At 54.3% G+C, this 56372-nt stretch carries 54 protein-coding genes and 2 tRNA genes (1 of these 56 running past the window's edge); 17 read left to right on the forward strand and 39 right to left on the reverse strand.

Annotation, left to right across the window (positions count from 1 at the left end; translation table 11 throughout):
* Positions 1–241: 241 nt before the first annotated feature.
* From hpnC to hpnE, 3 genes are all read left to right on the forward strand, one after another.
* Entirely contained in the window at positions 242–1060 is an 819-nt protein-coding gene (hpnC, locus tag ACFQPC_RS06195) for a squalene synthase HpnC (RefSeq protein WP_382270848.1), read from the forward strand.
* 142 nt (positions 1061–1202) lie between these two features.
* Positions 1203–2036, forward strand: coding sequence for a presqualene diphosphate synthase HpnD (hpnD, locus tag ACFQPC_RS06200; RefSeq protein WP_382270850.1), 834 nt, complete (start codon positions 1203–1205; stop codon positions 2034–2036).
* Entirely contained in the window at positions 2036–3367 is a 1332-nt protein-coding gene (gene hpnE / locus ACFQPC_RS06205) for a hydroxysqualene dehydroxylase HpnE (protein WP_382270852.1), read from the forward strand. The genes hpnD and hpnE overlap by 1 nt, the downstream gene beginning before the upstream one ends.
* Before the next feature lie 12 nt (positions 3368–3379).
* Here hpnE and radA read toward each other — a convergent pair whose 3' ends face one another.
* Together radA and alr are read right to left on the reverse strand one after the other, a co-directional pair.
* Positions 3380–4750: a DNA repair protein RadA gene (gene radA / locus ACFQPC_RS06210; RefSeq protein ID WP_382270853.1), complete on the reverse strand. Its 1371-nt coding sequence runs from the start codon at positions 4748–4750 to the stop codon at positions 3380–3382.
* 34 nt (positions 4751–4784) lie between these two features.
* Positions 4785–5864, reverse strand: a complete 1080-nt coding sequence (gene alr / locus ACFQPC_RS06215) for an alanine racemase (protein ID WP_382270855.1) — start codon at positions 5862–5864, stop codon at positions 4785–4787.
* A 158-nt stretch (positions 5865–6022) separates the two neighbouring features.
* On the opposite strand from alr, the gene lplT reads away from it, so the two are divergent.
* Positions 6023–7285: a lysophospholipid transporter LplT gene (lplT, locus tag ACFQPC_RS06220; protein ID WP_041296462.1), complete on the forward strand. Its 1263-nt coding sequence runs from the start codon at positions 6023–6025 to the stop codon at positions 7283–7285.
* A gap of 5 nt (positions 7286–7290) precedes the next feature.
* On the opposite strand, the gene ACFQPC_RS06225 is transcribed toward lplT, so the two are convergent.
* The 4 genes from ACFQPC_RS06225 to tsaB are packed head-to-tail and all read right to left on the reverse strand — an operon-like array spanning position 7291 to position 10316.
* Positions 7291–8283, reverse strand: coding sequence for a DUF1853 family protein (locus tag ACFQPC_RS06225; protein ID WP_382270857.1), 993 nt, complete (start codon positions 8281–8283; stop codon positions 7291–7293).
* Positions 8261–9121, reverse strand: coding sequence for a uracil-DNA glycosylase (locus ACFQPC_RS06230; RefSeq protein ID WP_382270859.1), 861 nt, complete (start codon positions 9119–9121; stop codon positions 8261–8263). The genes ACFQPC_RS06225 and ACFQPC_RS06230 overlap by 23 nt, the downstream gene beginning before the upstream one ends.
* A complete protein-coding gene (rimI, locus tag ACFQPC_RS06235; protein WP_382270861.1) occupies positions 9118–9621 on the reverse strand; it encodes a ribosomal protein S18-alanine N-acetyltransferase in 504 nt (167 codons plus the stop codon). The genes ACFQPC_RS06230 and rimI overlap by 4 nt, the downstream gene beginning before the upstream one ends.
* Complete coding sequence (gene tsaB / locus ACFQPC_RS06240) at positions 9618–10316, reverse strand: tRNA (adenosine(37)-N6)-threonylcarbamoyltransferase complex dimerization subunit type 1 TsaB (RefSeq protein ID WP_382270862.1); 699 nt, start codon at positions 10314–10316, stop codon at positions 9618–9620. Before tsaB ends, rimI begins: the two co-directional genes overlap by 4 nt.
* 129 nt (positions 10317–10445) lie before the next feature.
* Here tsaB and ACFQPC_RS06245 point away from each other — a divergent pair, with 129 nt between their 5' ends.
* Positions 10446–10862, forward strand: a complete 417-nt coding sequence (locus tag ACFQPC_RS06245; protein WP_382270864.1) for a thioredoxin family protein — start codon at positions 10446–10448, stop codon at positions 10860–10862.
* Positions 10863–10958: 96 nt separating this feature from the next.
* Here the strand turns inward: ACFQPC_RS06245 and ACFQPC_RS06250 are convergent, their stop codons facing one another.
* The 14 genes from ACFQPC_RS06250 to ACFQPC_RS06315 all read right to left on the reverse strand — a co-directional run bounded on the left by ACFQPC_RS06250 (position 10959) and on the right by ACFQPC_RS06315 (position 25731).
* Positions 10959–11162, reverse strand: a complete 204-nt coding sequence (locus ACFQPC_RS06250; protein WP_009665193.1) for a cold-shock protein — start codon at positions 11160–11162, stop codon at positions 10959–10961.
* 317 nt (positions 11163–11479) lie between these two features.
* On the reverse strand, positions 11480–12178 hold the full coding sequence (locus ACFQPC_RS06255; protein WP_382270866.1) for a hypothetical protein: 699 nt from the start codon (positions 12176–12178) through the stop codon (positions 11480–11482).
* Positions 12179–12220: 42 nt separating this feature from the next.
* Positions 12221–13318, reverse strand: coding sequence for a cell division protein ZapE (gene zapE / locus ACFQPC_RS06260; RefSeq protein WP_382270867.1), 1098 nt, complete (start codon positions 13316–13318; stop codon positions 12221–12223).
* Between the two features lie 118 nt (positions 13319–13436).
* Positions 13437–13844 (reverse strand): hypothetical protein, encoded by a 408-nt coding sequence (locus ACFQPC_RS06265; protein WP_382270869.1) that lies wholly within the window; start codon positions 13842–13844, stop codon positions 13437–13439.
* A gap of 11 nt (positions 13845–13855) precedes the next feature.
* On the reverse strand, positions 13856–15283 hold the full coding sequence (gene lpdA, locus ACFQPC_RS06270; protein ID WP_382270871.1) for a dihydrolipoyl dehydrogenase: 1428 nt from the start codon (positions 15281–15283) through the stop codon (positions 13856–13858).
* A 77-nt stretch (positions 15284–15360) separates the two neighbouring features.
* Positions 15361–16632 carry a 2-oxoglutarate dehydrogenase complex dihydrolipoyllysine-residue succinyltransferase gene (odhB, locus tag ACFQPC_RS06275; RefSeq protein WP_382270873.1) on the reverse strand — a complete coding sequence of 424 codons (1272 nt, stop codon included), beginning with the start codon at positions 16630–16632 and terminating at the stop codon, positions 15361–15363.
* A gap of 60 nt (positions 16633–16692) precedes the next feature.
* Positions 16693–19551: a 2-oxoglutarate dehydrogenase E1 component gene (locus tag ACFQPC_RS06280; protein ID WP_382270875.1), complete on the reverse strand. Its 2859-nt coding sequence runs from the start codon at positions 19549–19551 to the stop codon at positions 16693–16695.
* A gap of 225 nt (positions 19552–19776) precedes the next feature.
* A complete protein-coding gene (gene gltA, locus ACFQPC_RS06285) occupies positions 19777–21087 on the reverse strand; it encodes a citrate synthase (protein ID WP_175626746.1) in 1311 nt (436 codons plus the stop codon).
* A gap of 80 nt (positions 21088–21167) precedes the next feature.
* Positions 21168–21437 carry an FAD assembly factor SdhE gene (locus tag ACFQPC_RS06290; RefSeq protein WP_382270877.1) on the reverse strand — a complete coding sequence of 90 codons (270 nt, stop codon included), beginning with the start codon at positions 21435–21437 and terminating at the stop codon, positions 21168–21170.
* A 93-nt stretch (positions 21438–21530) separates the two neighbouring features.
* Positions 21531–22241 carry a succinate dehydrogenase iron-sulfur subunit gene (locus tag ACFQPC_RS06295; RefSeq protein ID WP_012079365.1) on the reverse strand — a complete coding sequence of 237 codons (711 nt, stop codon included), beginning with the start codon at positions 22239–22241 and terminating at the stop codon, positions 21531–21533.
* Between the two features lie 11 nt (positions 22242–22252).
* Positions 22253–24031, reverse strand: coding sequence for a succinate dehydrogenase flavoprotein subunit (sdhA, locus tag ACFQPC_RS06300; protein ID WP_382270879.1), 1779 nt, complete (start codon positions 24029–24031; stop codon positions 22253–22255).
* A 1-nt stretch (position 24032) separates the two neighbouring features.
* On the reverse strand, positions 24033–24398 hold the full coding sequence (gene sdhD / locus ACFQPC_RS06305; protein ID WP_382270881.1) for a succinate dehydrogenase, hydrophobic membrane anchor protein: 366 nt from the start codon (positions 24396–24398) through the stop codon (positions 24033–24035).
* Complete coding sequence (gene sdhC, locus ACFQPC_RS06310) at positions 24398–24808, reverse strand: succinate dehydrogenase, cytochrome b556 subunit (RefSeq protein ID WP_382270882.1); 411 nt, start codon at positions 24806–24808, stop codon at positions 24398–24400. Before sdhC ends, sdhD begins: the two co-directional genes overlap by 1 nt.
* Positions 24809–24948: 140 nt before the next feature.
* Positions 24949–25731: a GntR family transcriptional regulator gene (locus ACFQPC_RS06315; RefSeq protein ID WP_382270884.1), complete on the reverse strand. Its 783-nt coding sequence runs from the start codon at positions 25729–25731 to the stop codon at positions 24949–24951.
* A gap of 281 nt (positions 25732–26012) precedes the next feature.
* On the opposite strand from ACFQPC_RS06315, the gene ACFQPC_RS06320 reads away from it, so the two are divergent.
* From ACFQPC_RS06320 to ACFQPC_RS06340, 5 genes are all read left to right on the forward strand, one after another.
* Positions 26013–27002: a malate dehydrogenase gene (locus tag ACFQPC_RS06320; RefSeq protein WP_382270886.1), complete on the forward strand. Its 990-nt coding sequence runs from the start codon at positions 26013–26015 to the stop codon at positions 27000–27002.
* A gap of 70 nt (positions 27003–27072) precedes the next feature.
* Positions 27073–28044: an HpcH/HpaI aldolase/citrate lyase family protein gene (locus ACFQPC_RS06325; protein WP_012079359.1), complete on the forward strand. Its 972-nt coding sequence runs from the start codon at positions 27073–27075 to the stop codon at positions 28042–28044.
* A gap of 69 nt (positions 28045–28113) precedes the next feature.
* Entirely contained in the window at positions 28114–28617 is a 504-nt protein-coding gene (locus ACFQPC_RS06330; protein ID WP_382270888.1) for a hypothetical protein, read from the forward strand.
* A 129-nt stretch (positions 28618–28746) separates the two neighbouring features.
* A complete protein-coding gene (acnA, locus tag ACFQPC_RS06335) occupies positions 28747–31470 on the forward strand; it encodes an aconitate hydratase AcnA (protein WP_382270890.1) in 2724 nt (907 codons plus the stop codon).
* A 212-nt stretch (positions 31471–31682) separates the two neighbouring features.
* The gene (locus ACFQPC_RS06340) at positions 31683–32933 is read left to right on the forward strand and encodes a DUF2863 family protein (protein ID WP_382270892.1); all 1251 of its coding nucleotides are present in this window, start codon (positions 31683–31685) and stop codon (positions 32931–32933) included.
* Positions 32934–32952: 19 nt separating this feature from the next.
* On the opposite strand, the gene ACFQPC_RS06345 is transcribed toward ACFQPC_RS06340, so the two are convergent.
* The 4 genes from ACFQPC_RS06345 to ACFQPC_RS06360 all read right to left on the reverse strand — a co-directional run bounded on the left by ACFQPC_RS06345 (position 32953) and on the right by ACFQPC_RS06360 (position 35947).
* A complete protein-coding gene (locus ACFQPC_RS06345) occupies positions 32953–33417 on the reverse strand; it encodes a CYTH domain-containing protein (protein ID WP_382270893.1) in 465 nt (154 codons plus the stop codon).
* Positions 33414–34547, reverse strand: coding sequence for a M14 family metallopeptidase (locus ACFQPC_RS06350; protein WP_382270894.1), 1134 nt, complete (start codon positions 34545–34547; stop codon positions 33414–33416). The genes ACFQPC_RS06345 and ACFQPC_RS06350 overlap by 4 nt, the downstream gene beginning before the upstream one ends.
* 37 nt (positions 34548–34584) lie before the next feature.
* Positions 34585–35049, reverse strand: a complete 465-nt coding sequence (locus ACFQPC_RS06355) for a nitrate reductase associated protein (protein ID WP_382270896.1) — start codon at positions 35047–35049, stop codon at positions 34585–34587.
* A gap of 79 nt (positions 35050–35128) precedes the next feature.
* Positions 35129–35947: an extracellular solute-binding protein gene (locus ACFQPC_RS06360; RefSeq protein WP_382270898.1), complete on the reverse strand. Its 819-nt coding sequence runs from the start codon at positions 35945–35947 to the stop codon at positions 35129–35131.
* A gap of 302 nt (positions 35948–36249) precedes the next feature.
* Here ACFQPC_RS06360 and ACFQPC_RS06365 point away from each other — a divergent pair, with 302 nt between their 5' ends.
* Together ACFQPC_RS06365 and ACFQPC_RS06370 are read left to right on the forward strand one after the other, a co-directional pair.
* On the forward strand, positions 36250–37932 hold the full coding sequence (locus ACFQPC_RS06365) for a methyl-accepting chemotaxis protein (protein ID WP_382270900.1): 1683 nt from the start codon (positions 36250–36252) through the stop codon (positions 37930–37932).
* 78 nt (positions 37933–38010) lie between these two features.
* Positions 38011–38087, forward strand: a tRNA-Pro gene (locus ACFQPC_RS06370).
* Between the two features lie 87 nt (positions 38088–38174).
* On the opposite strand, the gene ACFQPC_RS06375 is transcribed toward ACFQPC_RS06370, so the two are convergent.
* The 12 genes from ACFQPC_RS06375 to ACFQPC_RS06430 form a co-directional block, all read right to left on the reverse strand.
* Entirely contained in the window at positions 38175–38567 is a 393-nt protein-coding gene (locus ACFQPC_RS06375) for a MerR family transcriptional regulator (RefSeq protein ID WP_382270902.1), read from the reverse strand.
* Positions 38568–38572: 5 nt separating this feature from the next.
* Positions 38573–38926, reverse strand: a complete 354-nt coding sequence (locus ACFQPC_RS06380; RefSeq protein ID WP_465261803.1) for an integration host factor subunit alpha — start codon at positions 38924–38926, stop codon at positions 38573–38575.
* Positions 38927–39008: 82 nt separating this feature from the next.
* Entirely contained in the window at positions 39009–41438 is a 2430-nt protein-coding gene (pheT, locus tag ACFQPC_RS06385) for a phenylalanine--tRNA ligase subunit beta (protein WP_382270905.1), read from the reverse strand.
* 86 nt (positions 41439–41524) lie between these two features.
* Entirely contained in the window at positions 41525–42541 is a 1017-nt protein-coding gene (pheS, locus tag ACFQPC_RS06390) for a phenylalanine--tRNA ligase subunit alpha (RefSeq protein ID WP_382270907.1), read from the reverse strand.
* A gap of 129 nt (positions 42542–42670) precedes the next feature.
* Positions 42671–43030 (reverse strand): 50S ribosomal protein L20, encoded by a 360-nt coding sequence (gene rplT / locus ACFQPC_RS06395; RefSeq protein ID WP_012079346.1) that lies wholly within the window; start codon positions 43028–43030, stop codon positions 42671–42673.
* Between the two features lie 28 nt (positions 43031–43058).
* On the reverse strand, positions 43059–43256 hold the full coding sequence (rpmI, locus tag ACFQPC_RS06400; protein ID WP_124574982.1) for a 50S ribosomal protein L35: 198 nt from the start codon (positions 43254–43256) through the stop codon (positions 43059–43061).
* A 161-nt stretch (positions 43257–43417) separates the two neighbouring features.
* Positions 43418–43939: a translation initiation factor IF-3 gene (infC, locus tag ACFQPC_RS06405; protein ID WP_083757418.1), complete on the reverse strand. Its 522-nt coding sequence runs from the start codon at positions 43937–43939 to the stop codon at positions 43418–43420.
* 59 nt (positions 43940–43998) lie between these two features.
* Positions 43999–45906, reverse strand: coding sequence for a threonine--tRNA ligase (gene thrS, locus ACFQPC_RS06410; protein ID WP_382270909.1), 1908 nt, complete (start codon positions 45904–45906; stop codon positions 43999–44001).
* A gap of 224 nt (positions 45907–46130) precedes the next feature.
* Positions 46131–46207, reverse strand: a tRNA-Val gene (locus ACFQPC_RS06415).
* Between the two features lie 105 nt (positions 46208–46312).
* A complete protein-coding gene (locus tag ACFQPC_RS06420) occupies positions 46313–48592 on the reverse strand; it encodes a RelA/SpoT family protein (RefSeq protein ID WP_382270911.1) in 2280 nt (759 codons plus the stop codon).
* A gap of 7 nt (positions 48593–48599) precedes the next feature.
* Positions 48600–48950, reverse strand: coding sequence for a RidA family protein (locus ACFQPC_RS06425; RefSeq protein WP_382271877.1), 351 nt, complete (start codon positions 48948–48950; stop codon positions 48600–48602).
* 33 nt (positions 48951–48983) lie between these two features.
* A complete protein-coding gene (locus tag ACFQPC_RS06430) occupies positions 48984–49850 on the reverse strand; it encodes an alpha/beta fold hydrolase (protein WP_382270912.1) in 867 nt (288 codons plus the stop codon).
* Positions 49851–50003: 153 nt separating this feature from the next.
* On the opposite strand from ACFQPC_RS06430, the gene ACFQPC_RS06435 reads away from it, so the two are divergent.
* Entirely contained in the window at positions 50004–50798 is a 795-nt protein-coding gene (locus tag ACFQPC_RS06435) for a 3-hydroxybutyrate dehydrogenase (RefSeq protein ID WP_382270914.1), read from the forward strand.
* A gap of 14 nt (positions 50799–50812) precedes the next feature.
* Here ACFQPC_RS06435 and ACFQPC_RS06440 read toward each other — a convergent pair whose 3' ends face one another.
* Together ACFQPC_RS06440 and ACFQPC_RS06445 are read right to left on the reverse strand one after the other, a co-directional pair.
* The gene (locus tag ACFQPC_RS06440) at positions 50813–51466 is read right to left on the reverse strand and encodes a CoA transferase subunit B (protein WP_382270916.1); all 654 of its coding nucleotides are present in this window, start codon (positions 51464–51466) and stop codon (positions 50813–50815) included.
* 22 nt (positions 51467–51488) lie between these two features.
* On the reverse strand, positions 51489–52187 hold the full coding sequence (locus tag ACFQPC_RS06445; protein ID WP_382270918.1) for a CoA transferase subunit A: 699 nt from the start codon (positions 52185–52187) through the stop codon (positions 51489–51491).
* A 122-nt stretch (positions 52188–52309) separates the two neighbouring features.
* On the opposite strand from ACFQPC_RS06445, the gene ACFQPC_RS06450 reads away from it, so the two are divergent.
* From ACFQPC_RS06450 to ACFQPC_RS06460, 3 genes are all read left to right on the forward strand, one after another.
* A complete protein-coding gene (locus ACFQPC_RS06450) occupies positions 52310–52876 on the forward strand; it encodes a LuxR C-terminal-related transcriptional regulator (protein ID WP_382270920.1) in 567 nt (188 codons plus the stop codon).
* A gap of 78 nt (positions 52877–52954) precedes the next feature.
* Entirely contained in the window at positions 52955–53341 is a 387-nt protein-coding gene (locus ACFQPC_RS06455) for a hypothetical protein (RefSeq protein ID WP_382270921.1), read from the forward strand.
* A 26-nt stretch (positions 53342–53367) separates the two neighbouring features.
* Positions 53368–53775 carry a DUF1801 domain-containing protein gene (locus ACFQPC_RS06460; RefSeq protein ID WP_382270923.1) on the forward strand — a complete coding sequence of 136 codons (408 nt, stop codon included), beginning with the start codon at positions 53368–53370 and terminating at the stop codon, positions 53773–53775.
* 62 nt (positions 53776–53837) lie between these two features.
* Here ACFQPC_RS06460 and ACFQPC_RS06465 read toward each other — a convergent pair whose 3' ends face one another.
* Complete coding sequence (locus tag ACFQPC_RS06465) at positions 53838–54614, reverse strand: SDR family oxidoreductase (protein ID WP_382270924.1); 777 nt, start codon at positions 54612–54614, stop codon at positions 53838–53840.
* Positions 54615–54775: 161 nt separating this feature from the next.
* On the opposite strand from ACFQPC_RS06465, the gene ACFQPC_RS06470 reads away from it, so the two are divergent.
* Positions 54776–56372, forward strand: partial view of an electron transfer flavoprotein-ubiquinone oxidoreductase gene (locus tag ACFQPC_RS06470; protein WP_382270926.1) — the 5' portion only. The gene runs 92 nt beyond the window's last position; 1597 of the gene's 1689 nt are visible here — the first part of the coding sequence; it begins with the start codon at positions 54776–54778; the stop codon falls past the right edge of the window.

Consider the following 56372-nt stretch of genomic DNA (forward strand, 5'->3'; position numbering starts at 1 on the left):
TTTTTGACACTTTGCCTACTTGAGCCAAATAAACACCCTGTCCAGCCACCAAATTCCGCGCTGAAAGATGATGCGCCGACGCACCGATATCACTGCCGCAGGCAGTAATCAATTAAGCGGCTACCTGGCCATTTCAATTACACTTCCGGCAATGTCCGGTATTCGACCAGGAAACTTTTATCCTTTGCCAAGATGCCGCCCCGACTACCGCCCTGACCCGGCGCTTAACTTCCAAGCCTTCATGTCCGTCGATCATTACGAAAATTTCCCGGTAGCATCCATCCTCCTGCCGGCCCGGCTACGCCCTGCGGTTGAAGTCATCTATGCCTTCGCACGTAGCGCCGACGACCTGGCCGACGAAGGTGATGCTACTCCCGATGAAAGACTGGCGGCGCTCGCTGCATATGAACAGCAACTGGATCAGATCGAAGCGGGAACCACAGCGGACGCCGCGCTGTTCCGCAAGCTGGCACAAGTCATCGCCGAGTACCGCTTGCCGCTGCAGCCCTTCCGTGACCTGTTGTCCGCCTTCAAGCAAGACGTGGTGACCACGCGTTACGCCGGCTTTGGCGACTTGCTCGACTACTGCCGTCGCTCCGCCAATCCGGTCGGCACCCTGATGCTGCATTTATACGGGGCAGCGGATACGGACAATTTGCGCGCTTCGGACGATATTTGCTCGGCGCTGCAACTGATCAACTTCTGGCAGGACGTCGCAATAGACTGGCAGAAAGAACGTATCTACCTGCCGCAGGAAGACCTGCAGAGATTCAATATAGCCGAGCAACAGATCGTGCAGCAAACGGTCGATGCTGCCTGGCGCCAGTTAATGCAATTCGAAGTCCAGCGGGCACGTGCGATGCTGCTGTCCGGTGCACCACTGGCCTTGCGCCTGCCCGGCCGCATCGGCTGGGAATTGCGCCTGGTGGTGCAAGGTGGCTTGCGCATCCTCGAGTGCCTGGAAGCATCCGGCTACGATATGTTCCGGCAACGGCCGAAACTGGGGAAAAGCGACTGGTTGCTCCTGCTACTGCGCGCAATCCGTATGAAAGCCAAATAATCCGTCAAGTGCTATGTGCAGGAGCGATGCCGGAACGTGTTTGATCCGACACATTTACGCCTATCGTCAGACATTATTTGTTCCTACAGCCTTAGTCGGCTAGCATAGCGGCTTAATTCAGCGTCCAGCGCCCTACTTTTCTATGTCCCCCGACGAATACTGCCAACAAAAAGCCGCACAAAGCGGCTCCAGCTTTTACTACAGCTTCCTGTTCCTGACACCGGATCGACGCCGTGCGATTACGGCGCTGTACGCCTTTTGCCGCGAAGTCGACGATACCGTCGATGAATGTACCGATGTCATGATCGCCCGTACCAAACTGGTGTGGTGGCGCAAGGAAGTCGGCGCCATGATGGCCGGCGAACCGACGCATCCGGTGACCAAGGCATTGCAGCCGCATATGGCAGTCTATGCACTCGACAGCGAACATTTGCTGGCCATCATCGATGGCATGGAAATGGACCTCGACCAGAATCGCTATCTCGACTTTATCGGCTTGCAAAAGTATTGCTGGCACGTCGCCAGCGTAGTCGGCATTTTGTCGGCGAAGATTTTCGGCGCCACCAATCCTAAAACTTTGGAATACGCAGAAAAGCTGGGACTGGCCTTCCAACTCACCAACATCATCCGCGATGTCGGTGAAGATGCACGCAAGGGCCGTATCTACCTGCCGGTGAATGAACTGCAGCAATTCAATGTCACCGCGGCCGAGATCCTGAATGCACGCCATAGCGAAAACTTCGAGAAGCTGATGCAATTCCAGGCGACACGCGCGCAGAAATTGTATGACGAGGCTTTCGCCTTGTTGCCGAAGGAAGACCGGCGTGCGCAGCGCCCCGGCCTGATCATGGCGGCGATCTATCGTGCTGTATTGAATGAAGTGGAACGCGACGGCTTCCATGTGCTGAACCAGCGCATTTCACTCACGCCTATCCGCAAACTGTGGCTGGCGTGGATCACTTACATACGCGGTTAATGACTGAAGCAAGAAAAATTGCCGTGATAGGCGCCGGCTGGGCGGGATGCGCAGCGGCGGTTGAGCTGGCAAGTGCAGGACACGCAGTCACACTTTTCGAATCATCACGCACCCTCGGTGGTCGCGCCCGCGCGGTCGAGCTCCAGGACCAGACGCTGGATAACGGCCAGCACATCCTGCTTGGCGCTTACAGCGCCACGCTAAGCCTGTTAAAAACGCTAGGCGTCAGTGCCGAACAGGCCCTGCTGCGCCTGCCGCTGCAAATGCGCTATCCGGCCGGCTGTGACGGCATGGACTTTGTCGCACCACGCCTGCCCGCCCCTTTACATCTGTTGACAGCACTATTGCGCGCCAAAGGCCTGGACACGGCAGACAAAATGGCGCTGGCACGTTTTTCCACTACCGCACGCTGGATGGAATGGCGCTTGCACACCGATTGCAGTGTCACCGAGCTATTGGAACGTTACGACCAGACCGCGCGCCTGATCAAACTGATGTGGCAACCACTCTGTATCGCGGCACTCAACACACCACCGGAACGCGCATCGGCGCAGGTCTTCCTGAATGTATTGCGCGACAGCCTGGGCGCAAAGCGTGCAGCTTCCGACATGCTGATCCCGCGTACCGACCTGACATCCTTGCTGCCACAACAAGCCGCTGCCTTTGTCGAGCGTCACCAGGGAGCTGTCAAAACCGGCGCTGCCGTGCAAAGCATCCGCGCGCATGGGCAGCAATGGTCGCTCGGTTTTAATAATGAAGAAATCACAGCTGAATTATTTGATGGCCTCGTAATCGCGACACCGGCGCTGACAGCTGCAAACCTGTTGGCAGGGACTGGGGCCGAAGCGCATATCCCGGCCTTCGATTACGAAGCTATCACTACCTGCTATCTGCAATACCCGGCAGGTACGCGCCTGCCGGCTCCCTTCTTTGCGCTGACCGACGATGCGACGCAGGGACTATGGGGACAATTTGTATTTGATCGCGGACAACTGGATGTGAATCAGGACGGTTTGTTCGCAATCGTCGTGAGTATCTCGACCGCTGCGACAGAACTGGGGCAGGAAGCCTTGTCTGCCGCGATTGCGCAGCAACTGGCGCAGGCACTGGAAATGCCGCAATTAGCGCAAGCAAGCTGGAGCAAGGTGATTACGGAAAAACGCGCAACCTTTTCCTGCACGCCGGGCTTGCAACGTCCGGAAGAACAAACGGCCTTGCCGCATCTGGTGATCGCAGGTGATTACCTCGCCAGCGATTATCCGGCCACGCTGGAATCGGCGGTACGCAGCGGAGTCAAGGCCGCGAAGCTGCTGGCACAGCACTTCGCCTGAGTCAGCCTGCCCTCATTCGTGTTCCCGCACACGATTCAGTGCTTCATCAATCCGTTCCACCCCTATGATGGTCAAGCCTTCGATTTTTTGCTTGGGCGCGTTCGATTTCGGTATCAATGCAAGCGAGAAGCCCAGCTTGGCCGCTTCACGCAAACGTTCCTGGCCTCGTGGTGCCGGACGGATTTCACCGGCCAGGCCGACTTCACCGAATACCACCAGGCCGCGCGGCAAAGGCCTGCTGCGCATTGATGAATGTATCGCCAGTAGTACTGCCAGGTCGGCGGCCGGCTCGGTGATTTTCACACCGCCGACCGCATTGATGAAAACGTCCTGATCGAAGGCTGCGATACCGGCGTGGCGATGCAGTACCGCCAGCAACATCGCCAGGCGGTTTTGTTCGAGGCCGACAGAAAGACGGCGCGCATTCGGCAAATGCGAGGTATCGACCAGCGCCTGGATTTCGACCAGCAAGGGACGCGTACCTTCCTGCGTCACCATCACACAGGCGCCGGGCACGGGATTATCGTGTTGCGACAGGAAGAGTGCCGATGGATTGGACACGCCTTTCAAGCCTTTTTCCGTCATCGCAAAAACACCCAGCTCATTCACTGCACCGAAGCGATTCTTGATGGCACGCACCAGGCGGAAACTGGAGTGGGTATCACCTTCAAAATACAACACGGTATCGACGATATGCTCCAACACACGCGGACCGGCCAGTGCACCTTCCTTGGTGACATGGCCAACCATGATGATGGTGATGCCGGTTTGCTTCGCGATGCGTGTCAATTGCGCCGCACATTCACGCACTTGCGCCACCGAACCCGGTGCCGAACTCAGGGCATCCGAATAGACGGTCTGGATCGAATCGATCACGGCGACATCCGGCTTGTGTTCAGCCAGCGTCGTCAGGATTTTTTCCAGCTGGATTTCAGCCTGCAGCTTCAAATCCCTGGCATCGACTGCCAAACGTTTCGCGCGCAAGGCGATTTGCGCACCCGACTCCTCACCGCTGACGTACAACACTTTTTTGATACGCGAGAGATTTGCCAACGCCTGTAACAACAGGGTCGACTTGCCGATGCCCGGATCACCACCGATCAGCACCACACCGCCGGCCACCAGGCCACCGCCGAGTACGCGATCAAATTCTTCTATGCCGGTCCCAAAGCGCGGCACATCGATCGCTTCGATATCGGCCAGGCTCAGTACCGGCGCAGTTTGCGCCAGGCCCTGGTGTTGCACGGAAAAACGATTCGAACCTGACTCGACGACGGTTTCCACCAGCGTGTTCCAGCTGCCGCAGGCCGGACATTGTCCGCCCCATTTATTGCTGATGCCGCCGCACTCGCTGCAGGTGTAATTGGTTTTGGCTTTTGCCATCTGGATAAACTTTGCTTTCGACAGAACCGTGGTTCTAGTTAACTTCAACAATCTGTACGCGCGGTGCCAGCCCGCACATCAATTCATAGCCGACCGTGCCGGCGGCATTCGCCACTTCATCAATCGGCAAACCGGCGCCCCACAAGGTAACCTTGCTGCCGACCCGCGGCTTCGCCACCGGCGTCAGGTCGACCGTAATCATATCCATGGACACACGTCCGACCATGCGCGTTTTCACGCCGTCGACAATGACCGGCGTACCACTCGGTGCATGCCGCGGATAGCCATCGGCATAACCGCAAGCGACGACGCCTATCGTCATCGGGGCGGTCGCAACAAAGGCACTGCCATAACCGACCGCGTCACCGGCCACGATGTTCTGGACGCCGATAATTTCACTGTGCAAACTCATCGCCGCCCGCAAACCGAATTGTTCCGCGCTTTGCGCACCCGGTGTCGCACCATATAACATGATGCCGGGACGTATCCAGTCAGCGGCAGAAGCCGGATGCAATAAGTCTGTCGCCGAATTGGCCAGGCTCTTTTCGCCCGGAAGATCCCTGGTTGCCTCCCTGAAGCGGCGTACTTGTTCCTGCACCGGCAAGACCGGATTATCAGGATCTTCCGCATTGGCAAAGTGCGTAACGAAGGAAATATGACGCACCGCGGGAATCGCCCGCAGGCGTTCATAGGCGGCACGATACCTGGCAGGTGTAAAGCCGAGGCGATTCATCCCGCTATTGAGCTTGAGATGGACATCAATTTGCGTCTGTAATTTCGCCTGCTCCAGCATCAGCAATTGTTCTTCACAATGGATGACGGTATCCAGCCGATGTTCGGCGAGCAGCTTGGTATCGCTGGCCTCAAAGAAACCTTCCAGCAGCAGGATGCGCTTGTTCCAGCCGAGTTCACGCAGGCGTGCCGCCGCATCGAGTTCGATCAGGCCCAGCCCGTCAGCCGCGGCGAAACCACGCATGCCACGCTCCAGGCCATGCCCGTAGGCATTGGCCTTGACGACCGCCCATGCCTTGGACTGGGGCGCGCGCGCTTTTGCAAGCGCAAGATTGCTGCGCAATGCGGCGATATCTATGGTAGCAATGAGGGGTCTGGGCATACGGCAATGTTAAGAAAGTTAAATCGTGACATTCGATTAAGACGAATTCATTTATTTTACCGGACGCATTGCGTTAACGATGCGCAAATCAATTGAAGCCGCCAAGATTCATGGTATAAAGTCAGCCAGAGACACACAGCAAAAATAGATTAATGCGAATGAATCGCGGTTTTTATACCATCATGGCGGCGCAGTTTTTTTCTTCGCTCGCCGACAATGCCCTCCTAATAGCGGCCATAGCCTTATTAACGGTAATGAAGTCACCCGAATGGATGACTCCATTGCTAAAGCTATTCTTTGTCCTGTCTTATGTATTACTTGCCGCTTTTGTCGGCGCTTTTGCAGACGCCTTGCCCAAGGGGCGCGTCATGTTCATCACCAACCTAATCAAGATCTTCGGTTGCGGCATGATGTTCTTCGATGTCCATCCGCTGATTGCCTACGCCGTGGTCGGTTTTGGTGCAGCAGCATATTCACCGGCCAAGTACGGCATCCTCACAGAATTATTACCGGCGGAGAAACTGGTCGCCGCCAATGGCTGGATAGAAGGCCTGACCGTTTCCTCGATTATCCTCGGCACCGTAATGGGAGGTGCGCTGATCAATCCCAATATCGCCACAAAATTACTCGCCTTCGATTTCCCCATCATTAACTTTGGCATAGATACACCAGCCGAAGCAGCACTCTGCATTATCACCGTCGCTTACCTGCTCGCCGCCCTCTTCAATCTCCGCATTCCTGACACCGGTGCCCGCTATCCGCACCAGGAACGCAATCCAATCAAACTCATAGGCGACTTCGCCAACTGCTTCACCACCTTGTGGAAAGACCGCCTGGGTCAAATCTCGCTGGCTGTCACCACACTGTTCTGGGGTGCCGGTGCAACTTTACAGTTCATCGTCCTGAAGTGGGCTGAGAAATCGCTGAATATGCCGCTGGACAAGGCCGCCATCCTGCAAGGCATCGTTGCCGTTGGCGTTGCCGTCGGTGCCGTAGCCGCCGCCCGCTTTGTACCCTTGAAGAAATCCTTATCCGTGATGCCGCTCGGCGTGATCATGGGCGTGGTCGTGATTGTCATGACCATGGTGCACAGCGTTTGGCTGGCGTATCCGTTACTGGTATTGGTCGGTGCACTGTCCGGTTACTTCGTGGTGCCGATGAATGCCCTGTTGCAGCATCGTGGCCATGTATTGATGAGTGCAGGTCATTCGATTGCAGTACAGAACTTCAATGAAAACCTGTCGGTGCTGACCATGTTGTTACTCTACGCATTGATGGTCAAGCTGGACCTGAACATCAATATCGTCATCATCATGTTCGGCATGTCGGTGTCCGGCATCATGTACCTGATCATGCGCAAACATGCCGCCAACCAGCGCGAACATGATTCGCTGTCGCTGATAGGCGAACCCAAGCATTAATTTATTCAGGTCGGCGGATGAACCAGTTTTATCCGCTGCCCGGCCCGGGTACGCCAATCATCCGGCACGACAAAACCACGGCTGCTTTCCAGCGCCACATTCCCTTTTACATCGAGCAAGATCACCAGCACCGGCATCGTGTCATGCACGAAATGCGTGGCCAGCATTTGCTGCAGGCTTTGCTTGTCCATGGTTTGCGCAAAATCCAGTTTCGCCGGGGCTAACCAGTGCAGGCGCGGCAATACCGCATAACGTTCTGCACCGGCCTGCTCCAGTTCGCCCAGCGCGCACCAGAAACCGCGGCAATGTCCGGCGGAAATACCGAAGGTCGCGGCATCCGCTTCATCATCCTTGTGATAAAACAGCCAGCCTTTAACCAAGGCTTGTGCTTGCGCCACTGGCACCGGCAAATGCACTTGCGCCGCCGGATGCTGTGACAACAGCAGTTGACGGTCGAGTATCTTGTGCATCTTTGCTCCCAGCGTATCGGCCAGGTTCGGGCCGACAAAATAATCGGCGTCTTCACCAGCGCCGCTGGATTCAAGCAAATAGAATTTGGTGGCGAATTCCCAGTGCAATAAGGCATCACCGTCACGCAACAGGAAATCGAACTCACCTATCGTGCTGTTCTTTCCGGCGCGCACTTGTACGCCGTGCGCCGCCAACACGCCATGCCATGCAAAATAGTAGGCCAGCAATTTTTCCGCATAACGACCAAGCCGGGTGAATACCTGCACATCAAGGTAGCGATGCAAATCAGCAGGATCCCGGTCCAGCGCCTGCAGCCAGTCGTTTAAACCGTCCGGCAAAGTGCCTTGCAGGCTGGCGATTTTGCCCTGCCATTGCGGCGCTTGCGGATCGAGCAAATCAGGTGCGTCCAGCAGCCAGGCCAAAGCGCGTACATGGGTATCGTTGAGATGCCCCCAGCGTTGCTCGAATTGCGTTTGGAAGGTATCAGTCAAGTTCGCGGCCAACTCAGCCGTTTGCCTGGTCGGCATAGGTTTGCATCGCCATGCATAAATCCGCCCACGCCTTGCTCTTGTCTTTCAGGGTGCGCAACAGATAAGCCGGGTGATAAGTCACGACTACCGGAATGTCTGCATAGCGATGCACGGTGCCGCGCAATCTGGCAACCGGTGTGGCCGGATCCAGTTTCAGCAAGGACAGTGCGGCAGTCTTGCCCAGTGCGACGATCACGGTCGGATTGACCAATGCAATCTGGCGCTGCAAATAAGGCATGCAGGCATCGCTTTCTTGCGCCACCGGTGCACGGTCGCGCTTGTTTTCATCGGTAGGCCGGCATTTGACGATATTCGCGATGTAGGTATTTTCACCGCGCTTGAGACCCATCGCGACAAACATATTGTCGAGCAGCTTGCCGGCCGGACCGACAAAGGGCTCACCCTGGAAATCCTCATTGCGTCCCGGGCCTTCACCGACAAATAACCATTTGGCTTTTTGGTCACCGACGCCGAATACGGTTTGGGTACGGCCTTTGCACAAGCCACATTCGGTGCAGTTGCTGACGACCTCTTTCAATTGCTCCCAACCCATGTTCGCGATATCGCGCGCGGGCTGCAGCACGGCACTGGCGACTGCCGGTGCAAGAACAGGAGCCGCCGGCGTTTCATCGCCCCAGGCCGACAAGCTTTGTTCAGCCACCACTTGCTGCCGCAGCGGCGCTGCAGGTGGTGCAGACACTTCCACTGCCTCAAGCATTTCCACCACTGGCGCAGATTCAAGCTCGAGTGCCTGCAAGGCAGTGCTACGCTGCGACCATACTGGCCCCACGCCCATTTCCTGCAAAAATGCGATACGACGATCTTGATTGCTCATAGCGCGAGTTTCATGACAAGCGCATCTTCACGCTGATTATTCGGTGCCGGATAGTAGCCTTTACGCACGCCTATGCGACTGAATCCATAACGGCGATAGATCTTTTCTGCGCGCGTATTCGATGGGCGCACTTCCAGCAGGATCGCTTCGAGCTTCCGTTCCTGCGCTATCGCCTTCGCTTTATCCAGCAGCAACAGTCCTATGCCTTGCCCATGCAAATCACGATGCACGGTAATGTTCAACAAGTGCGCATCATCAACCGACGGCATCAGCAGGAAATAGCCATTCAATGCCCCCGAGCTATCGCGCAATATCCAGGTTTCGTAACCACTATTGATGGAATCAATGAAATTCCCGCGTGTCCACGGGAAAGGATAGACATCGTTTTCTATCGCCAACACATCGCTGATATCGGTCGGCTGCATCCGGTAAAAGTAAAGTTTGTGTGCCGGTGGCGGTGGCGTCTCAAACTGCGGGATCGGGCTGGGCACGGAACTCATGCAGCCTCCTTTGCAGCCTTTTCCAGACGTTCCATCGTTGTCAGTGCCACCTTGTTGCGCAGATACAGTGGCTCGGCCGCACTGGCAACTACGGCCAGGCCCTGTGCATAAGCGATCGCCCCCAGTCGGACGATCTGGGTCGCTTGCGGCAACATGTCTTTCAGGGCTGCAGCAAAAAACGGCCGTGCCGCGAAATCTGCCGCATAAGCCTGCAAGCCGTTACCGCAGGCGACGACCTCGCCTTGCGGCTGCACATCAGTTGCTGACGACAAGGTCGGCGCAATCACGACCTGCCACATGCCGTCATAACGATACTGCGCCCAATATACTTCCCCCATGCGCGCATCCAGCACTGCCAGCACGTCGCTGGCACCGGTCTGCTCACGGCAGGCTTGCGCCAGCGCCAGCAAGGTCACTGTCGGCAGCAATGGTTTGTCCGCGCCATACGCCAGACCTTGCGCAATACCGCAGGCGGTGCGCACACCTGTAAACGAGCCGGGTCCGGCACCAAAGGCGATCGCATCGCAATCACGCAAGGTGATGCCGGCATCCTGCAATAAAGCCTGCACCATCGGCAATATGCTTTGCGAATGCGTGCTGACGCCGGCCGTCTGGCGGCTGCTGCACAGATCATTGTGCAAGAGCGCCGCAGAAGCCAGTTCAGAAGATGTTTCTATAGCGAGTATCGTAGACATGGGCGTATTTTACCGTGCGTATCGAAATAGGTGCGCAATAGGTGCCGGGAAGCGCTGCATTTGCCAGTCTTGCGCATTTCCGCCATTCGGGGTCGCGCCCGCCGCAATAGAAACCGGTAGAATACCGGCATGGCAAGTATCACATTAGAAGCACACAACCAGCAGCAGCTGGCGCAACGCATGCAGGACGACGTCTGGGTCGTGGCCTGCCTGTGCGCGGCCTGGTGCGACGTCTGCACCAATTACCGGCCCGGCTTTGATGAACTGGCGGCGCAGCATCCGGACAAGCTGTTCGTCTGGATCGATATTGAAGACAGGGCCGACCTGATCGGTGACTTTGATGTCGAGAATTTCCCTACCCTGCTGATCCAGCGCGGCGACGATGTCATGTTTTACGGCACCACGATGCCGGATCATCGCATCGCACATCGCCTGCTCACATCGCACGAAGGCAAAAGCGCAGCAGAGCTCAAGGCGCAAACGCAAAGCAGTGCTGAATACAGGGAATGGCAGGCGGAACGCAATCTGCGGCAGGCGCTGGCTTGAAGCCAGGCTGGCAGGTGCGCGGATAAACCGGGCAGGAAATGACAGGCAAAAAAAATCCCCAGCAAGCTGAGGATTTTCTATTTCGTTTGATTCAGCTTAGATAGGCTGAATGTTCGAAGCTTGCTTGCCTTTAGGGCCAGCTGTCACTTCAAAAGAAACGCGTTGGTTCTCTTGCAGTGATTTGAAGCCGCTCGACTGAATTGCCGAGAAGTGAGCGAACAAATCTTCGCCGCCTTCGTCAGGGGTAATAAAGCCGAAGCCTTTCGAGTCATTGAACCATTTTACGATACCAGTTGCCATTACAATTCCTAATTTCAGTTAAGTTGGGCAGTTGCCCGTTGGATCGTTTCAACCAAGACAGGAATGACAGACTAATACTGCACCACTAACTCGAATCTCAACGATGGTTGATTATACCGGGATTAATTTAAAAAGAGTTAAATTTTGATAATCTCTTAATATTGTTTGAAAATAAGTCCAGCACTTGATCACCCTCCCATGCAACATCTGGTGTTAAGTTGCAAATTGAACAGTAAAGCAGCAAGATTTTACCGAACTTATATATCAGTTTGCAGGTGTCGTCCCGTATTGCAAGGCAATCAAATCACAGCCATAACTCAGGGCTTGTTCGCTGCCGCATTGGCCTTTTCAGCTTTCTTCCTGGCAATCTCTTTTTGCTTCTCTTCCGACGCGCGCACTTTTTCTTCGTAACGCTGAATATTCTCAGCCCGTTTTTGCGCATCCGCGGCTTCATTCTCTTTCAGCAAACGCTGTTTTTCGGCAAACTCGGCATTGCGCTTTGCATATGCATCGGCACGCGCCTTGCGCTGCGCCTCTTCCGTTGCACCCGGGCCTTCTTTCGGCGTGCGTTCGTCTACCGGTTTGCCGGCATTGGCAGCGGCTTTCTCGGCATTTTGCGCATTTTTCTCCGCCAGGCGACGATCACGCTCGTCAACTTTGGCGTGACGTATATACGAATTGGCTTCGATTTCTATCGGTTTGATAGACGCCAGATCGATACGTCTTTGCTCCTTGATCTTGTCGAGGCAGGAAGTGGTAAAGAACTGCTTGTAGCAGCTGCGCTGATCCGCGGCGAAACGTTTTTCGATATCTGCACGCGCGGCGGCGACTTCCGCAACTGCACGCTCGGCGACTTCATTCGATTTAATTGAGTCAGCAGGATAACGCTGCAGCAATTCCTTCGGCGAAAATAGTTGTACCGGTGCTTCGGCCACAACCGCCGCATCCTGTGCCAAAACACCTGGACCCGCCAGCAAAAAAGCCGCTGCAATGTATGTGTGCAATAAATATTTCATCTATGGTCTGTTCAAATTAAGCCGGAGAGATTGGAACTCATACTACAAAATCGCATTACCTGCGTGTCGTCGTTCTGCTTCCATGTACTCAGCTGATTGCATTTCAATCAGGCGCGAAACCGTCCGCTGGAATTCAGCAATCTGCGCACCGTCAGTATACAACTCATCCATCGCCACTTCCGCCGACATCACCAATTTAATCTTGTGGTCGTACAGTACATCAATCAGCCAGATAAACCGTCGCACCGCCGATGCCATACCTGCCGACATCACCGGCACATCAGACAGGAACAGGGTATGGAAGCGACTGGCCAGTTCGAGGTAATCATTTTGTGAACGCGGACCGCCACACAGGGTTGCGAAGTCAAACCATATTACACCGCCGGCGCGGCGCAAGGCGCGCACATCGCGACCTTCTATTTTCAGGTGTGGATTTTCATCGGTGGTTTCTGCAATGCGTGCAAACGCGACGCGCATTGCTTCACTCGACTTTTCATTCAGCGGCCAGTAATAAGCGTCAACCTGTTCCAGCGCACGTTTGCGGTAATCATTGCCGCTGTCGACATTGACGATATCGAGCTTTTCTTTCAGCAATGCGATGGTCGGCAACATGCGATCTCTATGCAATCCATCCGGATACAAGGTATCCGGATGAAAATTCGAAGTAATGATGAATGACACACCATTTTCAAACAGGGCCTTGAACAAATTGTAGAGGATCATCGCGTCAGCGATATCGATGACATGGAATTCATCGAAACAGATCAGGCGGTACTTCTTCGCGATACGCTTCGCCACTTCATCGAGTGGATTGACGACCATCTTCAGTTCATCCAGTTCGCGATGGACACTACGCATAAATTCATGGAAGTGCACACGCGTCTTGCGCACCAGCGGCACCACCGAATAAAAGCTATCCATCAGGAAGGATTTGCCCCGACCTACTCCACCCCACATATAAATGCCACGCGGGATTTCAGGTGGGCGTAAAAAGCGCATGAAGGCATTGGCGCGCTGCGCCTTGTACTCTACCCATTCATCATAGGCTTGCTGCAAGCGATTGACGGCATTGAGCTGCGATTCATCAGCAACGAATCCACGTTGCGACAATGCATGCTCATAAAATTCACGTACATTCATGCGGCTAAGATCCAGTTTATCGTTCCGCTATCAAACGGACTTGTGTACCTTCAGAAAAAAATGGGCGAGTCATTGCTCGCCCATATGTGTCTGCTCCATGCTGCAGGCAGAATGATTTTTACTGCGGCGCCATATTGACCACGACACGAGGTGGATAATAACCACCGCCACCCGAGCTGATGGGCACACTAAAGCCCAGGCCCATACCAACTGCGCCGCTGCCACCGCCCAGGCCCAAACCTACGCGGGAACCGGATGAAGTTGGCGCATAGGGCGGCAAGCGCAATTCTGTCGTGCGATAGCCTGGCTTATTGCAGATAATGCGCAACTCGCCATTGGCTCCACCCAATTGCACAGTAGCAGGTGTCAACACACTCCAGCTACCGGAATTGGTTGTCACCGAACAATTGGCACCGCCAAACTCCTGCCCATTGGATGCGGTCGCAACTGACACGCGACCGTCTCCATTACCGCTGGTAGCACAAGCGGTCAGTAGTAAAGGCAAAAGCAAGGCGGCAAATCGCATTAAAAATACTCCTAAAAGTTCAGGGCCCGGCCATCGACTGCCAGCGCTGCCTCTTTGACAGCTTCCGACAAGGACGGGTGCGCATGGCAGATACGTGCGATATCTTCAGAAGATGCACGGAACTCCATTGCGACCACAGCTTCTGAAATCAGTTCCGAAGCCATCGCACCGATGATGTGTACACCGAGGATTTCATCGGTCTTCGCATCAGCCAGGAATTTCACGAAACCGGTGGTATCACCCAAGGCACGCGCGCGACCGTTGGCAAGGAAAGGGAAAGAGCCTGATTTATAGGCGATTTTCTCCGCTTTCAACTGCTGCTCGGTTTTACCAACCCATGCGATCTCCGGTGAAGTATAAATCACCCACGGAATGGTGTTGAAATTGACATGACCGTGCTGACCGGCGATACGCTCAGCGACTGCCACGCCCTCTTCTTCCGATTTGTGCGCCAGCATCGGTCCGCGTACCACGTCACCGACTGCCCAGACATTCGGCAAGCTGGTTTTGCAATCAGCATCCACCGCGATAAAACCGCGCTCATCCAGCTTCAGGCCAACTGCTTCAGCGTTCAGGCCGATGGTGTTAGGCACGCGGCCGATCGAAACGATCAGCTTGTCGAACACCGCTTTTTGCGCAGCGCCCTTGTCGTCAACGTAATTGACAGTGACGTCATTCTTGCCTGCAGTAATTGCACCGATTTGCACGCCGAGGCTGATCGCCAGGCCTTGCTTGGTGAATTGCTTGAACGCTTCTTTCGCGACTGCATCATCGACTGCACCGAGGAAGGCCGGCAATGCTTCCAGCACTGTCACTTCGGAACCGAGGCGACGCCAGACGCTGCCCATCTCGAGGCCGATCACGCCGGCGCCGATGACACCCAGACGCTTGGGCACCTCGGTGATTTCCAGTGCACCGGTATTCGACAGAATCAGTTTTTCATCGAATGCAGCGCCCGGCAATGCACGCGGATTCGAACCGGTAGCGACCACCACATGCTTGGCAAAAATGTTTTCTTCGGTAGCACCGGCGATCTTGATTTCATGACCGCCATCAGCGGCTTTCACGAAGGAACCGCGACCATGGAAGAAAGTGACTTTATTCTTTTTGAACAGATACAGGATGCCGTCATTGTTTTGCTTTACGACGGTATCCTTGCGCGCCACCATCTTCTTGACGTTCAGCGACAAGCCTTTGACCTCGATCCCGTGATCGGCAAAAGCGTGACCCGCGTGATCGTAATTTTCCGACGACTGCAACATTGCCTTCGATGGAATACAGCCGACATTGGTACAGGTGCCGCCAGGTGCCGGACCGCCTTTTTCATTCTTCCATTCATCGATACAGGCTACTGTAAAACCCAGCTGCGCTGCACGTATCGCTGCCACATAGCCGCCAGGACCGGCGCCGATTACTACTACATCAAAATTCTTCGACATATCTTTACCCCGTTAAAGAAAAAGACACAAAGGCATCCAGATACTCGGGCCCTTGTGTCTTTTTATTTGGTCAAATTTTAGAGGTCCAGCAGCAGGCGCGCAGGATCTTCCAATGCTTCCTTCATCGCTACCAGGCCCAATACCGCTTCGCGACCATCGATGATGCGATGGTCATAGGACATCGCCAGATAGTTCATCGGGCGTATCACGATCTGGCCGTTTTCCACCACTGCACGTTCTTTCGTTGCGTGGATGCCCAGGATCGCCGATTGCGGTGGGTTGATGATAGGTGTCGACAGCATGGAGCCGAAGATACCGCCGTTCGAAATCGAGAATGTACCGCCGGTCAGGTCGTCCAGCGTCAGCTTGCCATCCTTGGCCTTGTTGCCGAACTCACCGATTTTCTTTTCGATTTCGGCAATCGACATTTGATCCGCATCACGCAGGATAGGCACTACCAGGCCGCGTGGCGAACCGACTGCGATACCGATATCGAAATAGCCGTGGTAGACGATGTCATTGCCGTCGACCGATGCATTGATGATCGGGTACTTCTTCAGTGCGGCGACCGCAGCCTTGACGAAGAAGGACATGAAGCCCAGTTTGACGCCATGTTCTTTTTCGAACTTGTCCTTGTACTTGGTACGCAAGTCGATCACCGGCTGCATATTGACTTCATTGAAGGTCGTCAAAATGGCATTACTCGATTGCGATTGCAGCAGGCGTTCCGCGATACGTGCACGCAAGCGGCTCATAGGAACGCGCTCTTCCGGACGATTCGCCAGTGCAGCCGATGGTGCGGCCGGTGCCGCGACTTGTTGCAATGCCGGTTTCGCAGCTGCGGCTGGCGCTGCAGGTGCCGGAGCAGCTGCTGGCTTGGCGAGCTGGTTGATCACATCACCTTTGGTGACACGACCATCCTTGCCGCTGCCTGCAACATCGCTGGTGGACAGGTTGTTTTCCGCCAGCATTTTGGCGGCGGCAGGCATCGCGATACCGCTGGCGCTGTTCGACGCTGCAGCTGGAGCACTCGCTGCCGGTGCCGGCGCACTCGCCGGTGTGGTCGCCGCCAATGGTGCGACTGCGGCAGGAATCGCTACGGCCGACAAATCGGTATCGATCAGTGCGATGACTTCACCCGCAACGACGGTGCTGTTGTCAGCACGCACGATTTGCGTGATCACGCCCGCGTCAGGTGCCGGCAGTTCCAGCACGACTTTATCGGTTTCGATATCGATCAGGTTTTCATCACGGGCGACAGTCTCGCCCACCTTTTTATGCCATTGCAGCAGGGTTGCCTCTGCAACTGATTCCGACAATTGCGGAACTTTTACCTCTAGAATTGCCATTTAACTCTCCGTTTCGGGTTGTTCGTACGGCACCCCAGCATTTGGGATGCCGCAGGGTCTTTATTTGGTTTGTACAAAACCTTTTAGTTTGGCAAAAGCCGCATCTATCAATGCCTTTTGTTGCGCGTAGTGCTTGTCGTAGTAACCGACTGCAGGCGAGGCGCTGGCCGGACGGCCGGCATACGCCAGCTTCTGTCCGTCCGCCATGTTTTCCAGAATATTGTGCTGGATCTGGAACCATGCGCCCTGGTTCTGCGGTTCATCCTGCGTCCATACCAGCTCGGTGAAATTCGGGAATTTCTTAAGCTCGGCCGCGAATGCTTTATGCGGGAACGGATACAGTTGTTCAATACGAATGATCGCGACGTCGCTCTGACCGCGCTCCTTGCGCGCTGCCACCAGGTCGTAATAGACACGACCGGAACAAGCGATGACTCGTTTCACTTTTTTCGCATCGATCTTGTCATCCACTTCACCGATCACGGTCTGGAACGAACCCTTGACCAGGTCAGTCAGTGGTGAGCCCGCATCCTTGTTACGCAACAGCGATTTCGGCGTAAGGATGACCAATGGTTTGCGGAACAAACGGATCATCTGGCGACGCAACAAATGGAAGATCTGCGCCGAGGTAGTCGGCTGCACCACTTGCATATTGTTGTCTGCGCACAGTTGCAGGAAGCGTTCAGGACGTGCGGACGAGTGCTCCGGTCCCTGCCCTTCGTAACCGTGCGGCAGCATCATGACCAGGCCCGATGCGCGGCCCCATTTCACTTCGCCGGAGCTGATGAATTGGTCGATCACGACCTGCGCGCCGTTGACGAAGTCACCGAATTGCGCTTCCCAGATCACCAGCGTATTTGGTTCTGCGGTTGAGTAACCGTATTCGTAGGCCAATACCGCTTCTTCCGACAACACGGAATCGATGACACGGAACCATGCCTGCTGGTCGGAGATGTTTTGCAGTGGCACATAGGTACCGGCATCCCAACGTTCACGGTTTTGATCATGCAAGACCGCGTGGCGATGCACGAAGGTGCCACGACCGGAATCCTGACCCGTCAGGCGCACCGCATAACCGGAGCTGACCAGCGATGCATAAGCCAGATGCTCACCCATACCCCAGTCCAGGTTCATTTCGCCACGGCCCATTGCAGCACGGTCGTTCAATACTTTCTCAACCAGCGGATGCACCTTGAAGTTTTCCGGCAAGGTCGTAATACGCTCGGCCAGGCGCTTCAGTTCCGCCAGCGGTACCGCGGTATCGGCAGCATCAGTCCATTTGCGGTTGAGGAAAGGCATCCAGTCAACTGCATACTTGCTCTTGAAGTTGGAAATCACCGGATCGATCGTATGCTTGCCGGCATCCATCGCATCACGGTATTCCCTGACCATCGCATCACCTTCTTCTGCAGCTATGGTGCCTTGGGTCAGCAATTTGTCGGCGTACAGTTTGCGTGTGCCTGGATGGGCAGCAATCTTTTTGTACATCAAAGGTTGCGTCAATGCCGGCGTATCCTGCTCGTTGTGGCCCAGTTTGCGGTAGCAAACGATATCGACCACGATATCCTTGCGGAATTCGAGGCGGTAGTCGAGTGCCAGTTGCGCGGCAAATACGACTGCTTCCGGATCGTCGCCATTGACGTGGATCACCGGTGCTTCAATCATCTTGGACACGTCTGTGCAATACAGCGTGGAACGCGAATCGCGCGGATCCGAGGTGGTAAAACCGATCTGGTTATTGATGATGATGTGTACGGTACCGCCGGTACCGTAGCCACGGGTCTGCGCCAGGTTCAGCGTTTCCATGATCACACCCTGGCCGGCAAACGCGGCATCGCCGTGGATCAGGATAGGCAATACCTGTTGCGACGGATCGTTCTGGCCGCGACGTTCGATACGGGCACGCACCGAACCTTCAACCACCGGATTGACGATTTCCAGGTGCGACGGGTTAAACGCCAGCGACAGGTGGATAGGACCGCCCGGGGTGCTGATGTCGGATGAAAATCCCTGGTGGTATTTGACGTCGCCGGATGGCAAGTCGTCGCCATGGCGACCTTCGAATTCGGCAAACAATTCCTGCGGCATTTTACCGAGGGTATTGACCAGGACGTTCAGGCGGCCGCGATGGGCCATGCCGATCACGATCTCTTGCACGCCTTTTTCACCACCGCGCTGGATCACTTCATCCAGTGCTGCGATAAAGCTTTCACTGCCTTCCAGCGAGAAGCGTTTTTGGCCGACATATTTGGTATGCAGGTAGCGCTCAAGGCCCTCAGCTGCCGTCAGGCGCTCAAGAATGTGCTTTTTCTTTTCGCTGGAAAAAGTCGGGGTCGAACGTACTGATTCAAAACGTTCCTGCAACCACAGCTTTTGCGCCGGATCGCTGATGTACATGAATTCCGGGCCGATCGAACGGCAATAGGTATCGCGCAAGGCATTCAGCAAGTCGCGCAGCGATGATGTTTCGCTACCGAAATGGGTATTGCTGATATTGAAGACGATATCCATATCCGCATCAGTGAAACCGTAGAAGCTAGGCTCCAGTTGCGGGATAGGCGGACGTTCCTGGCGTTGCAGCGGATCGAGGTTGGCCCAGTTATTACCGAGCACGCGATAAGCGGCAATCAGTTGCGTAACGGCGACGCGTTTGCGTCCCATTTCGACATCTTCGGAAGCGGTAACGGTGCGGATCGGACCATGCTTGGCGCGTTCGGCAAACGAAGCGATGACGGACGCATGTGCGACGTCAGGCTTGGCGGAACCATCGACTGCAGGCACATGCTGCATGGCGTCGAAATATGCGCGCCAGTTGTCTGGTACGGAGCCGGGGTTGTCGAGATATGCTTCGTACAGTTCTTCAACGTACGGTGCATTCCCTCCAAATAGATAAGAATTGGATAGTGATTGTTGCATCATCTTGCTCACCTTTCTTCGCGTTTCGCGAGATTAGCGGGTTATTTAACCTTCCGCGGCACGGCCTGACCGGTTAGCGGATTGCACATCAAGTTGTGGGGAAGGACTCTTTAATCTATAGCGGTAAACTTAACTCAATTATGTGACACCAGAATAACATAAAACAATTTGGCAAAAAGCGAATCTCTTGAGTCGCTTTTTGCCTTTATAGCCTGCCTTACAAGCTGCTTACGGACGCTTTGCCAGGTCTGGCACGTCGCGCTGCTTTTCGCCGATGAACAACTGGCGTGGGCGGCCGATTTTTTGTTCCGGATCCGAAATCATTTCGTTCCATTGGGCAACCCAGCCCACGGTACGCGCCATCGCGAAGATACCGGTGAACAGCGAGACCGGGATACCCAGTGCGGATTGCACGATACCCGAGTAGAAATCGACGTTCGGATACAGTTTGCGCGACACGAAGTATTCGTCTTCCAGCGCCACTTTTTCCAGCGCCATCGCCAGTTTGAACAATGGGTCGTCATGCAGGCCCAATTCTTCCAGCACTTCATGGCAGGTTTCACGCATCAGTTTGGCGCGTGGGTCAAAGTTTTTGTAAACCCGGTGACCGAAGCCCATCAGTTTCACGCCCGAATTCTTGTCTTTCACCTTGGCGATGAATTCAGGAATCTTGTCGACGGTACCGATTTCTTTCAGCATGTTCAATGCCGCTTCATTCGCACCACCGTGGGCAGGACCCCACAGGCATGCGATACCGGCAGCGATACAGGCAAACGGATTGGCGCCGCTCGAACCCGACAGGCGGACAGTCGAAGTCGAAGCATTTTGCTCGTGGTCTGCATGCAGGATCAGGATACGATCCAGCGCGCGTACCAGTACGTCGCTGATTTTGTATTCTTCGCTAGGAGTCGAGAACATCATGTGCATGAAGTTCGCGCTGTACGACAGATCGTTGCGTGGATAGACGAAAGGCTGACCTACCGAGTACTTGTACGACATCGCGACCAGCGTAGGCATCTTCGCGATCAGGCGGATTGCCGACACTTCGCGATGGTGCGCATCAGTGATATCCAGCGAGTCATGGTAGAACGAAGCCAGCGCGCCGACGGTACCAACCAGCACCGACATCGGATGCGCGTCGCGACGGAAGCCGCGGAAGAAGAATTGCATTTGTTCATGCAACATCGTGTGCTTGGTCACGGTGCTGACGAATGTTTTCTTTTGCTCTGCATTCGGCAATTCGCCTTTGAGCAACAGGTAACAGGTTTCGAGGAAGTCACACTTCACCGCCAACTGCTCAATCGGGTAACCGCGATACAGCAGTTCGCCTTTATCGCCATCGATGTAAGTGATGGTCGAATCACACGCTGCGGTAGACATAAAGCCTGGATCGTAGGTGAATTTACCGCTGGCACCGTAGAGTTTGCGGATGTCGATTACGTCGGGGCCTATGGATCCCTTGTAAATCGGCAACTCCACTGATGGCGAACCGTCAGAAAACGACAGTGTGGCTTTGGTGTCAGATTGGGAGTGGGGCATGGCTCTTCCTTCTATATAACGAGGGGGTGAGTCGATTTAAGATTAAATCGCAAAATTAAAAACCGGTCTTACAGCACGCGTCAAACCGCGCGCAATCTTGCCAGCAACGCATGGACATGGGGCACATCGGCCTCACCTTCCGGTTCATTGCGTGCCAATAGCAAATTCAGTAATTCATTGTCAGGCAATTCCAGCAAAATCGAAAAAGCCTCGACCTCTTCATCTGTCAGCGTTTCTTCGTGTTGATCGAGGAAACGCGTCAGCAACAAATCATTTTCCAGCAAACCACGTCGTCCGCGCCAGCGCAGGCGAGCTCGTTTTACCGGATCAGCTTGATGGGTTATGGACATGGATACTCATTCAACCTGTTCAATACTGCTTCCACGTCATCTGCTGGCGTAAGAACCCAGCGCTAAGCACGCCGGGTTTCGTCGAATTGCGCACTATACAGCCCTGCGCACCATCAGTTCCTTGATTTTGCCGATTGCGCGGGTCGGGTTCAGTCCTTTTGGACAAACATCCACGCAATTCATAATTGTATGACATCTGAACAATCTGTATGGATCTTCCAGATTATCCAGGCGTGCACCGGTGGCATGATCACGGCTATCCGCTATGAAACGATAGGCCTGCAACAAACCGGCCGGGCCGACGAATTTATCCGGATTCCACCAGAACGACGGGCACGAAGTCGAGCAACAGGCGCACAGGATACACTCATACAGGCCATCGAGCTCTTCCCGTTCCGCAGGTGTCTGCAAACGTTCCTTCTCAGGCGGGATTGTATCGTTAATCAGGAAAGGCTTGATCGAATCGTATTGTTTAAAGAACTGCGTCATGTCCACGATCAGGTCGCGGATCACCGGCAAGCCGGGCAAAGGACGCAATACGATAGGTTCGGTCAGCTCATTCAAATTGGTGGTGCAAGCCAGGCCGTTCTTGCCGTTGATGTTCATCGCATCCGAACCGCACACACCTTCGCGGCAGGAACGGCGCAAAGCCAGCGAATCATCAACGGTCGCCTTGATGCGCTGCAATGCATCGAGCAGCATCTTGTCATGATCATGCAATTCTACCGTCACGTCCTGCATGTACGGCTTTGCATCCTTGTCAGGATCATAGCGGTAAATCTGTAATCTGAGAGTCCGTGCCATGTTCTGACCTTTTAGAAAGTACGTGGTTTAGGCTTGAAGGTGTCTACCGTCAGCGGTTTGGTCACCACCGGCTTGTAGTCCAGTCGATTGCCTTCGGAATAAAACAGCGAGTGCTTCATCCAGTTTTCATCATCGCGTTTCTCGAAATCACGATGCGCGTGCGCACCACGTGATTCCTTGCGCGCGGCTGCCGAAGTAATCGTCGCCTTGGCAGTTTCAATCAGGTTATCCAGTTCCAGTGCTTCGATACGCGCGGTATTGAAGACGCGGGATTTATCCTCGAATGAAACATGCTTGCGACGCTCATCCAGCTCCATGATTTTCTTGTAGCCGGTTTGCAGCAATTCATCGGTACGGAACACGCCGCAATACTGTTGCATGGTCGAACGGATATCGTTCGCGACGTCCTGCACGCGTTCGCCGCCAGTGCTGTTTTCAAGGTGCGCCAGGCGCGACAAAGCCAAATCTGCGGCATCCGCCGGCAACGGTTTGTGTTCACGTTGTTTCAGATGGCTTTGCACGATGTGGTTACCGGCCGCACGACCGAACACCAGCAAATCGAGCAAGGAGTTGGTACCGAGGCGGTTGGCACCATGCACCGAGACGCAGGCACACTCACCGATCGCATACAGGCCGTTGACCACATGGTTAGGATTGCCGTTTTTCGGCTCTACCACCTGGCCATGGATATTGGTTGGAATACCGCCCATTTGATAATGGATGGTAGGCACGACTGGAATCGGCTCGCGTGTCGCATCAACGTTGGCGAATTTGTGCGCGATTTCCAGGATCGATGGCAGGCGCTTTTGTATGGTTTCTGCGCCGATATGGCGCAGGTCCAGCATCACGTGATCCTTGAGTGGACCGCAACCGCGACCTTCCTTGATTTCCTGGTCCATCGAACGCGACACGAAATCGCGCGGCGCCAAATCTTTCAACGTAGGCGCATAGCGCTCCATGAAACGTTCACCCTGGCTGTTCACCAGGATACCGCCCTCACCGCGCACGCCTTCTGTAATCAGCACACCGGCACCGGCCACGCCGGTCGGGTGGAACTGCCAGAATTCCATGTCTTCGAGTGGGAGGCCGGCACGTGCCGCCATGCCCATACCGTCACCGGTATTGATAAATGCATTGGTCGAAGCCGCCCAGATGCGCCCTGCACCACCAGTCGCAAACAAGGTGGTCTTGGCTTCCAGCATCATGACATCGCCGGTTTCCATTTCCAGTGCGACTACACCAATCACGTCACCATCGGCGTCGCGCATCAGGTCAATCGCCATCCACTCAACAAAGAAATGGGTACGGGCGCGCACATTGCGCTGGTACAACGTATGCAACAGCGCATGGCCGGTACGATCCGCTGCGGCACAAGCACGCTGCACCGGCTTCTCACCAAAATTTGCAGTATGGCCGCCGAACGGACGCTGATAAATCGTACCGTCCGAGTTACGGTCGAAAGGCATGCCGAAGTGTTCCAGTTCGTACACGACTTTCGGTGCTTCCCGACACATGAATTCGATTGCATCCTGATCACCGAGGTAATCCGAACCCTTGACGGTATCGAACATATGCCAATACCAATTATCCTCGGCCATATTGCCGAGCGACGCACCAATCCCGCCTTGAGCGGCGACCGTATGCGAACGGGTCGGGAATACCTTGGACAACACGGCGACATTCAAGCCTGCTTCTGCAAGTTGCAGTGATGCGCGCATGCCTGAACCGCCGGCACCGACGATGATGGCGTCAAAATGACGTGACGGAATGCGGGTTTTGATTGCTGCCACGTTACGCTCTCCAGAGAATTTGCGCCGTCCATCCGGCGCAAGCGACGAGCCACAAAATCGTGGCGACCTGCAATGCGAGGCGTATAGAAACCGGTTTGATGTAATCCATCCAGATGTTACGCATGCCTACCCAGGCGTGATAAAACAAGGACAGGAAAGTGACAAACGTAAACATCTTGAACCACTGCTGCGCGAACAGACCCGCCCAGCCTGCATAACTGAAATCCGTGGCGGTCAGGAATGCGATGAACAGTACCAGCGTGTACAGCACCATCACGATGGCCGTGATGCGCTGCGCCAGCCAGTCCCTTACACCGTAGTGCGCACCAACCACCAGGCGGTGACGTCCGATATTGTCAGTTGGCATCAGAATGCTCCAAATAGTTTGAGGGCGACCAATGCAGTCAAAGGCAGGCTGATGGCGAAGACGATCGTGGCTGATTTCTTGCCGGCGACTTTATCCACGCCGACGTGCACGTCCATCAGCAAATGGCGGATGCCTGCGCAGAAATGGTGCAGGTAAGCCCAGGCCAGTGCGAGGATGATCAGCTTGACAAACCAGTGCGACGCGATGCCCCTGAAATGCTCAAAAGAGATTTCGGACAGTAGGCTCTTGTCCAGCAGGAAGAGGATAAATGGCAATAACAAGAAGATCAGGGCACCACTGGCGCGGTGCAATATCGACTGGATCGCGGCGAGTGGAAAGCGATATCGGAGCAGGTCAGTAATGTTGATATTACGGAACTCTCTCTTGCCGGTTTTGAGTGAATCAGACATGGCATGACTTTCCAAAACGAGATAAACCACTAATTTTCACCGATATTGGTGCGCCACAGCAATACAAATTATTTTTCATCGTTAACTGGCTTGCTTATTTAATAATACGGGCTTGCTGGTTTATTGAATTTGCTGCAACTTTAGTTCAACTCGTTACGATAATGATGATTATTTGTTACGTAGTAAGAACGCCTTACTTCGACCGGTTTATCACCATAAGTAAATGAAACGCGTGTCACGCTGAGCAAGGGTGTATTGAGCGGCAACTGCAATAAATCCGCCGTTACCTGATCCGCCACCACTGCTTTGATATTCTCGACCGCACGTATCATCTGGGTGCCGAACTCGGTCTCCAGCAGCGCGTACATCGGGCCTTTGTACTGCAGTACGCGCTCTACGGACAAGCCTTTGAAGATAGTCCCCGGCAACCACAGTTCTTCCAGAATAGTAGGCGCACCGTCAAAAGATTGCATGCGCTTGAGGAAGACCACCGAATCGCCGGTTTTGATATCCAGCTGGCGTGCAATATCGGCCGGCGCACGCAGGCGCTTGGCATCGATAATGGTGTTGTCGGGATAAAGTGGCTCACCCACATCGGGCTTCAGGCGCAGGAAGCGAAATTGCGCACGCGCCTCATGGTGCGTCGCAACAAATGTACCCTTACCCTGACGCCTGACCACCAGATTTTCGGCGGAAAGCTCATCGATTGCCTTGCGTACCGTGCCCTGGCTCACCTTGAAACGGGTCGCCAGTTCAACTTCGCTTGGAATCAATTCGCCCGGACGCCATTCGCCGGATTGCAGGCTGCGGGTAATCAGCGCCTTGATTTGCTGATACAGCGGACTGAAGGTCGGCGACGGCGTCGCACCACCAGCGGAACCGGCTGCATTATTGTTTGGCAAAGTAGTTGGTGCTGAACTCATAGTATGGATTTCACCACAAAGCCCTCACGCCGTCCAGCAAAACTTGAAAATAACATGTCTTATATAAGACATAAGATATATATTGACAGCAAAACTACCGAAGCCTAAACTCGTGAGCAATGCCGCTTTACACTCTTTTTGCCGACGGAAAATTAAAGTCAATTTATTGAGTTTAAGCGTTTTGACCCCGCTGACTTATCGGGTATTCAACTGTATCATTGCGCCACGCGGAATAAATTCCCAATACCTGACCTCACTCATCACTACCTTGGAGATTCAACATGGCTAAAGCCCCAATGCGTGTCGCCGTTACCGGCGCCGCCGGCCAGATCGGCTATTCCCTTCTGTTCCGCATCGCTAACGGCGATTTGCTGGGTAAAGACCAGCCTGTTATTTTGCAATTGCTGGAAATCGCAGATGAAAAAGCACAAAAAGCGCTGAAAGGCGTGATCATGGAAATCGACGATTGCGCGTTTCCATTGTTGGCAGGTGTCACCGCTCACAGCGATCCGATGACCGCATTCAAGGACGCGGATGTTGCCTTGCTGGTTGGCGCACGTCCACGTGGCCCAGGCATGGAACGTAAAGACCTGCTGGAAGCAAATGCACAGATCTTCACGGTACAAGGCAAAGCGCTGGATGCAGTCGCATCGCGCAACGTCAAAGTCCTGGTGGTCGGCAACCCGGCCAACACCAATGCGTACATCGCCATGAAATCGGCACCTAACCTGCCAGCCAAAAACTTCACCGCCATGCTGCGCCTGGATCACAACCGAGCCCTGTCGCAAATCGCAGCGAAGATCAGCAAACCAGTTACCTCTATCGAAAAACTGACGGTCTGGGGCAATCACTCGCCTACCATGTACCCTGACTACCGTTTCTCAACAGCTGATGGCAAATCGGTGAAAGAAGCGATCAACGACGAAGTCTGGAACAAGGATGTATTCCTGCCTACAGTCGGCAAACGCGGCGCGGCCATCATCGACGCACGCGGTGTCTCGTCGGCAGCTTCGGCAGCCAATGCAGCTATCGACCACGTCCGTGACTGGGTACTCGGCACCAATGGCAAATGGGTCACCATGGGTATCCCTTCGGATGGTTCCTATGGCATTCCGAAAGACACCATTTTCGGCTTCCCTGTCACCGTTGAAAACGGCGAATACAAAATCGTTCAAGGTTTGGAAATCGATGCATTCTCGCAAGAGCGCATCAACCTGACCCTGAAAGAATTGCTCGAAGAACGCGAAGGTGTAAAACATCTTCTAGGCTGATGCTCGCAGCGATGGGCAGGTTCGCCTGCCCATTTCCCTTGTAGCAAATCCTAATCATTACGCACCATACATGCATCCTTCAGAAGTCCTATTTCAAGGCAAATGCCCACCGGTTTCCATACCGGCATGCGATCACTATGCCGGTTCCGAGAAATTGATGCGTAAATCGCTGGCGCTGCAGCAAGAGCTCGGCCCGGTTTTCGATATTACGTTTGACTGTGAAGATGGTGCTGCGCATGGCAATGAAAAAGACCATGCACACCTGCTGGGCACACTCGTGGCCGGCGAAGAAAATCAGTTTGCCCGCATCGGTGCACGCGTGCACGATGTCACGAGCGAATTCTTTGAGCAGGATATAGAAATCATCCTGCAACACGCGGCACAAAAACTCGCTTATCTGGTCGTGCCGAAAGTCGACAGCCTGGCCGATACGGTGAATGCAATTGCACTCGTCAATCGCCACGCGCACAAACAGGGCCGCGAACAACTGCCGGTACATGTCCTGATCGAAACACATGGTGCGCTGGCGGATGTTTTCGCCATCGCAGCCCTGCCGCAAGTCGAATGCCTGTCATTCGGTGTGATGGATTTCGTTTCCGCACATTACGGTGCGATTCCGGGTAATGCAATGCGTAGCCCGGGACAATTCACGCACCCGCTGGTAGCACGAGCCAAGCTGGAAATTGCAGCTGCTTGTCACGCCCACGGCAAGACGCCTTCGCATAATGTCACGACCGAAATCAATGACACCTCGGTCGTCGCCAGTGATGCGCATCGCGCGGCCGCGGAATTCGGTTATACCCGGATGTGGAGCATCCACCCGAACCAGATCAAGCCGATATTGAAATCATTTGCGCCACGCCTGTCGGAAGTCAACGAAGCGGCAGAAATCCTGGCGCAGGCCCACGCTATCCAGTGGGGGCCGATACAACATAATGGCAAGCTGCACGATCGCGCCAGTTATCGCTATTACTGGACTATATTGCAGCGTGCCCAGGCCAGCGGTTTAACGCTGCCTGCAGTCGCACAAACAATTTTATGAATACCCGTTTGTCCTTATCCGATTTAAATATCTGATATGGGCGAGTTAAAAATTATTGGAGATTTTCGAATGAAAAAATTGCTCTGCGCATTCCTTCTGATCGGCATGTCTTCTGCGATCGCCCCGGCTTTTGCACAATCAAGCACCAACACCAAGGACGCGGCTAAAAAATCTGCCACCAAAACAGTCAAGAAAGCACCGGCCAAAGCCGCCGCAGCAGCAACTCCGGCCGCTGCTGCAGCCGCCGCTGACGACGAACAGGAAGATCTGGGTGAAGCCAATATCGAAGGTTCGACCGTAACCCATTACAACTGTGAACTGGGCAACAAGATCACCACCTATAGCAATGCAGGTGACGACAAGTACATGGCGATCCGCTGGCAAAACAAGGTACATCGCCTGGGCCGTATCGGTACCAGCACCGGTGCCAATCGTTTTGAAAACCGTAAAGCCGGCCTGGTCTGGATCAACATCCCTTCCAAAGCCATGTTGCTCGATTCCAAAAAAGGCCAGCAACTGGCAAATGAATGCCGCAATCCGGACCAGGTAAAAGCCCAGGCCGCAAAAAGCTAAGCAGCGAAAGTTAAATCGCAGTTCAAGTATTCATAGCTACAGAAGTAAAACGATGCCGCAAGCCGCCGCCGAAATCTGACGGCATCGGGTATTAAATATCGTATCGGTAATTTGTATTAAGGAGAAATCATGTCGCGCAACACATTGAATACGCTTAAGGAATTCAATATCTCAGGCTCCAGGAAAGGCGAGTTCTATTCCTTGCCGGCTCTGGGCAAAAAACTCGGCGTGAACGTTTCCCGTTTGCCGGTTTCCATCCGTATCGTGCTGGAATCGGTGCTGCGCAATTGTGACGACAAAAAAGTAACCGAAGAACACATCCGCCAACTGGCCAACTGGTCGCCAAATGCGAGCCGTACCGATGAAATTCCTTTCGTCGTTGCGCGCGTCGTGCTGCAGGATTTCACCGGTGTTCCTTTGCTGGCTGATTTGGCCGCCATGCGTGGTGTTGCCGAAAAAATGGGTAAGAACCCAAAGAACATCGAGCCGCTGGTACCGGTCGACCTGGTCGTGGACCACTCGATCCAGATCGATCACTTCCGTCAAAAGAATGCGCTCGACCTGAACATGAAGCTGGAATTCCAGCGCAATAACGAACGCTACCAGTTCATGAAATGGGGCATGCAGGCATTCGACACCTTTGGTGTGGTGCCACCGGGCTTCGGTATCGTGCATCAGGTCAACCTGGAATACCTGGCACGTGGCGTCCATAAGAAAGATTCGGTCTACTACCCTGACACCCTGGTCGGTACCGATTCGCACACCACCATGATCAACGGCATCGGCGTAGTCGGCTGGGGCGTGGGTGGTATCGAAGCGGAAGCCGGCATGCTGGGCCAACCGGTTTACTTCCTGACACCGGACGTCGTCGGTGTGAACCTGACCGGCCAGTTGCGCGAAGGCGTCACGGCGACAGATCTGGTGCTGACCATTACCGAAATGCTGCGCAAGGAAAAAGTCGTCGGCAAGTTCGTCGAATTCTTCGGCGAAGGTACCGAATCGCTGTCGCTGACCGATCGCGCCACCATCGCCAACATGGCACCGGAATACGGCGCAACCATGGGCTTCTTCCCGGTCGATGACGCTACCATTGATTACTTCAAGGGCACCGGCCGCACCAAGGCAGAAATCGATGCGTTTGAAAGCTATTTCAAGGCACAGGGCTTGTACGGCGTTCCAAAATCCGGCGAAATCGATTACACCCACGTGGTCGCACTCGACCTCGGCTCGGTTGCTCCTTCGCTGGCAGGTCCGAAGCGCCCGCAAGACCGTATCGAAATCGGCAACGTCAAACACAACTTCGCAGAACTGTTTGCCAAACCGACTGCAGAAAACGGCTTCAACAAAAAGATTGAAGACCTGGATGCGACCTATACCAACAGCGACGGCGTCAAAGTCAAAAACGGCGACGTGCTGATTGCGGCGATTACTTCATGCACCAACACTTCCAACCCTAGCGTCTTGCTGACCGCCGGTTTGCTGGCGAAGAAAGCGGTTGAAGCCGGTTTGAAAGTATCGCCACATATCAAAACCTCGCTGGCGCCAGGCTCGCGTGTCGTTACCGAATACCTGGAAGCCGCAGGTTTGCTGCCCTACCTGGAAAAACTCGGCTTCGGCGTCACTGCCTACGGTTGCACCACCTGTATCGGTAATGCCGGCGACCTGACACCAGCGATGAATGAAGCGATCGTGCAGCACGATATCGTCGCTTCCGCAGTCCTGTCCGGTAACCGTAACTTTGAAGCGCGTATCCACCCGAACATCCGCTCCAACTTCCTCGCCTCGCCTCCACTGGTCGTCGCTTACGCGATAGCCGGTAACATGACACGTGACCTGATGACAGAACCGGTCGGTCGCGGCAAAGGTGCCGACGGCAAGACACGTGATGTCTACCTGGGCGATATCTGGCCGACCAGCCAGGAAGTGGCCAAGCTGATGAAGTTTGCGATGAATGCGAAGACCTTCAAGGACAACTACGCACAAGTCAAAACCGCACCAGGCAAGCTGTGGGAACAAATCAAGGGCGTGGCTGAAGGCCAGGTCTATGATTGGCCAACCTCGACCTATATCGCTGAACCACCGTTCTTCAATGACTTCGCGATGGAACCGAAAGCGGCGGCAACCGGTATCACCGCAGCACGTGCACTCGGCGTGTTTGGCGATTCGATCACCACCGATCACATCTCGCCTGCAGGCGCGATCAAGGACAGCAGCCCGGCCGGTAAATACCTGAGCGAAAAAGGCGTGATGAAAGCCGATTTCAACTCTTACGGCTCACGTCGCGGCAACCATGAAATCATGATGCGCGGCACCTTTGCCAACGTACGTATCAAGAACCTGATGATCCCGGTCAAACCGGACGGTTCGCGCGTCGAAGGCGGCGTCACCCTGTTCCAGCCTAGCGGCGAACAAATGTCGATCTACGATGCAGCGATGCGCTACGTGGCAGACGGCACACCGACCATGGTCTTCGCTGGTGAAGAATACGGTACCGGTTCGTCGCGTGACTGGGCCGCCAAAGGTACGCAATTGCTGGGCGTCAAGGCAGTGATCGCACGCTCCTACGAACGTATCCACCGCTCCAACCTGGTTGGCATGGGCGTCCTGCCGTTGCAATTCCTCGGCGATGACAGCGTGACCACGCTTGGCATTACCGGCGATGAAACTTTCGACCTCAAAGGCCTGGAAGGTAATTTGCGCCCACAGCAAGAAGTGACGCTGGTCATCCACCGCGCCAATGGCGAAAGCCGTGAAGTGAAAGTATTGTTGCGTATCGATACCCCGATCGAAGTCGATTACTACAAACACGGCGGTATTCTGCCTTTCGTTCTGCGTCAATTGCTGGCCGCTTAAAACCGGCGCACTCCATCCGGCGACGGATGGAAGTAGCAGTTCCCACAAAAAAGCCGCATGCATCTATGCGGCTTTTTTTATGCCTGTTTTTTATATCGGTTTAATCGCAGGCAATAAGAATCTTCAGTCTTTACGCAAACCCGGGCGCAAACGTGCGATGCTTGCGTAATCCACTACAATACATTCACCGCCCTTCTTCAGATTGTCTTTACATGCGTCGTCCAGCCAAAAATACCAGCCTCAAACTATCCGCCGACAGCCAGCGCCTGGCGACGCTCGCCCAAGCGCTTATACAGGCCGCCAGCCGTTTGGAAGAACGCAATTGGGAGCGCCAACTGGATGTCCTGTTGCGCAAATTACTGAAGAATGACCATCAGGACAGCATCGATGCTGCACTGGATCATTTATTCAAGCAGGAATCGGATGCTTACGATGGCTTGATGGAGTGCGTAGAAGCCGCCAGCGAATCCTGCCAGCTCGAACATGAAGGCGTGTTGCACGACGCCTTGCTGGTTGCCATGCCCATCCTCGCCTGGACACGCTTTTCGATTGCATCGGGCCCCATACCGGCCGAGGCAACGGCAACCCTGTCGGCGCATTTCCATGCGCACATACTCGCACCCAACACCAAAATGGTGATGGCATCCGCCCTCTTTTCGATTGATCAGTTGCCACGTACGCATGCGGAAACATTTGCCTTCACGCACCGGATGGCGCAAACGGCATTGAAGGGCATCACGCTCAAACCGCCGACGCAGGCGCCGGAAACGGCACCTTTCCTGGCCGACACCCGTTACTTGCTGGCAGTGGTCACTGCCGCTGCAGGCGAGCCCTTGTTTCGCTGGCAGGTATCGGCAGACCTGAGTGAGCGCGATACCGCACTTACGCAATGGAATACGCAGGCATTACCAAATATTGCGCGCCTGTTACCAGGTTGCGGCATCGAGTTATTGTTACCGGAAGCGTACTTCGTGGCTTGCCGCGAAGGCGACAAGCAAATCCGGCCGGCATCGATACGCGCCGCAGTGCATTACCTGACGCATACCCTGAATGTGGAAGCAAGCGAACTGCAAGCCATCATCGGCAGCTTTGGCGAAGAATCGACCGATGGCCGGGTCGATGAATATCGTATTAGCTTCACACGCGTCAACGATCCTGATGTGCTGTACGGCACGGTATGGCCCTTGTATGGAGAAGAAGACGATGCCGAGCTGCAGTATCGCAACGTGGAAGTACCAAGTGATCCGGTGATATCGGTCGACGTTGAACGCAAATCACCGATAGAGGAAATCCTCGCCTTGCTGGAAGAATGCGGTGTCGTGAATGTGAAGCGTCATCTTGAATGCTTCCCAATGGAATTTTGTGACGATTGCGGCACGCCCTTGTATCCGGACATGAGTGCAGAACTGGTGCATGCGGAAATGCCGGAAGATGCACCGGCCGGATCAACCCACCTGCATTAGACTGCCGGCCGCCGGCGCATTACCAGGCGCTAAATGGATGACGCAACAGGTTGGCGTTGAAGTAACGTGCATCATCGGTCACTTCGACGCCTACCCAATCCGGTTTGGCAAACACTTGGCTCTCGCTTTCCAGCTCTATCTCGGCCACCACCAGACCCTGGTTCTCGCCGAAGAACTCGTCGACTTCCCACACCATGCCTGCATGCACGATGCGGGTACGGGTCTTCTCAATCAATGGCCGTTCACACAAGCCACTCAATAACTCATCGGCTTCGGCGACAGGAATTTCATACTCCCATTCACCACGTGTAATGCCTGTCACCCTCCCCTTGATAGTGAGCGTGGCCGTTTGATCTTCGATACGTACGCGCACCACCCGATCGCGCTGTGACGACAGGTAGCCCTGGCGTATCGCGACTGCTTTCCCCAGTTTTTTCCAGTCCTCGCCCAATACCAGGAATTTGCGCTCTATCTCCACACTCATCGCGCACTCCGTTCCAGGTGATGCAGGATGGCTTGCAGGATTTCCTGTCCCAGTTTGGCACTGCGCGCGCCATTCCAACCGGCCTTGGGCTCCGGCGTATACGCATTGTCCTTGAATGGCATTTCCAGCGTCAGTGATACGCATTTGAAAGTATGCCCGATGTACTTGGATGCCAGCTTCAGCATGTCTGCGCGGTACTTGCCGGCGCTATAACCAAACTCGGTCTGGAAGTCTTCGCTGGCACGCAGGAATTGTTCGATGAAACGTTCTTGCTCTTCCGCCTGTTGTACAGAAAATCCTTCCAGCATTTCACTACCGGCGACGAATACATAAGGCAAAGCTTCATCACCGTGTATGTCGAGGAAAAGATCACAGCCGGTCTCGTGTATCTTGTTCTTCACGTGCCAGACTTCCGGACTGTTTTCCAGTGTAGGTGCCATCCATTCGCGATTCAGGTTGGCCCCTGCCGCATTGGTGCGCAAATTGCCATGGACGGCGCCATCCGGATTCATATTCGGTACGATATAAAACACCGCATGCTTCAGCAGTTTTTGTACCAATGGATGCGTCTGCTCCAGCAAAGCATTGATCATCCCTTCGGCAAACCATTCGGCCATGGTTTCACCCGGATGCTGGCGTGCGATGACCCACACTTTCTTTGCTGCGGCCGGATCGCCTATTACCACCACATTCAGGTCGCGCCCTTCGACCGTATTGCCAAGGTCTTGTACGCGCACGCCTGTCGACATTTGCGCTGTTGCCAGCAAATCCAGATGACGTTCCCACGGATAAGGTTCAAAGTAAGCGTAATAGACGCTGTCATGCTGTGGTGTATGCGCAATCGTCATCACCTTGCCATCGTACGCAGTCGGTACGCGGAACCAGTTCTTCCGGTCGTAACTGGCGACTGCCTGGTAATCCTGCCAGCCATCCGGATAAGTCGCATCCGAGGCATTCAGGATACGCATACTGCAGCGCTCGCCACGCGCGCCCTGCAGGCGGAAATAAAACCATTGTGCGATATCGGCGTTGCTATCCTTGCGTAAGCTGAGCTCTATCGCCTGCGCACTGTCGGCGCGTACCACTTCTATCGCACCGGCATCGAAATTCGTACTGATCTTGAGCGTCATCGCATCATCCTGTTCGTTGACATCTGTCTTAGGTATCTCACACCAGGCCAAACTCTTTCAGGGCCGGCAGTAAATTCGCATTCTTGTGACCCGAGCGCGTCAATTTGACCAATGCAAAACGCTGCAGGTCGCTCAGTGCTGCCCATTGTTCGCTCGTAGGCACCGGCAAAGCCAATTCGGTTAGCCCGTCCTTCACGCTTGGTGGCACGTCGCTAATCTCGCGCCAGGCCGGTGCGCTGTCTATCTCGACCATTTCAATAAGTGCATCCGGATTGTCGGCATGCGGCGCCAGCAAAGCGGCCATACGCTCACGATATGCTTGTTGCTGCTCCGCCGTACCACAAGGCAGCGCAACCAGCTCTTCACGCTCATCACGACTAAGCGTAATCCAGGCAGTAAGGGAAATTTTGATGCCGCATGCATCCAGATTGAAACGCATCACCATCGGAATGCGGCGCAAAGGATAACGCCCATCCTGTTCGAATTCGAAAAGCCCCTGCATGATTAAACAATGCCACTCATAACAAATTTATCTGCCCGCATACATCGCGGGTCGTATCCTGTACCTTGCTGCACCAGTTTCAGCATGGGCCGAAACCGTGCTTCTTCAATATCGCCTGTCCCGCTACAGCAAGTACAAACTGCACAAACCGCTTGCCTTGCTCCGACTCGGCATGCGCCGCAATGCCATATGCACTGCGCACATTCAAATCTTCGGCTATCTCGACCATCTTCAACTGCGGCAAGACCTTGCGCGTCACCACTGCATTCGTGCAATACATGATATATGCATCGGCCCTGTCTTCTTCAAACGCCGTTATATAGGGCAATCGCTCACCTTCCGCAGGGATATGCGCACCTGACAGTTTGATGGCTTGTGCATTCATCGCCGCATAAAAACCTGGCAGCTGTTTGTCTGCATTCCGAAAGAATTGCCAGGTGTAGTCCCCCATCGGGTCGCTTACAGGCGTGGACGTCGCAATACGCACCGCCGGATCCGCCAGCATCGCCAGTAAGTTATCAGCCCGCAGGTCCAGGCCCGGCCGTGCCAGCACACATAAATCATTATGCGTAAACAGCGTCGAAGGTCCGAGCAACTTCTGCTGTGCCAAGGCTTCGGTATGACCGACAGAGGCCGATGCAAATACATCTACCTTCGCGCCGCTTTCTATCTCTTGCCGCAGTTTGCCGGATGGCCCGTACTGTGCATCGAAGACTAGGCCTCCCTGCTCTTGATAGGCACGGATTATTTCATCCATGACAGCGCGCAAACTCCCGGCGGCGAGTAAGCGCGGAGCCTGGGTAGCTGCAGCAATAAGTCGGGTCGCCGGAAAGGTCATGGTTTGCGGATAAAAGACAAACATAGTACCCAGCATTTGCAACATTACCAATATGAGCATGTTTGCATATAGCCGGCACCGGGTATGTTTCTATTTTTACACCATCCTTCAGGTATTCAAATGTGAACTTTGGTTTCGTCCTGCTTTTAGTACCCGCGCATAAGCTGCGCGTAAGCAAGTGTGGGTAATATCAAATCACACCAATAAAACTCAGCTGCATGCCACAGGACAAAGAGCAATAAAACAGGTCCCTTCGTAGCGGCATAGCGGCACCAAAACTTGTTGTTTTCTTATGTTCTGTCTGAGCGTGCCGCCATAAAACAAATCAAGGCGCGCCAGATTATCTGCGTGGAGACCGCGATATGTTCAGGAACAAAAGTTTTTCCCTATGGCTGAAGCAATGCACTCTCTTCTCATGCGCCGTGGCTGTCGGTACGGGACTCGCCTTCGGCATCTGGCACCTCACTGCTGACGCGCTGGCCTTGCCTTGGCTGCTGCTGATTTCGGCGCTGCTCACTGCGTCCCTGCTACAGTTATTGCATCGCGGTAACGGCAAGAATACCGATTTCGTCAATAAGATAGGCGGCGAAATTGACCACATCATGATAGGTGCGGCCGAGACTTCCTACTTTGTGGACTCGATCAAAAACAAGATCGCGCAAGATGTGCAGGCAGCCAATGGCATCGTCGCCGGTTCCGAACAAAACGCCAGCACCACCGAACAAATTGCCGCCAACGCTGAACGCGCATCCAGTATCGCAGCCGAAGTCCGCGCCGAGAGCGTGGCCGGACGCAGCGAAGTCAATCTGGGTCTGGAACAAATCGGCAAGGCACGCGACGATGCACAGACGGCATCCGAAATGATGCGCGTGCTACAGGAAAAATCAAGGCGCATCCATGGCATCACTGAAGTCATCAGTGAAATCGCCGCCCGCACCAACTTGCTGGCACTGAACGCCGCTATCGAAGCCGCACGCGCCGGCGAACACGGTCGCGGCTTTGCCGTAGTCGCCGGTGAAGTGCGACAACTGGCGCAACGTACCAAGGAAGCCACCGATGATATCGGCGCGATGGTGACAGCCATTAATGTTGAAGCCGAACGTGCGGCAGGCGGCATGCATGCGCTCAGCGGCAAGGTCATGGAAGCCTCGCAAAACGTCGAACGCGTGCACGAATTCCTCAGCAATATAGAACGCGCTGCCGGCACCTCCGAAGAAGAGATACAGCAAATCGCACACGCATCACGGGAACACGTGGAAACCACGCACAAGATCGCGGCCGCCATCCTTAAAATCCGTGACGGCATGCTCGCCACCGATACCGAATTGCCGCGCGTTGCCGCCTCTGCGATGGCCTTGTCGGAGCGCGCCGAAATTGTTTACGATGCCATCGCCGAAAGCGGTGCCGCTACCCAGCATGATGAAATACGCATGGTCGCAAGCACTGCAGCGCTGCGCATAGGCAAGGTATTCGAGGAAGCCATCGCGAATGGACGCATCAGCCATGACGCACTATTTGACCGCAATTACCGGCCTGTCCCGAATACCTCGCCGGCGAAACATACGACGCAATTCGATGCCTTTACTGACCGTGTCTTGCCAGAGATACAGGAAGCGATACTGGATGCAATGCCACAACTCGCCTATGCCGGAGCGGTCGATGACAATGGCTACTTCCCCACGCATAACAAGAAATTCTCGAAGCCGCTGACCGGTGACTACGATGTCGACCTGGTGAATAACCGCACCAAGCGCATCTTCACTGATCGCACCGGCAAGCGCTGCGGCAGCAATACCAAGGCCTTCTTACTGCAGACCTATAAGCGCGACACCGGTGAAGTCATGCATGATTTGTCGGTGCCTATCTATGTGAGCGGCAAACACTGGGGTGGCTTCCGTATAGGCTATCGCTCGAGCTCGGCGGAACAACTAGCGCCGGCCCCAACAGCTACGCCATTGCCCAAGGTGAAGCCGCCGCTGCGCGTAGCCGATCGTGCTGCAGCGAAGCGAACGCAGATTGCCCATACTCCTGGCCGCGCCTCTTGACCGCAATTTGTCATGCGTGAATTTCAAATTCCTGCATGACGAAAACACATCACGGCTCTGGTATAATTTTGCCTTCGTCGGGGCGTAGCGCAGCCTGGTAGCGTACTTGCATGGGGTGCAAGGGGTCGAGTGTTCGAATCACTCCGTCCCGACCAAAAAACAAAAAGGGTTGCAGCAATTTTGCTGCAACCCTTTTTTCATTTCCAGCCCAAAAGAGCTGGTGTTCTGTTCTTCAGCCGATCTTATTTCAACAACGCCAGGATCTCGACCAACTCATTGCGGATATCAGCAAGCTGATCCGCATCTACCGTTGGCCCTGTATCCGGCACTGCATCATCATCGCCATTCGCTTCCAGGATACGGCTATCGAGCTTGTTACGCGCACCACTGATGGTGAAGCCCTGCTCGTACAAGAGTTCACGGATACGACGTATCAACAACACTTCATGATGCTGGTAATAACGACGGTTACCACGGCGCTTGACCGGCTTGAGTTGCGTGAATTCCTGTTCCCAATAACGCAGGACGTGTGGCTTCACCCCACACAGTTCGCTGACTTCACCGATAGTGAAGTAACGCTTGGCGGGAATTGGCGGCAAGGCAACCAATTCTGGTTTCTGGATCCGTTCGTTCATCTAAATCAGGCGGTTTGCACAAGCGGTTGTTGGCTGGAATCTTCCACCATACCCTTGAGCTTTTGACTGGCATGGAAAGTCACGACCCGACGTGCGGTGATCGGGATTTCTTCCCCGGTCTTCGGGTTACGGCCCGGGCGCTGTGGCTTGTCACGCAACTGGAAATTGCCGAAACCGGACAATTTGACCGATTCGCCACGCTCCAGTGCATTACGGATTTCGTCGAAAAAAGTCTCGACCATATCCTTGGCCTCACGCTTGTTCAAACCGACTTGCTCGAATAGCAACTCTGCCAGCTCAGCCTTGGTCAGGGTCGGGAGGTTTTTTTCCGCTTGTGAGCGTACTTGCGCCTCCATCATCGCGCGGTTGAGGTCGGCAGCTAATACAGATTGGAGTTCGGCTGAATTCACGTCGTTCATATTATTGTTAGTCCCTGCCTCGTTATGCACGCAATTTGGCCCCATGCTTGCTAGTGGCGGCAGCAACAAATGCGGCCATTGCGGCATCAACCAAATCGTCTTGCAGGGTTAATTGAGTATCTTGTAAGGTGAAGCGGAAAGCAAGGCTTTTTTCATCCTGCTCCAGACCTTTTCCACGATATTCATCAAATAAAACAACCACTTGCAGAATATTGCAAACTGGATTATGTTTCTTTTCGGAAATAAAAGCATCCATCAGGGCTTGCATAGGAACCGCTTGTTTTACCACCAGCGCCAGATCGCGAGTTACTGCAGGGAATTTGGAAATTTCCTTGTAGCTCGGGACGCCGACACTTTGCAATGCACTCGCGTTAACTTCAAATAAAACCGGTGCCAATGGCAGGTCATATTTTTGTTGCCAGCGTGGATGCAATTCACCGATAAAACCTATCTCTTCCCCATCCAGCAAAATACTGGCGGAACGTCCCGGGTGCAATGCCGGATGCTCGACTTTGACAAAAGTTAACGTCTTCGGAGCAAAGAGTGCTTCCAGATCGGACTTCACATCAAAGTAATCAACGTTGCGTGATGCCTGTCCCCATTGCTCTTCAGCAACCGAGCCATAAGCAATGGCAGCGACGCGTTTCGGCTGGTCGAAACCGGCCACCGACAATGGGCCATCTTGTTCAACCTTGTTGCGCAGGTAAATCGCACCGATTTCAAACAAACGGATGCGGCTGACCTTGCGATTCAGGTTGTAACGCACATTCGCGATCAGGCTGCCTATCATCGACGAGCGCATCACACTCATCTGGCTGGCGATAGGATTGAGCAGTTTGATCGGATTGGTATTGCCAGCGAAATCCGCTTCCCATTCCTGTTCAACGAAACTGAAATTGACCACTTCCTGGTAATCCGCATCAGCCAGTTGACGACGTATCGTAAACAGCGAGCGTGTATTTTCCGGGGGAATACGCATGGCACTTGCCGCTACCGGCGGCAAGGCGGGAATGTTTTCAAAACCGTAGACGCGCGCGATCTCTTCGATCAGGTCTTCTTCGATTTCGATATCGAAGCGATACGACGGTGGCGTCACCGAGAACACGCCATCCTTGTGCGTGAAGCTCAGGCCAAGGCGTGTGAAGATATCCGCGATCATTTCATCGGTCAGCGGCACGCCTATGACTTTGACGGCACGTGCAGTGCGTACGCTGACGGCTGCGCGCTTGGGCAGGTTCACCACGTGATCATCGATAGGACCAACTTTGGTCAAATCCTTCTGGCCGCAGATTTCAACGATCAATGCCGTGATGCGCTCCATGTGCTCGACTGTAGTCGCGAAGTCGACACCACGTTCAAAACGATGGGCTGCATCGGTAGAGAAGTTAAAACGACGGCCACGGCCCTGGATCGCATTCGGGTACCAGAATGCAGCTTCGAGGTAGATGTCTTGCGTATCCAGCGATACGGCGGTGGCATCACCACCCATGATGCCGGCCAGCGATTCGATTTCTTTCTCGTCCGCGATGACGCCTATCCACTCATCGACGGCAACCGTATTGCCATTCAACAGTTTCAGCGATTCACCCTTCTTGCCCCAGCGTACATCCAGTCCGCCGTGGATTTTGCTCAGGTCGAATACGTGCGTAGGACGGCCGAGTTCCAGCATGACGTAATTGGAGATATCCACCAGTGCCGAGATCGGACGCTGGCCGCTGCGCTCGAGGCGCTGCTTCATCCAGTCCGGTGTCTGGGCCTTGGCATTCAGGCCGCGTATGATGCGACCGGAGAAGCGACCGCACAAATCAGGGGCCGATACCTTGACCGGCAACACATCTGTAATTGTTGCTGCGACTGGCTGGAAGGTCGGTACTTTCAACGGCGTACCCGTCAATGCCGACACTTCACGCGCCACACCCAGCACCGACAGGCAATCCGCCTTGTTCGGCGTCAGCTTGATGGTGAACTTGAGGTCGTTCAGTTGATAGTAATCACGGAAATTTTGTCCGACTGGCGCATCAGCAGGCAAGTCCATCAGGCCGCCCTGCTCGTCCGACAATTTCAGTTCGCGTGCCGAGCACAACATGCCTTGCGATTCAACGCCGCGCAATGCGCCGACCTTGATTTCGAATGGTTTGCCGTCTTCACCAGGCGGCAGGATAGCGCCAGCCATCGCACAGACCACCTTCATGCCGGCGCGCACGTTAGGCGCACCGCACACGATGTTGAGCATGGTGCCGGTACCGACATTGACCTGGCACACATTCAAACGATCAGCATTCGGATGTTTGGCGACTTCCAGTACTTCGGCCACTACTACATTCGAAAATGGCGGCGCCACCGGTTCGACTTCTTCGACCTCGAGGCCGGACATCGTCAACAAGTGTGCCAATTCGTCCGAAGTCATGTTCGGATCGACCATCGTACGGAGCCAGCTTTCGGAAAATTGCATGATTAAAACCTTTTGCCACAGACGTCACAAAAATACAGAAAGAATCAGAGCGTGCATCCAGTGCGCGCTCCGGCTTGTCACTGCTTTTAGTTGAATTGTTTGAGAAACCGCAAATCGCCTTCGTAGAACAGGCGCAGATCGTTGATGCCGTAACGCAGCATCGTCAGGCGTTCGAGGCCGGAGCCAAACGCGAAGCCGATGAATTGTTCGGGATCAAAACCCATATTGCGCAGCACGGTCGGATGGACCTGACCCGCACCGGATACTTCCAGCCAGCGACCTTTCAGCGGACCACTACCGAACGCGATATCGATCTCGGCCGATGGTTCGGTGAACGGGAAGTAGGACGGACGGAAGCGCACTTGCAAATCGTCGGTTTCAAAGAAGGCTTTGACGAAATTGAGGTAGACACCCTTGAGGTCAGCGAAGCTGATGTTTTCATCTATCCACAAACCTTCCACCTGATGGAACATAGGCGAATGGGTGGCATCGCTATCGACGCGGTAGGTACGACCCGGTGCAATGACCTTGATCGGTGGTTTGTTCATGCGCGCATAGCGCACTTGCATCGGGCTGGTATGGGTACGCAGCAGCAAAGGCTTGCCTTGCGTATCCTTGCCTTCGATGTAGAAAGTGTCTTGCATCGAACGCGCAGGATGGTTCTCCGGGCTGTTCAATGCAGTGAAATTGGTCCAGTCGTTTTCAATTTCCGGACCGTCGGCAACGTCAAAGCCGATGGAACCGAAGATTTCTTCAACGCGCTGCCATGAGCGCATGACCGGGTGGATACCGCCGGTGCCGCGACCGCGACCTGGCAGTGTGATGTCGATAGCTTCCGCATTGAGACGCGCTTCCATCTGTGCATTCGATAATGCATCGCGGCGCGCAGTCAGTGCTGCTTCTATCTTTTCTTTGGCGGAGTTAATGACAGCGCCCTGTGCTTTGCGCTCTTCCGGCGCAAGCTTGCCCAGGCTCTTCATCTGTTCGGTGATCTGTCCCGTTTTACCGAGGTACTTCGCTTTCGCGTTTTCCAGCGCGGCGGCATCTTCTGCGGCGGCGAAATCGGTCTGGGCTTGGGTGACTAATTGTTCGAGGTGATTCATGCGGTTTGTTCTCGTCCTTTGCAAGGAAGCCGAAAAGGAAAGCAAAAATAAAACGGGGCATAGGTATGGAACCCTGCCCCGCTCGGATATTGCTGCACCGTCCGCAGACGGTGCATACGATCACAACACTTAAGCAGCGATGTTTGCTTTCACCTGATTCACAATTGCAGCGAATGCCGGTTTGTCCATCACAGCCATATCGGCCAGGACTTTACGGTCCAGTTCGATGGATGCGCGTTTCAGACCGTTCATGAACACGCTGTATGTCAGACCATGTTCACGCGATGCTGCATTGATACGGGTGATCCACAGAGCGCGGAAAACGCGTTTCTTGTTACGACGATCGCGGTATGCATATTGACCAGCGCGCATAACTGCTTGCTTGGCAATACGGTATACCTTGCTGCGACGACCACGATAGCCTTTGGCTTGGTCGAGGACTTTCTTATGACGGGCCCGTGCTGTGACCCCACGTTTTACTCTAGGCATGATTACTCCTTAATAATTGAGTGTGAGGTTAAGCGGTAGGCATCATTGCGCGTACGGAATTCATGTTGGTGTCATGGACACCGACAGCACCGCGCAATTGACGTTTGTTTTTGGTAGTTTTTTTGGTCAGGATGTGACGTTTGAACGCTTGACCGCGTTTAACGGTACCACCCGGACGTACACGAAAGCGCTTTTTGGCGCTGCTTTTCGTTTTCATTTTAGGCATGACACACTCTGTCCTTTTAAGGGACAGTTCCATTTTATATGATTGCAGGTGGCAACAATTTCGTTACGCTTGGATGCCTGCTTTCACTTGTTATGCAGTGGAATCGAGTCCACTGCTATTTTGTGTAAATCGTCCGTTACCGGACGATGCACACGAAATTCTTATTTCTTTTTCTTCGGCGACAGAACCATGATCATCTGACGGCCTTCCATCTTTGGCCACTGTTCGACCTGGCCATATGGCTCCAGATCTTGTTTCAGACGTTCCAGCATTCTTACGCCGATATCCTGATGCGCCATTTCACGACCGCGGAAACGCAGTGTGATTTTGGTTTTATCGCCATCTTCCAGGAATTTGATCAGGTTGCGCAGCTTGATGTTGTAATCACCATCATCGGTACCAGGCCGGAATTTGACTTCCTTGACCAGAATGATCTTCTGTTTCAGCTTGGCTTCGTGCGCCTTCTTTTGTTCCTGGTATTTGAACTTGCCGTAATCCATCAGGCGTGCGACTGGTGGTTGCGCGGTTGGCGCAATCTCTACCAGATCGACGTTAGCCTCTTCCGCCAGGCGGAAGGCTTCTGCCAGAGTAACGATACCGAGTGCCTCGTTTTCGACACCACTCAAACGCAATTCAGGCGCTGTAATTTCACCGTTGATCCGATGCGACTTGTCAGTAGCTATTGCAATTTCCTTTTAAAATCAAATAATTAAGCCGTGCTCTTGCGCTATGGGTTACCCCGTTAGGCTTTGGCGTCTATCTCGCTATTGAGACGATCCACCAATAAATCGACAGGCATTACACCCAGATCGACATTGCCTCGCGCTCGCACGGCCACTGTACCTGCGTCCCGTTCTTTATCGCCAATAACAATGATGTACGGCAGCTTCTGAACGGAATGCTCGCGTATTTTATAGGTAATTTTCTCATTACGCAAATCAAGGTGTACCCTAAACCCTTGTTTTTTCAGGTTTTGTGCAACAGCCTGTGCATATTCAGCCTGCGCATCCGAAATGTTCAGTACCGCGATTTGCACCGGAGCAAGCCACAAAGGCAAGGCACCGGCGTAATGTTCGATCAAAATACCGATAAAACGCTCGAGCGAACCGACAATCGCCCGGTGCAACATGATCGGGGTTTTACGGGTGTTATCAACTGCTACATATTCCGCACCCAGGCGGCCCGGCATCGACGGATCGATCTGCACGGTACCGACTTGCCATGCACGTCCCAGGCTGTCTTTCAGGTGGTATTCGATTTTCGGGCCGTAGAACGCGCCCTCGCCCGGCAATTCGGTCCAGCTGACGCCACAGGCACGCAGCGCGGAGCGCAGCGATTCCTCGGCAATATCCCAGCTCTCTTCGGTGCCGATACGACTATCCGGACGCAAGGCCAGCTTGACGTCGATGTTTTCAAAGCCGAACGCCGCATACACCGCCATCGCTTGCGCATGGAAAGCTGTTACCTCTTCGGCAATTTGTTCTTCAGTACAGAAAATATGGCCGTCATCCTGCGTAAAGCCACGCACGCGCATCATGCCGTGCAAGGCACCGGATGGCTCATTGCGATGGCACTGGCCGAATTCGCCGTAGCGCAAAGGCAGGTCGCGATAGCTGCGCATATCGCTATTGTAAATTTGTACATGGCCCGGGCAGTTCATCGGCTTGAGCGCGTATGAACGGTTTTCCGACTCGGTCACGAACATGTTTTCGCGATAGTTATCCCAGTGGCCGGTTTTTTCCCACAAGCCACGATCCAGGATTTGCGGCGCTTTGACTTCCTGGTAATCGTTATCCTGGTAGACCTTGCGCATGTATTGCTCGACCTGTTGCCAGATCGACCAGCCTTTTGGATGCCAAAAGATCAAGCCCGGCGCTTCTTCCTGGAAATGGAAGAAATCCAGTTGCTTGCCCAGTTTGCGGTGATCGCGCTTCTCAGCTTCTTCCAGCATGTGCAGGTAAGCTTCCTGCTCTTCTTTCTTCGCCCAAGCAGTACCGTAGATCCGCTGCAGCATTTCATTCTTGGAATCGCCGCGCCAGTAGGCACCGGCCAGCTTCATCAGCTTGAATACTTTCAGCTTGCCGGTCGACGGCACGTGCGGCCCACGGCACAGGTCGGTGAACTTGCCTTCGGTGTACAGCGAAACTTCCTGGTCCGCCGGGATCGATTCGATGATTTCAGCCTTGTATGCCTCACCTATCGATTTGAAATAAGCGACGGCTTCATCACGCGGCATGACTTTACGCGTAACCGGCTCATCTTTTTTCGCCAGCTCGGTCATTTTCTTTTCGATCGCGACCAGGTCATCAGGTGTAAACGGACGCTTGTACGAGAAATCGTAATAAAAGCCGTTATCGATCACAGGGCCGATGGTGACTTGCGCATCAGGAAACAATTCCTTGACCGCATACGCAAGCAAATGGGCGGTCGAATGACGGATCACATCGATACCTTCCGCATCCTTGTCGGTGATGATAGCCAGATCGCTGTCTTTCTCGATCAGGTAGGAGGTATCCACTACATCGCCGTTGACCTTGCCGGCCAATGCCGCTTTGGCAAGACCGGTGCCGATATTGGCGGCAACTTGCGCTACGGTGACAGGCGCATCAAATTCACGTTGCGAACCATCGGGAAGTCGGACTGTAATCATTTTGCTCTCCGTTTCAGCGGGACCCTGCATGCTGACGCTAGACTGGATAAATTGAACAACAAAAAATGCGGACGAAAAAAAACGCGGGCTAGCCGCGCTTTTTCAAATGGTAATGACGAAAAAGAACCCGACTTAGCGTCGCCTGGAAACCGATGTGGTTGCCGTTCGCGGTGTCATAACCGGGTTTGCCTTTCTCGCTCTTACAGGTTTTACCAATTTTTCGTTGGTAGGCACGATTGGACTCGAACCAACGACCCCTACCATGTCAAGGTAGTGCTCTAACCAGCTGAGCTACGCGCCTAAAGAAGCGAAATTATAGCGAGAAATTATCTACTTAGCTAGTGCTTCTGCGAACTAAGTGCAAAAATTTCAAAGCGGGCTGATTTTGCCGGTAGAAATCAGGCCATCAATGCCGCTTGGCTTCCAGAACGCCGCTGACTTCGCGTATCACATTGAGTGCCTTTTGCAATTGCGCCGTGGAAGCAATTTCCGCGGTGAAGGCCATGCGCGCCTGCCCTTTCACGCTTTGGGTGCTGACGCCGATCACATTGATTTTTTCACGCAGGAAAATATCCGAAATGTCGCGCAGCAAACCTTGTCGGTCGCCGGCCAGCACAAAGATATCGACCGGATACACAGTGGCCGACTCCGGCCGGCCCCAGGCAGTCTGGATGACACGCTCGGGCGCCTTGGTGCGCATCTCGACGAAATTCTTGCAATCGGCGCGATGGATGGACACACCCTTGCCACGCGTAATGAAGCCGACGATGTCATCCGGCGGTGCCGGTTTGCAGCACTTTGCCAATTGCGTCATCAAACCATCGGTACCAACCACCAGCACGCCGGACTTGGCACCGTGCACCACGCTGGAAGCACGGCTCTTGCGCGGGATGACGGCATCATCCGACTCGGTCGCTGCGTTCGGATCATCACCATGCAAAGCATGTTCAACCGTGCGCAGGCTGAACTCATCCTTGCCCACTGCGAGGAAGAGATCATCGACTTTGGAAAAACCCAGCTTGTGTGCCAGTTCTTCCAGGTTGACAGCTGTTTTACCTTCACGCTGCAGCGTCTTTTCCACCAGGCCACGACCATGCGACAAGGTTTCTTGCTGATCAATCGCATTGAACCATGCACGCACTTTGGCACGGGTACGCGAACTGACTGCATAACCAGGTGATAGCCAATCGCGCGACGGACCGACAGTACCGGTCACGGTGCTGACACCTTTGGCGGTAATGATGTCTACGGTCTGCCCGTTTTTCAATACCGTATTCAGCGGCACCAGCACACCGTCGACGCGCGCACCGCGGCAACGATGACCGACATCGCTGTGCAAGTGATACGCAAAATCGATAGGCGTCGCGCCGTTCGGCAATTCGATTACGCGTGCCTGTGGCGTCAAGACATAGATGCGATCATCCAGTGTCGCCGACTTGAGTTTTTCCACCCAGTCGCGATGTACTTCTTCCTGGCCGACCACGGTATCGACCACCTCGCTTTTCCACGCCAGCAACTGGCGTAGCCACGCGATTTTTTCATCGTACTTCTGGCCGGAGAAATTCGAACCACCGGCTTCCTTATAACGCCAGTGTGCAGCGACGCCGTATTCGGCAAAGTCGTGCATATCGTTGGTGCGCACTTGCACTTCCAGCGGGCGGCCGTCTTCTGCAATCACAATGGTATGCAGTGACTGATAGCCATTCGATTTCGGACGCGAAATATAGTCGTCAAATTCTTCCGGGATCGGTGCCCATATATTGTGAATGATGCCAAGTACGGTATAGCAGGTTTTGACGTCATCCACGATCACGCGGAAAGCACGCACGTCATACAGATCGGAAAACTCTATCGCCTTGCCGCGCAGCTTGCTCCAGATACTGAAGATATGTTTCGGCCTGCCAAAAACTTCGGCCTTGATGCCGGCAGCGGCCATCTCCGATTGCAGGCGTTTGATCGCGTTTTCCACGAAGGCTTCGCGCTCTACGCGTTTCTCTTCCAGTTGCGATGCGATGCGCTTGTAGGCTTCCGGCTGCAGGAAGCGGAAAGATAAATCTTCCAGCTCCCACTTCAGTTGCCAGACGCCAAGACGATTGGCCAGTGGCGCATAGAGATCAAAGGTCTCACGTGCGTACTGTTTCGAGCGTTCGTTCTGTACCTTGTTATCGGCAAAGTAGCGCAAGGTCGTCACACGTGTACCGAGACGCACCAGTACGACGCGCATATCGGATGCCATTGCCAGCAACATCTTGCGTACGACTTCGAGCTGTGCCGCTGCTTCCTGCGCTGCATTCTTGCTGCGTGCCGCTTCATGCTGGACAAAGGTGACTTCGTGCAGGCGCATCAATTGCCGTACGCCCAGCACGAGGTTGTTCACTTCCTTGCCGAAGCGCTCTTCTATCTTCTCGGCAGCGGCCGGATCGATAGTCGCCAGCTCAAACAGTAAAGCTGCGATGCGGGTATCGGCATCAGTTTCCAATTGAGAGAGAACAGTCGCCACACCTTGCGCAAACTCGAAGGTGTCCTGTTCGCTTTCAAATGCATCCTGACCTGCTGAAACTTTCTTGCCGCTGTAAATCGGTTTGACGAAGGCGAGCGCATCCATCACACGCGCACTGTCGTGTTCGGTCAAACCAGAGCGAAGTAGCTCTTGCGTATCGCTCTGTGCTGATGCTAAGGAAACCATTTAAAACCTAAGAAGATGCTGCAACTACGATTATCTCTACCAGGCGCTTCGGATCAGGAAACTGCGCACCCACTGTGGCACGCGGCGGCGTATGGCCTTGCGGTACCCATTCGTTCCACGCTTCATTCATGCCGTCGAAATCCTTCACGTTGGCAATAAAAATCTGACACGACAAAATACGTGTCTTGTCGCTGCCCGCTTCTGCCAGCAGGCGGTCAATATGCCCGAGCACTTCCCGGGTCTGGCCCTGGATATTGTGCGTCGTGTCTTCAGCGATTTGTCCGGCCAAGTATACCGTGCCGTTGTGTATTGCCACTTCAGACAAGGTATCGCCTATGTGCAAGCGTGTAATGTTCATCATGTATCCAATATAAAAACCAGCCTGGAAATATCAAGCCAGTAAAAATTTCTTTGCCAATGCAATCTGGTCGGCATGCAGGAAAGTCGGCGCATGGCCGACACCGGCCAGTTCCACCACCTGCGCTTTCGGCCCGCGTTGTGACATCGCCTGCATCGTTTGGTTCGACAACAAATCGGACTCTGCACCACGGATCACCAATGTCGGGCAGCGGATCGCATCGTAAGCGGCCCACAGGCGCTCCGTATCTGCCTGCACGCTATGCACGGTAGTCGCCTTGAACGGCACGGCTATCCCCGGGTCATAGCTAAACACCCATTGCCCGTCTGCATCCTGATGCATCACATCGGCCGCCATTTTGCGCCACTGCGTGTCATTGTGCGGCCCGAAGGACAAAGAAATTGCGCGCACGTAATTCCATGCTTCGTCAAAAGTTGCGAAGCGCACATCCTTGCCGACATACTCGCCTATGCGTGCCAAAGCCACTGCATCCATTTCCGGGCCGATATCATTCAGTATCAGCTTACGTATCGGATTCGCAGGCAGAGATGCAAGTGCCATGCCTATCACGCCACCCAGCGATGTCCCCAACCAGTGCAATTCGCTTACACCGAGGCGTGCTATCAGAGTCACCATATCGCTGACGTATTGCGGGATTTGGTAATACTGCGGGTCCAGCAAGCGACCGGAACGACCACGTCCCACTACATCCGGACAAATCACCCGATAGTCATTCGCCAACTCCGCCGCCAACATATCGAAATCATCGGACACCCGGCTCAAGCCATGTACGCAGACCAGGGTATTCGGGTTACTGCTATCACCCCATTCCTTGTACGACATTTGATGCAGGCCGGTTGGGGAAAGGCATTGCACGGACTTGATTTGTAGCTGGGTCATAAGTTTCGCCATGGGATGGTCGGCGCATGGTGCGCGACATTTGCGGTTTTCTCTTGTTTATTTCTTGTCTCTTTATTGCTTCTTTTTTTGCGCTTACGCGTAGAATCTTACCAAAGATCGCCACGCAGAAACTTTCAGCTTGAAAGGTAGACCATGCAAAACGCTCCACTTCACGGCAAAACCGCGCTGGTAACCGGCTCTACTTCCGGCATCGGCCTGGGAATTGCGCAAGCACTGGCACAGCAAGGCGCCGATATCGTGCTCAACGGTTTCGGTGATGCAAATGAAATCAAGACGCTGCAGGCGGCATTGATGCGCAACTACGGCGTCAAATGTGTGCACCACCCTGCTGATATGTCCAAGCCGACGGAAATCGCCGCAATGATGGCCTTCGCCGCCGAGCAATTCGGCAAGGTCGATATCCTCGTCAACAACGCCGGCATCCAGCATACCGAAACGATAGAAGACTTCCCGGTAGAGAAATGGGACGCGATTATCGCGATCAACCTCTCATCCGCTTTCCACACCACCCGCCTCGCACTACCGATGATGCAAGCCAAAAACTGGGGACGCATCATCAATATTGCATCGGTGCATGGCCTGGTCGGTTCGGTCCAGAAATCGGCCTATGTCGCGGCCAAACATGGCATCGTCGGCCTGACCAAAGTGACGGCACTGGAAATGGCGCATACCGGCATTACCTGTAATGCGATTTGCCCGGGTTGGGTCTTGACGCCACTGGTGCAGAAACAGGTGGATGCGCGCGCCGCCCGTGAAGGCTTGTCAGATGAAGCGGCGAAGAAGGATTTGGTATCCGAGAAACAGCCATCCGGCGAATTTGTCACACCCCAGCAACTGGGAGCGCTGGCGGTTTTCCTGTGCAGCGATGCTGCGGTACAGGTACGCGGTGCCGCGTGGAATATGGATGGCGGCTGGACTGCGCAATAAGTCCAGCGCCGGGTTTACTGCAGTTTGCTACTGTCCAGCGGTACACCGGTACCGGCCTGGATTTCATCCAGCGTGACACCTGTTGCCAGTTCCACTAATTGCAGACCTTGCGGGGTCACATCCATCACCCCCAGATCGGTGATGATGCGATCAACCACCGCAACACCCGTCAACGGCAGGCTGCATTGCGGCAGTATCTTGTGCGATACCGAACCATCCTTGGCGCGCGCCACATGCTCCATCAAGACCACAATGCGCTTGACACCGGCGACCAGGTCCATCGCGCCGCCCATGCCTTTGACCATCTTGCCCGGGATCATCCAGTTCGCCAGGTCACCCTGTGCCGAGACCTGCATCGCACCGAGCAAGGCAATATCGATTTTGCCGCCACGTATCATGCCGAAAGAATCAGCCGAACTGAAGTAGGACGAACCCGGCAATGAAGTAACGGTCTGTTTGCCTGCATTGATCAGGTCCGGATCCAGTTCATCCTCGGTCGGGAACGGTCCGATACCAAGCAAGCCATTCTCTGACTGCAACCAGACATGGATATCATCCGGCACATAATTCGCCACCAGTGTCGGCAAACCGATGCCGAGGTTAACGTAAGCACCATCCTGCAATTCCTGTGCGGCACGCGCCGCCATTTCTTCCCGGGTCCAGGCCATGAGAGTCTCCGATTCGAATTGATTAGCTTGTGCGCAAGGTACGTTGCTCGATCCGCTTTTGCGGATGTGCATTCAGTACGATGCGATGGATAAAAATACCCGGCGTATGCACATGATCCGGATCGATCTCGCCAATCTCCACCAGTTTCTCCACTTCGACCACGGTGATCTTTCCGGCCATCGCCACATTCGGGTTGAAATTGCGTGCAGTGCGGCGATACACGAGGTTGCCCGCCTTGTCCGCCATGTAAGCTTTGACGATGGACACGTCGGCGACCAGGGAGCGCTCCATTACATATTGTTCGCCATCGAATTCGCGCACATCCTTGCCTTCGGCGACCACGGTACCAACACCGGTTTTCGTGAAGAATGCAGGGATACCGGCCCCGCCGGCGCGTAATTTCTCGGCCAGTGTTCCTTGCGGTGTGAATTCCAATTCCAGTTCGCCAGCCAGGTACTGGCGTTCGAATTCCTTGTTTTCGCCTACATAGGAGGCAATCATTTTCTTGATCTGGCGTGTTTGCAGCAATTGACCCAGGCCGGCATCGTCCACCCCGGCATTATTGGAAATAGCGGTCAGGTTTTGCACGCCGGAGTCACGCAAGGCGGCAATCAGGGCTTCCGGGATGCCGCATAGGCCAAAACCGCCGACCGCGATGGTTTGTCCATCCCGGACTATATCCGCCAGTGCGGAGGCCGCATCAGGATAAACTTTGTTCATAGGCACCCTTCTTTGTGTAGAGTAAACCGCAACGGAACAACAAAAGTGCATCTGCCAGCATACGGCGGCACTGTCATAGTCACAATACCGTAGAACTACGAGGAATGAAGGCTGAATCCGGCATGAATGAACCCGCAGACATCGATTATGAAAGCATATTCCGGCATGCGCCTATCGGCATGTGCATATCGCAGCATCGCGTCATGCATGACTGCAATCACGCGCTGGCGGCGATGTTTGGCTATGGGCATGGTGCGCTGAACGGACTCTCATTCGCACTGCTTTACCCCAGTTATGTGGAATTTGAGCGGACCGGCGCCCGCATCGTTCCCATCATGAATGCCAAGGGTTGTTACTCGGACGAGCGCATCATGAAGCGTGCGGACGGGCAGTTATTTTGGTGTCATGTAAGCGGACGCGCGCTGCACAGTTCAGACCCACATGCCGCCGGCATCTGGACTTTCGAGGATTTGAGTGAAAAACGTCCGGTCACGGCCGAACTGACACCCCGCGAACGTGAAATTGCCGCGCTATTGGTGGATGGCAAAACCAGCAAACTGATCGCCAAGCAAATCGGCCTCAGCCCGCGTACGGTGGAAATGCACCGGGCCAAGCTGATGCGGAAATTTACCGCAACCACATCCAGTGAACTGGTGAATCGCTTGCTTGGCGTAGCGCGTCAAATATAAAATTAAACACTTGCAAACGCTTTTGCTATTACGTCCTTGTATCCTGCCCATCCCCTCTGACCACAGACTGGAATCGACATGCGCACGAACCTTGCAGCCCTCCGCCTTATCGCGATATTCATCCTCAGCTTCCCCCTGTTAGCCATGGCGCAACAAAAAGCTTGCCTGATGGAAGGCAGCTTTACGGTCGCCGGCGAAAAAACGGAGATCAAGGATTGTTTGCAAAACAATGGCATCCCGCACGGGCAATTTGTCGAAACCTGCAATAGCCTGTCGCAAGCGACCGCAGCATTCGGCGGACCACCTGCCAAGACGACGTATATGGCAGCTTGTCCGGCCCCGGCACAAGGTGTCTGTGTAGGATTCTTTGGCCAGCCTTTAAGCAGCCACTATTACAAGCGCGACCCCAAGACTTTGGCCTCGACCAAATCGGGATGCCAGGCACAGGGTGGGAAGTGGCAATAAGCTGCCAGTTGTGACAAGGAAGGCCCATGATGAAACCGTTCATGCATCATCAGGTCCGGGCCAAATTTGATACCTATCCGCCTGAGGCACGCCGGCGCCTGCTTGCCTTGCGTGAGCTGGTTTTTCAAACGGCGGAAAACACCAGCGGTGTCGGCGAACTGGAAGAATCGCTGAAATGGGGTGAGCCAGCCTACGCCCCCAAAAACAAGGCTGGCAGCACGCTACGTATCGATTGGAAAGAAAAGGATCCGCTGAACTACGCAATGTACTTTCATTGCCAGACCAACCTGGTCGAAACGTTCCGGACTATATTCCCGCACGACTTCACATTCCAGGGCAACCGCGCCCTGATCCTCAGGCTGGAAGATGAAGCACCACAAGATGCGCTGGCAATCTGCATTGCCGCCGCCCTGACCTACCATTTAAAAAAATGAAACCAAAGCCGATTTCCACCTGCTTGCCGATGGGCGGCCAGATGGAAATCCTTATGGGGAAGTTATTGCACGCTCATGCCATCGTCGGCCGTCATGATGGCACCATTGATGAAGTGCGATTCCTCGGCTGCCAGTAACAACAGCAAACCATCCAGGTCTTCCGGTTTGCCGATGCGTTTACGCGGCAACATTTCCAGTACTTGCTTGCCCTGTTCGCTCTGGAAATATTCGGAATTAATTTCAGTACCGATATAGCCGGGACAGATGGCATTGACGTTAATGCCGAATTTCCCCCACTCCAGCGCCATCGCTTTGGTCATATGCACCACCGCCGCCTTGCTGACACAGTACATACCCAGCTCGGGCACGACACGCAAACCTGCGACCGAACCGATATTGATGATGCGATGCTGCTTTTTCGGGTCACCTTTATGGCGCGCAATCATGCGTTTCGCAACTTCTTGCGCGACAAAAAATGCACCACGCTGATTGGTATCCATCACGTGCGCATAGTCTTCCGGCGTCACATCGACCAAACGCTGGCTGGACGACACTCCCGAGTTATTGACCAGGATATCGATCGCGCCGGTTTCAGTCTCGGCATGTGCAATCGCAGATTTGATGCTGGCGTAATCGGTAACATCGAGGCTGACGACCTGGGCCGCACCGCCTTCAGCTTCGATCTCGGCACGCAATTCCTTCAGACGATCGACACGGCGTGCCGCCAGGATGACTTGCGCCCCTGCCATGGCCAGTACTTTTGCAAAACGTGCGCCAAGACCGCTGGAAGCACCGGTAACGAGGGCTACCTTGCCCTCAAAATTGACTTCTATGCCCACTGAATTCCCCTGATTGTTGACGCACTGCAAATAAAATACATGACTTACGCGTTATGATTACACGAAAGCGCAGTAATGCGTGTTTTTGCACTTCGTATTGCCGCTAAAACAAGGGACAATATCGGCTTCGGCGTGAAAGATATTTAGACTGCAATAAAACCATGACCAATACTCCTACTTCCGACTCCAGCCTGCTCGAACAATACGGCCCGCGCGAAGCGATGGAATACGATGTCGTAATCGTCGGCGGCGGCCCGGCCGGCCTGGCTGCGGCGATACGCCTCAAGCAACTCGCCGCTGAAAAAAATAGCGAAGTATCGGTTTGCATCCTGGAAAAAGGCGGCGAACTCGGTGCGCACATCCTGTCCGGCGCAGTGATGGATCCGCAAGCCATCACAGAATTGTTTCCGGACTGGAAGGAACGCGGCGCACCGTTGAACACAGCTGTTAGCGAAGACCGCTTCCTGTTCCTGACCGAGAAAAAGGCTTACAAGACGCCTAACTTTGTATTGCCGGCCTGCTTCCAGAACCATGGCAATTATGTGGTCTCGCTGGCCAACGTCGTGCGCTGGCTGGGCCAGCAAGCCGAAGCGCTGGGCGTAGAAGTATTCCCCGGCTTCCCTGCTGCTGAAATCCTGTACAACGACGACGGTTCGGTTAAAGGTGTAGCGACCGGCAATATGGGCGTGAATCGCGCTGGTGAGCCTACCGCGGCCTTCCAGCTGGGTATGGAACTGCATGCCAAGTACACCTTGTTTGCTGAAGGTTCACGCGGCAACCTCGGCAAGCAATTGCTGCAAAAATTCAAACTGGAAGAAGGCAAGGCGCCGCAAAGCTATGCGATCGGCATCAAGGAATTGTGGGAAATCGATCCGGCGCTGCACCAGCCCGGCCTGGTGATCCACACCGCCGGCTGGCCACTTGCCAGTGATACCTATGGCGGTTCCTTCCTCTATCACCTGGAAGACAATCAGGTCGCAGTCGGCTATGTAGTCGGCCTCGCCTATGACAATCCCTATCTGTCACCGTTTGAAGAATTCCAGCGCTACAAGACGCATCCGGCGATCAGTCGCTTCTTTGAAGGCGGCAAACGTATTTCCTACGGTGCACGCGCAATCACGGCAGGCGGCCTGCAATCACTGCCCAAGCTGGTGTTCCCCGGTGGTGCACTGATAGGCTGCGATGCCGGCTTCCTGAATGCCAGCCGCATCAAGGGTAGCCATGCCGCAATGAAGAGCGGGATGATGGCGGCCGATGCCGCATTTGTCGCATTGAACGAAGGCCGCCAGGCGGATGAATTGAGCGATTACCCGATCGCCTTCAAGCAATCCTGGTTGCATGAAGAATTGCATGTCGCGCGTAACTTCAAGCCGTGGATGAGCAAAGGCCTGTACACCGGCTCCCTGATGGTCGGCATCGACCAGCTCATCTTCCGTGGCAAGGCACCATGGACACTGCGCAATACGCACGCCGACCATACCTGCCTGCGCCCGGCTTCCGAGTTCCAGCCCATCGTGTATCCGAAGCCAGATAACAAGCTGACCTTCGATCGACTGTCATCGGTATTCATTTCAAATACCAATCACAGCGAAGACCAGCCCATCCACCTGACACTGAAAGATCCGACGGTGCCGGTACAGGTCAACCTGGCGCAGTACGCCGGTCCGGAATCGCGTTACTGCCCCGCTGCGGTCTATGAATTCGTCAAGACCGATGCCGGTGAAGATCGTTTGCAAATCAATGCGCAAAATTGCGTGC

Source organism: Herminiimonas glaciei, from assembly GCF_042664955.1.
GTDB lineage: Bacteria > Pseudomonadota > Gammaproteobacteria > Burkholderiales > Burkholderiaceae_D > Oxalicibacterium > Oxalicibacterium glaciei.

What these genes read in the sequence shown, in the direction of transcription:
- hpnC (WP_382270848.1), top strand. Translation starts at nt 242, where the DNA reads ATGTCCGTCGATCATTACGAAAATTTCCCGGTAGCATCCATCCTCCTG.
- hpnD (WP_382270850.1), top strand. Translation starts at nt 1,203, where the DNA reads ATGTCCCCCGACGAATACTGCCAACAAAAAGCCGCACAAAGCGGCTCC.
- hpnE (WP_382270852.1), top strand. Translation starts at nt 2,036, where the DNA reads ATGACTGAAGCAAGAAAAATTGCCGTGATAGGCGCCGGCTGGGCGGGA.
- radA (WP_382270853.1), bottom strand. Translation starts at nt 4,750, where the DNA reads ATGGCAAAAGCCAAAACCAATTACACCTGCAGCGAGTGCGGCGGCATC.
- alr (WP_382270855.1), bottom strand. Translation starts at nt 5,864, where the DNA reads ATGCCCAGACCCCTCATTGCTACCATAGATATCGCCGCATTGCGCAGC.
- lplT (WP_041296462.1), top strand. Translation starts at nt 6,023, where the DNA reads ATGAATCGCGGTTTTTATACCATCATGGCGGCGCAGTTTTTTTCTTCG.
- ACFQPC_RS06225 (WP_382270857.1), bottom strand. Translation starts at nt 8,283, where the DNA reads ATGCCGACCAGGCAAACGGCTGAGTTGGCCGCGAACTTGACTGATACC.
- ACFQPC_RS06230 (WP_382270859.1), bottom strand. Translation starts at nt 9,121, where the DNA reads ATGAGCAATCAAGATCGTCGTATCGCATTTTTGCAGGAAATGGGCGTG.
- rimI (WP_382270861.1), bottom strand. Translation starts at nt 9,621, where the DNA reads ATGAGTTCCGTGCCCAGCCCGATCCCGCAGTTTGAGACGCCACCGCCA.
- tsaB (WP_382270862.1), bottom strand. Translation starts at nt 10,316, where the DNA reads ATGTCTACGATACTCGCTATAGAAACATCTTCTGAACTGGCTTCTGCG.
- ACFQPC_RS06245 (WP_382270864.1), top strand. Translation starts at nt 10,446, where the DNA reads ATGGCAAGTATCACATTAGAAGCACACAACCAGCAGCAGCTGGCGCAA.
- ACFQPC_RS06250 (WP_009665193.1), bottom strand. Translation starts at nt 11,162, where the DNA reads ATGGCAACTGGTATCGTAAAATGGTTCAATGACTCGAAAGGCTTCGGC.
- ACFQPC_RS06255 (WP_382270866.1), bottom strand. Translation starts at nt 12,178, where the DNA reads ATGAAATATTTATTGCACACATACATTGCAGCGGCTTTTTTGCTGGCG.
- zapE (WP_382270867.1), bottom strand. Translation starts at nt 13,318, where the DNA reads ATGAATGTACGTGAATTTTATGAGCATGCATTGTCGCAACGTGGATTC.
- ACFQPC_RS06265 (WP_382270869.1), bottom strand. Translation starts at nt 13,844, where the DNA reads ATGCGATTTGCCGCCTTGCTTTTGCCTTTACTACTGACCGCTTGTGCT.
- lpdA (WP_382270871.1), bottom strand. Translation starts at nt 15,283, where the DNA reads ATGTCGAAGAATTTTGATGTAGTAGTAATCGGCGCCGGTCCTGGCGGC.
- odhB (WP_382270873.1), bottom strand. Translation starts at nt 16,632, where the DNA reads ATGGCAATTCTAGAGGTAAAAGTTCCGCAATTGTCGGAATCAGTTGCA.
- ACFQPC_RS06280 (WP_382270875.1), bottom strand. Translation starts at nt 19,551, where the DNA reads ATGATGCAACAATCACTATCCAATTCTTATCTATTTGGAGGGAATGCA.
- gltA (WP_175626746.1), bottom strand. Translation starts at nt 21,087, where the DNA reads ATGCCCCACTCCCAATCTGACACCAAAGCCACACTGTCGTTTTCTGAC.
- ACFQPC_RS06290 (WP_382270877.1), bottom strand. Translation starts at nt 21,437, where the DNA reads ATGTCCATAACCCATCAAGCTGATCCGGTAAAACGAGCTCGCCTGCGC.
- ACFQPC_RS06295 (WP_012079365.1), bottom strand. Translation starts at nt 22,241, where the DNA reads ATGGCACGGACTCTCAGATTACAGATTTACCGCTATGATCCTGACAAG.
- sdhD (WP_382270881.1), bottom strand. Translation starts at nt 24,398, where the DNA reads ATGCCAACTGACAATATCGGACGTCACCGCCTGGTGGTTGGTGCGCAC.
- sdhC (WP_382270882.1), bottom strand. Translation starts at nt 24,808, where the DNA reads ATGTCTGATTCACTCAAAACCGGCAAGAGAGAGTTCCGTAATATCAAC.
- ACFQPC_RS06315 (WP_382270884.1), bottom strand. Translation starts at nt 25,731, where the DNA reads ATGAGTTCAGCACCAACTACTTTGCCAAACAATAATGCAGCCGGTTCC.
- ACFQPC_RS06320 (WP_382270886.1), top strand. Translation starts at nt 26,013, where the DNA reads ATGGCTAAAGCCCCAATGCGTGTCGCCGTTACCGGCGCCGCCGGCCAG.
- ACFQPC_RS06325 (WP_012079359.1), top strand. Translation starts at nt 27,073, where the DNA reads ATGCATCCTTCAGAAGTCCTATTTCAAGGCAAATGCCCACCGGTTTCC.
- ACFQPC_RS06330 (WP_382270888.1), top strand. Translation starts at nt 28,114, where the DNA reads ATGAAAAAATTGCTCTGCGCATTCCTTCTGATCGGCATGTCTTCTGCG.
- acnA (WP_382270890.1), top strand. Translation starts at nt 28,747, where the DNA reads ATGTCGCGCAACACATTGAATACGCTTAAGGAATTCAATATCTCAGGC.
- ACFQPC_RS06340 (WP_382270892.1), top strand. Translation starts at nt 31,683, where the DNA reads ATGCGTCGTCCAGCCAAAAATACCAGCCTCAAACTATCCGCCGACAGC.
- ACFQPC_RS06345 (WP_382270893.1), bottom strand. Translation starts at nt 33,417, where the DNA reads ATGAGTGTGGAGATAGAGCGCAAATTCCTGGTATTGGGCGAGGACTGG.
- ACFQPC_RS06350 (WP_382270894.1), bottom strand. Translation starts at nt 34,547, where the DNA reads ATGACGCTCAAGATCAGTACGAATTTCGATGCCGGTGCGATAGAAGTG.
- ACFQPC_RS06355 (WP_382270896.1), bottom strand. Translation starts at nt 35,049, where the DNA reads ATGCAGGGGCTTTTCGAATTCGAACAGGATGGGCGTTATCCTTTGCGC.
- ACFQPC_RS06360 (WP_382270898.1), bottom strand. Translation starts at nt 35,947, where the DNA reads ATGCTCATATTGGTAATGTTGCAAATGCTGGGTACTATGTTTGTCTTT.
- ACFQPC_RS06365 (WP_382270900.1), top strand. Translation starts at nt 36,250, where the DNA reads ATGTTCAGGAACAAAAGTTTTTCCCTATGGCTGAAGCAATGCACTCTC.
- ACFQPC_RS06375 (WP_382270902.1), bottom strand. Translation starts at nt 38,567, where the DNA reads ATGAACGAACGGATCCAGAAACCAGAATTGGTTGCCTTGCCGCCAATT.
- ACFQPC_RS06380 (WP_465261803.1), bottom strand. Translation starts at nt 38,926, where the DNA reads ATGATGGAGGCGCAAGTACGCTCACAAGCGGAAAAAAACCTCCCGACC.
- pheT (WP_382270905.1), bottom strand. Translation starts at nt 41,438, where the DNA reads ATGCAATTTTCCGAAAGCTGGCTCCGTACGATGGTCGATCCGAACATG.
- pheS (WP_382270907.1), bottom strand. Translation starts at nt 42,541, where the DNA reads ATGAATCACCTCGAACAATTAGTCACCCAAGCCCAGACCGATTTCGCC.
- rplT (WP_012079346.1), bottom strand. Translation starts at nt 43,030, where the DNA reads ATGCCTAGAGTAAAACGTGGGGTCACAGCACGGGCCCGTCATAAGAAA.
- rpmI (WP_124574982.1), bottom strand. Translation starts at nt 43,256, where the DNA reads ATGCCTAAAATGAAAACGAAAAGCAGCGCCAAAAAGCGCTTTCGTGTA.
- thrS (WP_382270909.1), bottom strand. Translation starts at nt 45,906, where the DNA reads ATGATTACAGTCCGACTTCCCGATGGTTCGCAACGTGAATTTGATGCG.
- ACFQPC_RS06420 (WP_382270911.1), bottom strand. Translation starts at nt 48,592, where the DNA reads ATGGTTTCCTTAGCATCAGCACAGAGCGATACGCAAGAGCTACTTCGC.
- ACFQPC_RS06425 (WP_382271877.1), bottom strand. Translation starts at nt 48,950, where the DNA reads ATGAACATTACACGCTTGCACATAGGCGATACCTTGTCTGAAGTGGCA.
- ACFQPC_RS06430 (WP_382270912.1), bottom strand. Translation starts at nt 49,850, where the DNA reads ATGACCCAGCTACAAATCAAGTCCGTGCAATGCCTTTCCCCAACCGGC.
- ACFQPC_RS06435 (WP_382270914.1), top strand. Translation starts at nt 50,004, where the DNA reads ATGCAAAACGCTCCACTTCACGGCAAAACCGCGCTGGTAACCGGCTCT.
- ACFQPC_RS06440 (WP_382270916.1), bottom strand. Translation starts at nt 51,466, where the DNA reads ATGGCCTGGACCCGGGAAGAAATGGCGGCGCGTGCCGCACAGGAATTG.
- ACFQPC_RS06445 (WP_382270918.1), bottom strand. Translation starts at nt 52,187, where the DNA reads ATGAACAAAGTTTATCCTGATGCGGCCTCCGCACTGGCGGATATAGTC.
- ACFQPC_RS06450 (WP_382270920.1), top strand. Translation starts at nt 52,310, where the DNA reads ATGAATGAACCCGCAGACATCGATTATGAAAGCATATTCCGGCATGCG.
- ACFQPC_RS06455 (WP_382270921.1), top strand. Translation starts at nt 52,955, where the DNA reads ATGCGCACGAACCTTGCAGCCCTCCGCCTTATCGCGATATTCATCCTC.
- ACFQPC_RS06460 (WP_382270923.1), top strand. Translation starts at nt 53,368, where the DNA reads ATGATGAAACCGTTCATGCATCATCAGGTCCGGGCCAAATTTGATACC.